Source organism: Aquimarina addita, from assembly GCF_039539305.1.
GTDB classification, from domain to species: domain Bacteria; phylum Bacteroidota; class Bacteroidia; order Flavobacteriales; family Flavobacteriaceae; genus Aquimarina; species Aquimarina addita.
On sequence record NZ_BAABCW010000004.1, the window covers coordinates 230686 to 283934 of the forward strand.

At 32.2% G+C, this 53249-nt stretch carries 43 protein-coding genes (1 of these 43 running past the window's edge); 19 read left to right on the forward strand and 24 right to left on the reverse strand.

Features of this window, described 5'->3' with window-relative positions; translation table 11 throughout:
- Nucleotides 1–489: the 3' portion of a DUF6503 family protein gene (locus ABD816_RS07590; RefSeq protein ID WP_344926110.1), read on the forward strand. The gene continues 243 nt to the left of window position 1, outside the view; the window shows 489 of its 732 coding nt (coding positions 244–732); the start codon falls outside the window, past its left edge; its stop codon occupies nt 487–489.
- An 89-nt stretch (nt 490–578) separates the two neighbouring features.
- Nucleotides 579–1238, forward strand: a complete 660-nt coding sequence (locus tag ABD816_RS07595; RefSeq protein WP_344926112.1) for a DinB family protein — start codon at nt 579–581, stop codon at nt 1236–1238.
- Nucleotides 1239–1296: 58 nt separating this feature from the next.
- On the opposite strand, the gene ABD816_RS07600 is transcribed toward ABD816_RS07595, so the two are convergent.
- The 7 genes from ABD816_RS07600 to ABD816_RS07630 all read right to left on the reverse strand — a co-directional run bounded on the left by ABD816_RS07600 (nt 1297) and on the right by ABD816_RS07630 (nt 8132).
- Nucleotides 1297–2598, reverse strand: a complete 1302-nt coding sequence (locus ABD816_RS07600) for a TRAP transporter large permease (protein ID WP_344926113.1) — start codon at nt 2596–2598, stop codon at nt 1297–1299.
- Nucleotides 2599–2601: 3 nt separating this feature from the next.
- The gene (locus ABD816_RS07605) at nt 2602–3072 is read right to left on the reverse strand and encodes a TRAP transporter small permease (RefSeq protein ID WP_344926115.1); all 471 of its coding nucleotides are present in this window, start codon (nt 3070–3072) and stop codon (nt 2602–2604) included.
- Nucleotides 3069–4052 (reverse strand): TRAP transporter substrate-binding protein, encoded by a 984-nt coding sequence (locus tag ABD816_RS07610; protein ID WP_344926117.1) that lies wholly within the window; start codon nt 4050–4052, stop codon nt 3069–3071. Before ABD816_RS07610 ends, ABD816_RS07605 begins: the two co-directional genes overlap by 4 nt.
- Nucleotides 4053–4129: 77 nt before the next feature.
- On the reverse strand, nt 4130–4924 hold the full coding sequence (locus ABD816_RS07615; protein WP_344926118.1) for a gluconate 5-dehydrogenase: 795 nt from the start codon (nt 4922–4924) through the stop codon (nt 4130–4132).
- Between the two features lie 7 nt (nt 4925–4931).
- The gene (gene kduI, locus ABD816_RS07620) at nt 4932–5774 is read right to left on the reverse strand and encodes a 5-dehydro-4-deoxy-D-glucuronate isomerase (protein ID WP_344926119.1); all 843 of its coding nucleotides are present in this window, start codon (nt 5772–5774) and stop codon (nt 4932–4934) included.
- 98 nt (nt 5775–5872) lie between these two features.
- Entirely contained in the window at nt 5873–7054 is a 1182-nt protein-coding gene (gene uxuA / locus ABD816_RS07625; RefSeq protein ID WP_344926121.1) for a mannonate dehydratase, read from the reverse strand.
- A gap of 247 nt (nt 7055–7301) precedes the next feature.
- Nucleotides 7302–8132: an SDR family oxidoreductase gene (locus ABD816_RS07630; protein WP_344926123.1), complete on the reverse strand. Its 831-nt coding sequence runs from the start codon at nt 8130–8132 to the stop codon at nt 7302–7304.
- A 642-nt stretch (nt 8133–8774) separates the two neighbouring features.
- Here ABD816_RS07630 and ABD816_RS07635 point away from each other — a divergent pair.
- The 6 genes from ABD816_RS07635 (at nt 8775) to ABD816_RS07660 (ending at nt 20556) form a co-directional block, all read left to right on the forward strand.
- On the forward strand, nt 8775–10445 hold the full coding sequence (locus tag ABD816_RS07635) for a pectate lyase family protein (protein WP_344926125.1): 1671 nt from the start codon (nt 8775–8777) through the stop codon (nt 10443–10445).
- A gap of 1 nt (nt 10446) precedes the next feature.
- On the forward strand, nt 10447–14553 hold the full coding sequence (locus tag ABD816_RS07640; protein ID WP_344926127.1) for a hybrid sensor histidine kinase/response regulator transcription factor: 4107 nt from the start codon (nt 10447–10449) through the stop codon (nt 14551–14553).
- Nucleotides 14554–14637: 84 nt separating this feature from the next.
- Nucleotides 14638–15831 carry a glycoside hydrolase family 88 protein gene (locus ABD816_RS07645; protein ID WP_344926129.1) on the forward strand — a complete coding sequence of 398 codons (1194 nt, stop codon included), beginning with the start codon at nt 14638–14640 and terminating at the stop codon, nt 15829–15831.
- Between the two features lie 149 nt (nt 15832–15980).
- Nucleotides 15981–18422: a glycoside hydrolase family 2 protein gene (locus ABD816_RS07650; protein ID WP_344926131.1), complete on the forward strand. Its 2442-nt coding sequence runs from the start codon at nt 15981–15983 to the stop codon at nt 18420–18422.
- A gap of 97 nt (nt 18423–18519) precedes the next feature.
- Complete coding sequence (locus ABD816_RS07655; protein ID WP_344926133.1) at nt 18520–18990, forward strand: DinB family protein; 471 nt, start codon at nt 18520–18522, stop codon at nt 18988–18990.
- A gap of 492 nt (nt 18991–19482) precedes the next feature.
- Complete coding sequence (locus ABD816_RS07660) at nt 19483–20556, forward strand: alpha/beta fold hydrolase (protein WP_344926135.1); 1074 nt, start codon at nt 19483–19485, stop codon at nt 20554–20556.
- 93 nt (nt 20557–20649) lie between these two features.
- Here ABD816_RS07660 and uxaC read toward each other — a convergent pair whose 3' ends face one another.
- Nucleotides 20650–22056, reverse strand: coding sequence for a glucuronate isomerase (gene uxaC / locus ABD816_RS07665; protein ID WP_344926137.1), 1407 nt, complete (start codon nt 22054–22056; stop codon nt 20650–20652).
- Between the two features lie 234 nt (nt 22057–22290).
- A complete protein-coding gene (locus tag ABD816_RS07670) occupies nt 22291–23241 on the reverse strand; it encodes a YHYH protein (protein WP_344926139.1) in 951 nt (316 codons plus the stop codon).
- Nucleotides 23242–23472: 231 nt separating this feature from the next.
- Here ABD816_RS07670 and ABD816_RS07675 point away from each other — a divergent pair, with 231 nt between their 5' ends.
- A complete protein-coding gene (locus ABD816_RS07675; RefSeq protein WP_344926141.1) occupies nt 23473–26340 on the forward strand; it encodes an esterase-like activity of phytase family protein in 2868 nt (955 codons plus the stop codon).
- Nucleotides 26341–26407: 67 nt separating this feature from the next.
- Here the strand turns inward: ABD816_RS07675 and ABD816_RS07680 are convergent, their stop codons facing one another.
- Both ABD816_RS07680 and ABD816_RS07685 read right to left on the reverse strand, forming a co-directional pair.
- Nucleotides 26408–26926 (reverse strand): hypothetical protein, encoded by a 519-nt coding sequence (locus tag ABD816_RS07680; RefSeq protein WP_344926143.1) that lies wholly within the window; start codon nt 26924–26926, stop codon nt 26408–26410.
- A 1-nt stretch (nt 26927) separates the two neighbouring features.
- Complete coding sequence (locus ABD816_RS07685; RefSeq protein WP_344926144.1) at nt 26928–27689, reverse strand: MBL fold metallo-hydrolase; 762 nt, start codon at nt 27687–27689, stop codon at nt 26928–26930.
- A gap of 399 nt (nt 27690–28088) precedes the next feature.
- Between ABD816_RS07685 and ABD816_RS07690 the strand changes: the two genes are divergently transcribed.
- Nucleotides 28089–29534 (forward strand): TonB-dependent receptor, encoded by a 1446-nt coding sequence (locus tag ABD816_RS07690; protein ID WP_344926147.1) that lies wholly within the window; start codon nt 28089–28091, stop codon nt 29532–29534.
- Between the two features lie 100 nt (nt 29535–29634).
- Here ABD816_RS07690 and bcp read toward each other — a convergent pair whose 3' ends face one another.
- On the reverse strand, nt 29635–30084 hold the full coding sequence (bcp, locus tag ABD816_RS07695; RefSeq protein ID WP_344926150.1) for a thioredoxin-dependent thiol peroxidase: 450 nt from the start codon (nt 30082–30084) through the stop codon (nt 29635–29637).
- Nucleotides 30085–30241: 157 nt separating this feature from the next.
- On the opposite strand from bcp, the gene ABD816_RS07700 reads away from it, so the two are divergent.
- Nucleotides 30242–30892 (forward strand): endonuclease III domain-containing protein, encoded by a 651-nt coding sequence (locus ABD816_RS07700; protein ID WP_344926152.1) that lies wholly within the window; start codon nt 30242–30244, stop codon nt 30890–30892.
- Nucleotides 30893–30929: 37 nt separating this feature from the next.
- On the opposite strand, the gene ABD816_RS07705 is transcribed toward ABD816_RS07700, so the two are convergent.
- Nucleotides 30930–31079 (reverse strand): hypothetical protein, encoded by a 150-nt coding sequence (locus tag ABD816_RS07705; RefSeq protein ID WP_344926153.1) that lies wholly within the window; start codon nt 31077–31079, stop codon nt 30930–30932.
- 74 nt (nt 31080–31153) lie between these two features.
- Nucleotides 31154–31738 (reverse strand): RNA polymerase sigma factor, encoded by a 585-nt coding sequence (locus tag ABD816_RS07710; protein ID WP_344926155.1) that lies wholly within the window; start codon nt 31736–31738, stop codon nt 31154–31156.
- Between the two features lie 234 nt (nt 31739–31972).
- Between ABD816_RS07710 and uvrA the strand changes: the two genes are divergently transcribed.
- On the forward strand, nt 31973–34753 hold the full coding sequence (gene uvrA, locus ABD816_RS07715) for an excinuclease ABC subunit UvrA (protein WP_344926157.1): 2781 nt from the start codon (nt 31973–31975) through the stop codon (nt 34751–34753).
- 94 nt (nt 34754–34847) lie between these two features.
- On the opposite strand, the gene ABD816_RS07720 is transcribed toward uvrA, so the two are convergent.
- The 5 genes from ABD816_RS07720 to ABD816_RS07740 all read right to left on the reverse strand — a co-directional run bounded on the left by ABD816_RS07720 (nt 34848) and on the right by ABD816_RS07740 (nt 41453).
- The gene (locus ABD816_RS07720) at nt 34848–36518 is read right to left on the reverse strand and encodes a T9SS type A sorting domain-containing protein (protein ID WP_344926160.1); all 1671 of its coding nucleotides are present in this window, start codon (nt 36516–36518) and stop codon (nt 34848–34850) included.
- A gap of 737 nt (nt 36519–37255) precedes the next feature.
- Nucleotides 37256–38074: an SDR family NAD(P)-dependent oxidoreductase gene (locus tag ABD816_RS07725; protein ID WP_344926161.1), complete on the reverse strand. Its 819-nt coding sequence runs from the start codon at nt 38072–38074 to the stop codon at nt 37256–37258.
- Nucleotides 38075–38088: 14 nt separating this feature from the next.
- A complete protein-coding gene (locus ABD816_RS07730; RefSeq protein ID WP_344926163.1) occupies nt 38089–38907 on the reverse strand; it encodes an SDR family oxidoreductase in 819 nt (272 codons plus the stop codon).
- A gap of 589 nt (nt 38908–39496) precedes the next feature.
- Entirely contained in the window at nt 39497–41014 is a 1518-nt protein-coding gene (locus ABD816_RS07735; protein ID WP_344926166.1) for an FAD-binding domain-containing protein, read from the reverse strand.
- Between the two features lie 109 nt (nt 41015–41123).
- A complete protein-coding gene (locus ABD816_RS07740; protein ID WP_344926168.1) occupies nt 41124–41453 on the reverse strand; it encodes a hypothetical protein in 330 nt (109 codons plus the stop codon).
- 331 nt (nt 41454–41784) lie between these two features.
- On the opposite strand from ABD816_RS07740, the gene ABD816_RS07745 reads away from it, so the two are divergent.
- Nucleotides 41785–42573: an alpha/beta fold hydrolase gene (locus ABD816_RS07745; RefSeq protein ID WP_344926170.1), complete on the forward strand. Its 789-nt coding sequence runs from the start codon at nt 41785–41787 to the stop codon at nt 42571–42573.
- A gap of 241 nt (nt 42574–42814) precedes the next feature.
- Complete coding sequence (locus ABD816_RS07750; protein WP_344926171.1) at nt 42815–42982, forward strand: hypothetical protein; 168 nt, start codon at nt 42815–42817, stop codon at nt 42980–42982.
- Between the two features lie 84 nt (nt 42983–43066).
- Here the strand turns inward: ABD816_RS07750 and ABD816_RS07755 are convergent, their stop codons facing one another.
- Complete coding sequence (locus ABD816_RS07755) at nt 43067–44920, reverse strand: glycoside hydrolase family 15 protein (RefSeq protein ID WP_344926172.1); 1854 nt, start codon at nt 44918–44920, stop codon at nt 43067–43069.
- Between the two features lie 103 nt (nt 44921–45023).
- On the reverse strand, nt 45024–45848 hold the full coding sequence (locus ABD816_RS07760) for a glucose 1-dehydrogenase (protein ID WP_344926173.1): 825 nt from the start codon (nt 45846–45848) through the stop codon (nt 45024–45026).
- A 319-nt stretch (nt 45849–46167) separates the two neighbouring features.
- Between ABD816_RS07760 and ABD816_RS07765 the strand changes: the two genes are divergently transcribed.
- The 4 genes from ABD816_RS07765 (at nt 46168) to ABD816_RS07780 (ending at nt 51362) form a co-directional block, all read left to right on the forward strand.
- Nucleotides 46168–47589, forward strand: coding sequence for a DASH family cryptochrome (locus ABD816_RS07765; protein WP_344926175.1), 1422 nt, complete (start codon nt 46168–46170; stop codon nt 47587–47589).
- A 505-nt stretch (nt 47590–48094) separates the two neighbouring features.
- Nucleotides 48095–48475 carry a hypothetical protein gene (locus ABD816_RS07770; RefSeq protein WP_344926176.1) on the forward strand — a complete coding sequence of 127 codons (381 nt, stop codon included), beginning with the start codon at nt 48095–48097 and terminating at the stop codon, nt 48473–48475.
- A gap of 84 nt (nt 48476–48559) precedes the next feature.
- Entirely contained in the window at nt 48560–49201 is a 642-nt protein-coding gene (locus ABD816_RS07775; protein WP_344926177.1) for a peroxiredoxin-like family protein, read from the forward strand.
- A gap of 505 nt (nt 49202–49706) precedes the next feature.
- On the forward strand, nt 49707–51362 hold the full coding sequence (locus ABD816_RS07780) for a tetratricopeptide repeat protein (RefSeq protein WP_344926178.1): 1656 nt from the start codon (nt 49707–49709) through the stop codon (nt 51360–51362).
- A 45-nt stretch (nt 51363–51407) separates the two neighbouring features.
- On the opposite strand, the gene ABD816_RS07785 is transcribed toward ABD816_RS07780, so the two are convergent.
- The 3 genes from ABD816_RS07785 to ABD816_RS07795 all read right to left on the reverse strand — a co-directional run bounded on the left by ABD816_RS07785 (nt 51408) and on the right by ABD816_RS07795 (nt 53060).
- Entirely contained in the window at nt 51408–51869 is a 462-nt protein-coding gene (locus ABD816_RS07785; protein WP_344926179.1) for a hypothetical protein, read from the reverse strand.
- 83 nt (nt 51870–51952) lie between these two features.
- Nucleotides 51953–52363 carry a hypothetical protein gene (locus tag ABD816_RS07790; protein ID WP_344926180.1) on the reverse strand — a complete coding sequence of 137 codons (411 nt, stop codon included), beginning with the start codon at nt 52361–52363 and terminating at the stop codon, nt 51953–51955.
- Between the two features lie 253 nt (nt 52364–52616).
- Nucleotides 52617–53060: an SMI1/KNR4 family protein gene (locus ABD816_RS07795; protein WP_344926181.1), complete on the reverse strand. Its 444-nt coding sequence runs from the start codon at nt 53058–53060 to the stop codon at nt 52617–52619.
- Nucleotides 53061–53130: 70 nt separating this feature from the next.
- Between ABD816_RS07795 and ABD816_RS07800 the strand changes: the two genes are divergently transcribed.
- The coding region (locus ABD816_RS07800; RefSeq protein ID WP_344926186.1) for a transposase at nt 53131–53249 on the forward strand (119 nt) is incomplete at its 3' end.

Below are 53249 nucleotides of genomic sequence, written 5' to 3' on the forward strand. Positions count from 1 at the left end.
CATATTGCAGAATACATAATTGATAACAATGGAGCTAACCTAGTCTTATTAGATGGAAAAATAGAAACTGATACCCTTTTAATTAAAAAATATCGATTAGACGCTTCACGTAATACTGGATATAGAGAATTTTATCAATTACTATATGGTTTACCAATGTCCTTAGATAATGCGCTCAAAGAAATTACCCATACTTCAGAAAGTATTTTTAAAGGAGAAGAATGTTATAAATTAGAAATTGAACTAGCAAAACCTGTAATCTCAAAATATTGGAATCTATTTATCTCAAAATCAAATATGGAAGTTAAAGGAATTGAGATTATTTCACCGGATAAACCAGATCAGGGAGAAAGAATCTACTTTGAAGAGTCAATACTTATCAACGGAATTAAACTGCCACGTATGAGACATTGGTATGAGTTGAAAGATAATAAATATACTGGATCAGATTTGATTATTAAAGAAGTACTAGATGAACTTAGTAAATAAGTGTCTATATTCAAACTAAAAAATGTTATTGAGAGCAAATTTAGAATGTAGATTATATCTGATACGCTAACATAAAAATAAAAAGTGCTATGAAAAACGAACATTCAAATTTTGATCGTAGACAATTTATCAGGAAGTCTTCATTAGTAGCTTTAGGAACAAGTAGTCTTTTTGCTCTGCCCAATACGACTATGGCATATCCTCAAACAACACAAGATGAGATAAACATTATCGGACCAAAAAAAGGCTTTAGTCCACAAATTGGAACGCTCGTCTCTATGATGGACTGGATGCGTATGGTGATTTTACATCCTGTAAAAGAAATGAGTATTGAGGATTTAGATTATTTAGTTGATGACAGAGCCAATTCTATAGGTGCTATGTTATGGCATCTGGCGGCTACAGAAAGGTTTTATCAAATTCATACATTTGAAGGAAAGAACTGGGGGGATTGGAGTGAAGAAGATAAGCTGAAATGGAGTACTGCCTCAGCGTTAGGGGAAGAAGCACGAAAAGTTATAAAAGGTAACGATATCAATTTTTACCTCAAAAAATTAAAAGATGTCAGAGATGTTACGCTCAAAGAATTTGCCAAACGAGATGACAAATGGTTAATGACTGTAGACAAAGAATGGCCTTGGGGACCTACCAATAATTATTGCAAATGGTTTCATGTATGTGAACACGAATCAAATCATAATGGCCAGTTCAAATTCATAAAAAGCAGGCTTCCATCAGAGAATAAATAAATACTAATGGCTTAATAAAGGATAAAACAATAAATACTGTTTGATCAAAAACAACTTATTAAGACAACAAATCAAACATATCTGGCAACCATAGACTTAATGTAGGTATATACGTGATCAACAGTAAGACTACTATCATAATAATAAACAACGGTAACAGGGGGCGTATTACCTTCTGAATACTCAACTCTGCAACACTACACCCTACAAAAAGTACAGAACCAACAGGAGGCGTGCATAACCCGATACACAGATTAAGAATCATTACAATTCCAAAATGAACAGGATTCATTCCCAGATCTGTAACTATTGGTAAAAAAATAGGTGTGAAAATTAAAACCGCTGGTGTCATATCCATAAAAACACCTACAAATAATAATATCAAATTAATAATAATTAAAATAACAATAGGGTTATCACTAATAGTTAATAAGGCTTCACTAATTTCCTGTGGTATATTTTCGTAAGACATCACCCAAGACATAGCAATAGAAGTAGCAATCAATAGTAAAACAATAGCCGAAGTTTTGATAGTTTCTAATAGAATGGGAGTTATACTTTTAATAGATATTTCTTTATACAATAATGCTAATACAAAAGTATAAATCACTGCAATTGCAGAAGCCTCAGTCGCTGTAAAAATCCCTGCCACAATACCACCAATCACTACGACTAATAATAATAAACTAGGCAAAGCATCAAACAATCGTTTAAAAAACTCTCTTATACTTACTAATTTTTCTGTTGGATATTTTTTAATAATAGAATAAACTCCAGCTACTAACATTAATGCCAACCCAATTAGGATACCAGGTATATATCCTGCTATAAATAAAGCTGCAATAGACACACCTCCACTTGCTAATGAATATATAATCAACACATTACTAGGAGGTATTATGAGTCCGGTTGTAGCGCTTGTAATGTTTACTGCTGCGCTAAATGATTTATCATATCCTTCTTTTTCCATCATAGGATTCATAAATCCACCAATAGCAGATGCAGCTGCAACTGCTGATCCGGAAATAGCCCCAAATAACATACAAGCAATAATATTTACAAATGCTAAACCTCCTGGTAAAGGTCCTACAATAGCTTTAGCAAAATTAATTAAACGAATGGCAATACCACCTCTGTTCATAATCTGCCCTGCCAAAATAAAGAACGGAATGGCAGATAGTGTAAAACTGTCCAAAGAAGTTGCCATACGCTGCGCTAAGGTGGTAACCGAAGGTAAAAATGGCATCGCAACAATCAAAGTCAGTAATGCTGATAAACCTATCGCATACGCTACAGGAACTCTTAGTGAAAGAAATACTAAAAAACTAAGAACAAGGATTAAAACTTCAGTATAATTCATAGGTTATGCCTTTAATTTTTTAGTAGATTTTAATAAAGTATATATCGAATAATAGCAAACTAATAAGCCACTGATGGGAACAACTAAATAAATATATCCTAAAGGAATCTCTAATGTCGCTGACTTTTGCTCAAATAAAAAAGTAAGCCAACATAAACGAGCTCCACCAATCAGCATTACTAGTAATCCAAATAGAAATACCGAGAGATGAACAATTCCATTATACAATAAAGGTCTTTTATTCACTACAGATGAAGGAATTAAGTCAATAGCCAGGTGTAACTGTTTACCAGTTGCATACGTAGCTCCTAATAATCCCAGCCAAATCAATGAAAAACTAGAAATTTCATCGGTTAACGTGCTTGGTGATTGTAAAATAAATCTGGAAAACACCTGCCATATTACACTAAAAAGCATAATGGATAAAATAGCAATAAGTACTTTTTCTAATAAGGTATCAATTACTATTTTCATAAGTTTATTTGTTTAATGTTTTTTATCAATTCCAGCACCTCTGGTTCATCCTTAAATAAGTCTACAATAGTAGTAGTTTGCTCCTCAAACTTAGTCTTGTCAGGAGTTATAATCTCTACTCCCGCAGCTTTGATTTCGATTAATGCTTTTTCTTCTGAAGCTGCCCATAACTGCCTTTGTACAGTAGTAGATTCTCTCGAAGCCTCCTCCAGCCAGCCTTGCTCCTCTTTATTCAATCGTTCCCACGTATCCAGGCCTATTAACAACACATCCGGAACGGATGTATGCTGATCCAAACTAAAATATTTACAAATTTCATAGTGCTTCGAAGTATAAAAACTAGGGAGGTTATTTTCTGCTCCATCTACTACTCCCTGTTGCAAAGCCGTATATAATTCACCCCAGGATATGGGTGTTGGAGCTCCTCCTAGCTCGTTGACCATCGCTACTGCCATATTACTCTTTTGTACTCTGATTTTAAGTCCTTTTAAATCTGCTGGAGTATGAATAGGCTTATTTTTAGTATAGAAACTTCTACTACCTGCATCATAAAAAGTAAGTCCTCTTAGTCTGAATTTATCGCCTTTAGTAAGCATGGATGCTCCTACCTCTCCATCAAAAACCTGAAACGCATGAGCCCTGTCGCGAAATAAATAAGGAATACTAAGCACTTTATATTCTGTGATAAAATTCTCTAAAACTGCAGCGGAAACTTTGGTTATATCTAAACTCCCTATTTGTAACAATTCGAGACATTCTCGTTCAGCTCCTAATTGACCGCTAGGGTACAATTGAACAGTAAGCTTTCCCTTAGATTTTTCTTTTAGCTTTTCACCTAAAATTTCCATCGCCCTATGTACTGGATGATTAATATCCAATGTATGTGCTAAACGAAGTACTTTTGTTTCTTTCTTCTCAGTGCAAGCACTCAAAAGTAAAAGAATAACAGTAAGCATTCCTATTTTTTTTGCAATGTCCATGTACCAGTGTATTTAGTTACTAAAAAATGAAATAAGAGATATTTTTAATGAAAATTATAAAGGTTTTCATGACCTTATCAAGATTCATTTGCTGGTTTTCCTATGGTTGCTAAAATTCCACCATCTACATACAAAATATGACCATTTACAAAATCACTGGCTTTAGATGCTAAGAAAATAGCCGCACCAGCCAGATCCTCAGGATTCCCCCATTTACCGGCAGGAGTCCTTCCTACAATAAAATCATTAAAAGGGTGTCCATCAATACGAATCGGTTCAGTTTGCGAAGTAGCAAAATATCCGGGACCAATACCATTTATTTGTATATTGTGTTTCCCCCATTCTGTAGCCATATTCTGAGTAAGCATTTTTAGTCCTCCCTTTGCTGCAGCATATGCTCCTACACTATTGCGACCTAATTCACTCATCATAGAACAGATATTAATTATCTTCCCTGCTTTTCTTTGGATCATACCCTTTACCACATGCTTAGAGACAATAAATGGACTTACTAAATCAACATCAATTACTTTTTTAAAATCAGTAACTTCCATGTCTTCCAGCGGAATTCGTTTAATAATCCCAGCATTATTAATAAGAATATCAATAGGAGCTACTTCAGACTCAATTTTGTGTATCGCTCTTTGTACCGCTTCCTCATTTGTAACATCAAAACGATATCCTTTGGCGTCAATTCCTAACGTTTTAAATTCACTAACGGCTTTATCTATTTTCTCTTGAGAAGAATTCCCGTTTATAATAATGGTAGCTCCAGCCAATCCCAAACCTTTTGCCATGGCCATTCCTAGTCCATGAGTTGCACCTGTTACTAATGCTGTTTTTTGACTGATATCAAATAATGTTGTTGACATATATTTATTATTTAAGATCGGTTATTGCACATGTATCCATATCAGAATAATCCAGATTTTCTCCTGCCATACCCCAAATAAATGTATAATTAGAGGTTCCTGCACCAGAATGAATTGACCAGGGTGGTGAAATTACTGCTTCTTCATTTTGCATCCATATATGTCTCGTTTCATGAGTTTCTCCCATAAAATGACACACTGATTGCTCCTCTGGGACTTCAAAATAAAAATACACTTCCATTCTTCTGTCGTGAGCATGCGCGGGCATCGTGTTCCAAACACTACCAGACTTTAACTCTGTCATTCCCATTTGTAACTGACAAGTATCTACAACTCCTCCTATAATCATCTGCACCACAGTTCTATGATTTGCAGTTTCTAATGATCCTAATTCTATTTTATTTGCCTCTTCTTTAGTCACTTTTTTTGTTGGATATGCATGATGTGCAGGTGCAGAATTCAGATAAAATTTTGCTGGCTTTGCAGCGCTATTACTTTTAAAAGTTATATCCTTACTTCCCTTACCTATATATAATGCATCTTTGTATCCTAATGCATATGAGGTGCCATCTACTACTACCTCTCCTGCATCACCTACATTAATAATTCCAAGTTCTCTTCTTTCCAGAAAATAATCTGCTTTTAACGGATCAATCGGTTCTAATTTTAACGGAGAAGCTCCTGGTGTAGCAGATCCAGCAATATACCGATCATAATGTGTATATGTCAATGCTATTTTTCCTACCTGCATTAAATTATTAATCAAAAATTCTTCTCTTAATTCTGTTGTATCCAAAGCTTTTACCGCTTTTGGGTTAGAAGCATATCTGGATTCATAAGTTGTTGCCATAAGATTATAGTTTATATAGTTATTTTGTACTTCAATTTTTATTCTATTAATGAATTGCAAGTATTACTTACTGTTTCTAATTTCTAGTTTGTATAGAGTTACATTGATTGTTTGATACCTAATTCTAATCCACGCAATTCTGCAAGCCCTCTCAATCTACCAATACCAGAATATCCCGGGTTGGTTTTTTTCTGTAGATCATCTAACATTTTATGTCCGTGATCGGGACGCATAGGCATAGACAAATCTGTGCGACCATTAATTTTGCGTTTATTTTGTTCAAAAATTAATGCTTTCATTACCTTATACATATCTACATCTCCTTCTAAATGATTTGCCTCATGAAAATTACCTTGTTCATCACGTTTAGTACTGCGTAAATGAATAAAGTGTATTCGATGCCCAAGGCGCTTTATCATTCCTGGAAGATCGTTATCAGCACGTACACCAAAAGATCCTGTACAGAAAGTCAATCCGTTACTAGGACTATCCACAGCTGTATATATATCTACGATATCTTTTTCAGTACTTACAACTCTGGGTAGTCCCAAAATAGGATATGGAGGATCATCTGGATGAATACACATAAGTATACCTTTTTTTTCTGCAGTAGGTATGATCTCAGAAAGAAAATAGAACAAATGCTTTTTCAACTCTTTTGATCCTATATTTTTATAAGTTGCCAAAATATCATTGAAATCTGCTAATGAATACCCTTCTTCTGCCCCTGGTAATCCTGCAATGATATTGTTAATTAATTGTTGTTTTTGATCCTCAGTCATATTAGACGCTAAAACATTTGCCTGTTTTATTTGTTCTGTAGAGTATTCCTTTTCTGCATTAGGTCGTTTTAATAATAAGAGATCAAAAACCGCAAATTCTAATGCATCAAAACGTAGCGCAGTAGAGCCATCTGCTACTTCATATTCCAGATTAGTTCTTGTCCAATCTAATACTGGCATAAAATTATAACATATAATATGTACTCCACAAGTCCCTAAATTTTTTAAAGTAGTTTTGTAATTTGTAATAAATTTCTCAAAACCTGAAGCCTGTGTTTTAATAGCTTCGTGGATCGGAACACTTTCTACTACAGACCAGGAAAGTCCTGCTTCTTCAATCTCATTTTTTCTTTTTTGTATTTCTTCTACAGTCCATACTTCTCCATTAGGAATATGATGTAAAGCCGAAACTACTCCAGTAGCTCCTGCTTGCCTGATATCTGATAAAGAAACCGGATCATTAGGCCCATACCATCTCCATGTCTGTTCTAAACTCATTTCTCTATTATATTAGTTATTGGTTATTAATTTATTACTGGCAAAAAACAGTAGTCACCTAAAAGATAATACAGGTGGCACCTCATAATCTTATTAATTACTTTCTAACATCCAAAAAATTTTGCTAACGAGGTATCAGAAACAAGACCACTACGCTACAAAAATCCAGAAACAAAACTGCTTTTATCCTGGTTCTTAAGTCTGAATACCTGATTCTATGCGCCATACTCTAAGCACAACACTATCATTAAACACCGCTAAATGCGCTAAAACCTCCATCAATTGCCACAACAACACCAGTAACAAAACTAGAAGCATCACTGCAAAGCCACTCAGTAGTACCTACTAAATCTTCTGGCTCACCATAACGTCCCATTGGAGTATGCTCAATAATAGTTTTACCTCGTGATGTTGCTTTTCCTTCTTCATCTGTCAATAATGCCCTGTTTTGATCAGTTAGAAAAAAACCAGGAGCCAATGCGTTGACACGAATTCCTACCTTTGCAAAATGAACTGCCAGCCATTGTGTAAAATTAGAGATCGCAGCTTTTGCTGCACTATATGCAGGTATTTTAGTCAATGGGGTAAAAGCATTCATAGATGAAATATTTAATACACAGCACCCATCTTTACCAACCATATCTTTTGCAAAAATTTGTATAGGCAATAATGTTCCTATAAAGTTCAAGTTAAAAACAAATTGAATACCATTAGGATCTAAATCAAAAAAAGTTTTGAAATCCGGGTTTTTATTTTCTAAATCTTCCAGAACAAAATGCGTATGAGATGTGGTTCCTTTAGGATGGTTCCCTCCTGCTCCATTGATCAATATATCGCAAGATCCTAGTTCTGAAGTCACAAGTTTTTGAGCAGTAATTAAAGATTCTTTTTCCAAAACATTTGCCGCTATACCGATAGCAATACCTCCTGCACTATTAATTTGATCTGCTACTTGATCAGCAAGTTCTTTTCTAAGATCAAGAATTGCCAATTTAGCTCCTCTTTTTGCCAGCGCCATAGCCAATGTACTCCCTAATACACCTCCACCTCCTGTAAGCACTACTACTTTATTTTTCATAATCACAATCCAATTTATTTTACTCTCTTCAAAATTGGGATTTAAATATGAACATTTTAAAAAATCACATAAAAAGATCATACGTTATATGGGGTAAAAAAATCCAAATCACTTTATATCAAATACTTAAAAAATAATCATCGATATAAAATATACTATCCTTATCTCAACGCATATTCTATTAAAAATAACAATAAATAGTGATTTTTTTCTAATTTTTAAGACTCTACCATTAAAACCACGCATAAATACAAACAAACAAAACCATTCTAATACCTATATTTTACAATGGTTACGACGTAAGACAAGATAGTTTGTGTACAATTGTACCCCATATTTTGTATATCGCATTATCTTATTTTTAATACTTTTATATTATAGTTTATGTAAAATTTGATATATCAGATTAAACATCCCTCTTAGTCTCCGGATAATGTGGAGGCGCTCTAGCCTACTTTCTTTTAGAGAAAGGGCTGGGGATGGATGTTTATTTTAGTGATTAAAGATGAGGATCATCTCAAAAATGATGGAATTAATAAAAAATTATAATCTGAATTATCCAAGTAATATAATATGGATACTTATTAAATGATTTTCAAAATAAATAAGAAGATCATTCGAACAAAAAATAATTATAAGCTTATGGATACATTTTTACGTATATCAAAAAAAACACTAGGGACAGTAATATTACTCCTGACTTATATAGTATCGGCTCAAAAAAATACTGAAATTTTTGATGTTATAAAAAAAGATAACATTTTTTTACCTGATTTTAGTTATGCTGGTTATCATTTTGGAAAAGAGCAAATCGCCGTACCACAAAATAGCACAATTATAAACGCATTAGATTTTGGAGTGATCCCTGATGATGGTTTAGATGATTCAAAAGCCTTATTAAAAACGATTAAAAAAGCAAATACTTTACAAAATCCAGTAGTGATCCAATTACCTGCTGGCAGAATTATTTTAAGTGATATTCTATATATTGAGCGGAGTCATATTATATTGAGCGGTCAGGGTACAGGACCACAGGGCACCGAAATTTTCTGCCCAAGGCCAATGATGTATCTGGAAAACCCAGAAGGTTTAAAAGAATTAAGAGAATACCTTACAGATCAAAATAAAATACAAAAAGAAAAAGTAAATAATATTAATATCCCTTTTTCTCAATATTCCTGGTCTGGTGGCTTCTTGTGGGCAAGGGTTCCTGGTAAAAGAGTAAAATCTTACTTACAAAAGTATGATACTCCACCTACTATTCTAGGAACAATAGCAAAAGCACCCAGAGAAACAAAAACGATAAACGTTCAAAACTTAAGAAATATTAATGTAGGAGATGTTGTCGAAATTCAATGGTTTAATAAAAAAGGAGAACAGGGTTCTTTGTTAAACGAATTATATGGTGAGAAATCTCCTAAAATTGGATCGCATCATTGGCTATATCCTGATCTTCCACTTGCAAGACAACAAGTAAAAGTTATTGCTGTTACTAAAAATACTATTACTATCGCCTCTCCATTACTCCTGCATATCAAACCAGAATATGAAGTGCACATTGTATTATGGGAGCATCTGGAGGAGGTAGGTTTCCAACATTTCAAAGTTACTTTTCCTTATTCTAATAGAATTGCCCATCATGTAGAACAGGGGTATAATGCAATGTACTTGACCCGTTTGTTTAATAGTTGGGTTAAAGATGTTGTTATAGAAAATGCAGATAGTGGTATCTTAACAGAAGCTATTGCCAATGTAACTGTTGAGGATATTGTTACTAAAGGAAATAAAAAAGGGCATTATACAGTACAAATGGGTGGTGTACATAATGTATTAGTCAAAAATTTATCTGTACAAAATGATGTCATGCACCCTTTAAGTTTTAACACATTTGCTACAAAAAGTGTTTATACACAATGTGAGGTTTTAAAGAACCCTATTCTGGATCAACATTCTGGTGTTAATCATCAAAATTTGTTTGATGCTATTAGTGTATTTGTATCCCCTGATGAAACAGGTACATACGAGTTGTTTAAAGGAGGTGGCGCTGGATATTGGAAACCTTCTCATGCCTCCTATAACACATTTTGGAATATAGATGTCCATTTTTTGAGTCAATTAAACGATACCTCAGCTATTTTATTAAACGGAATGAAAGACGGACCTAATGCCAGAGTTATTGGAGTCCATGGAAATAAATTAATAAAAGTAATGTATGGTCCGGATGCATATCAACAATTTACAAACAATGATATGACAACCTATCCGTCATTATACAGATACCAATTAGAAAAAAGATTAGCAAATCATAAATAAAATGCATAAAAAGATACTATATATTTTTATTTGCTGCAGCATCTCTCTTTTTGCTCAAAATGAGGTGTTTAATAAATTTATCCATATTTCTACTCCAGATGGATTATCCCAAAGCTCTGTGATTGCTATTGAGCAGGACAAATTAGGACAAATATGGATAGGTACGCGAGATGGACTTAATAAATATGACGGAGATAAAATTACGATATACAGAAATATACCTAATGATAGTACTTCCATTAGTAACAATGATATCTTATCCATACAAGAAGACGCTGAGGGATTTATCTGGATAGGTACTTATCACGGACTTAACAGATATGATCCTAAACTAAATTCTTTCACATCTTATTTTAGATCTAATCAGAAAGGAGCTATCACAGATAATACGATCTGGAAAATCCACGTAATGAAAAATGGAGAACTATGGATTGGCACCTCTAATGGTTTGATGGTTTATGATAAAATAAATGATTCCTTTATACCTGTCAAAAATAAATCTTCTGATAATAAAAGTATTTCTAATGACCATATTCTGGATATATATCAGGATCATGACGAAACCATCTGGATTGGAACAGCTAATGGGCTGAATAAACTGATTAAAAGAGAAGCTCATATTTTTCAATTCGAACGATTTCTTACTAATGAAAGTGAAGGAGGTCTAAGTGATGGATATATTCAAAAAATCATTGAAGATGAAAAAGGAATAATATGGATAGGAACTAAACATGGTGGATTAAACAAAAGTAACACTTATAAGGATAGTTTTACACGTATTTCTAACATCTCAGACGAGCAATCTATGGATAATGATGTCCGTAGTATGGGCATTGATCTCAAAGGAAATTTGTGGATAGCTACATATGACGGATTATTTATTAAAGATCAAGAGGACAAAATTATACGTATTAAACATCAGGAAGGAAATCCTAAAAGTTTAAGTAGAAACACCCTGAAAACATTATTTGTTGATAAAAAAGGATCTGTTTGGATAGGAACCTACTATGGAGGATTAAATATTTGGGATACATCAAATTCTAATTTTATATCTATCTATAAAAATGGAACTGATGGTGATATAGAATATGGGGTCGTTAGTTCAATTGTTCAGGATCAACACGGAAAAATATATTTCGGAACAGAGGGAAAAGGAGTTTCTGTATTAGATACTAATAATAAATCATCCTATCTAACTTCTTCTACAGGAAAAAATCTACCAGGAACTAATATAAAATCTTTATTTCTTCATCAAAACAAGCTATGGATAGGTACATATAATGCTGGAATAGCAGTATATGATCTCTTAAAAAAAGATTTTGATTCGCGATTCATTAGTTCAGAATTACAATCACTATTAGAAGATGATGGCGTATACGCGATACAAAAAATCGAACAACATATTCTATTAGGTACATTTGGTAGTGGCTTAGTCATGTATGATCTGGAAACCAAAAAGCATCAGTTTATCTCTAACAATCCTTCTGATACTACATCACTTACAGATCAACGTATTCGTGCTATTACTGTAGATCATCATAAAAACCTATGGATTGGGACACAAAATGGATTAAACCTAATTAAGAATGAGCAATTCGACAAAAACAATTTTTCTATACAACGCTTTTTTTATAATGAAGAACAACGCTCTGGTGACGATATCTTATCCATTTTTGAAACATATGATGGAGATATACTTATAGGGACAAAAGCTAGTGGAATACTTATTTATAACGGAGTAGAGTTTGAACGTTTAAAATTACATGTTCCAAACACACAAATACATACTGTATACGGTATTGTAGAAGACGATAATGCCGCTTTGTGGATTAGTTCTAATCAAGGGATTGTAAACTATGATCCAAAAACAAAAAAATCCATTCTATATAACCAAACAGATGGTTTGATGAGAAATGAATTTAATAACAATGCTTGTCTAAAAAGAGCTGATGGAAGTCTGTTTTTTGGAGGGCCTTCTGGTGTTTCTTATTTAAACCCTAATAGTATTGAAAAAAACAGGTATGCACCCAAAGTTATTCTTACTGGTTTTAAAGTACAAGGAGAAGAGGTACAACCTGCCGGTAAAAACTCTATTCTCACTAAAAATATATCTTATATTCAAGAACTTACGCTAGATCACGATCAGGCTTCATTTGCCATTAATTTCTCAATTCCTAATTTTATTAATGCAACAAATAACCAGTATCAATACAGACTGAAGGGGTTAGAAGATAATCGATGGTTGTACACCAAAAATACTGAGGTTAATTACACCATACAGAAATCAGGTACATATCAGTTTGAAGTTAAAGGAGCAACAAGCGATAATATATGGAATGAAACCCCCACTGTTTTAACAATTCATATAAAGCCTACACCCTGGTTAAGTACCTGGGCTTTTATAGGATATGGATTGGGTATTTTACTAGTACTTATTGGATTAAATCAACTACTAAAAGTACGAAGAGAATTAAAATACAAATTAGAACTAGAGCATCTGGAGAGTACCAGAATTAAGGAAATGAATCAGTCAAAACTGAATTTTTTTACTAATATTTCTCATGAGTTCAGAACTCCTCTTGCTCTTATATTAGGACCACTACAACAGCTAATAGAAAACTATGAAGGAACCAATAAAATGTATAAAAAACTATTGGTTATCGAACGTAATGCAGATCAACTGCTTATTTTAATCAATCAACTCTTAGACTTTAGAAAATTTGAAGATAAACATCTAAAATTACAAGCTGCTGAAGGTAATCTGGTTAAATTTTTGAAAGAAATATTCTTGTCGTTTGATGAATTTGCTAAACTAGGAAAGTATACCTACACATTTGAAAGCACAGCAGATGTTATCAACTTATATTACGACCGTTATAAATTAGAACGCGTCTTTTTTAACCTTATCTCAAATGCCTTTAAATATACCCCGGAGGGAGGAAAAATTGAAGTAGCCATTAGTCTTGTTCACGATTACGTGTCTGTTGAAATAAGAGATAACGGAAAAGGTATTGATCAAGAATTTGTTGATAAAGTATTTGATCGATTTTATGAGATTGCAGGTGGACGAGCATATCAAAAACACTTTAATCAAGGCAGCGGAATTGGACTTTCTATTGTAAAAAAAGCAGTCTACTTACATAAAGGTAAAATAACAGTTAGAGAAAATGAAGATAAGGGAACTATTTTTACCGTACAGTTACTTTTGGGCAAAGCGCATCTGGACAGAAGTGAAATTATTAATGATTTTAAGATCAGTGATGATATCAGCCAATATAAAGCGCAAATTCCAAAAAATACCAGTATATCAGAATTAGATCTGGATAGTTTTACTACAGATGAAAAGAAACCTGTAATATTGATAGCAGAGGATAATGACGAACTAAGATCTTTTATAAAAGACCTTCTAAAAGAATTCTATCAAGTAGAAGAAGCCGAAAATGGAGCTATCGCTTTTAAAAAAGCTTTACAAAAATCTCCAGATCTGATCATTAGTGATGTAATTATGCCTAAAATGGAAGGTACAACACTCTGTTCTAAAATTAAAGGTGATATTCGTACTAGTCATATTCCTTTTATATTACTTACTTCCAGAACATCCTTAGTATATAAAGTAGATGGACTTGCATCTGGCGCTGATGCTTATATCAGTAAACCTTTTAATGTCAAAGAATTTATGTTAATCATAAAAAATCTTTTAATTTCTACAGAACGATTAAAAGAAAAATTTTCTTCTGGTACTTTTGATTCTAATGATTTTACGGTGACTTCGGTTGATGAGCAGTTATTAAAAAAAGCAATTAGAATCGTAGAAGAAAATATTGATAATTCTTCTTTTGACATTCCATTTTTCAGCTCAGAACTTGGTGTAAGCAGAACCATGTTATTTACAAAAATTAAAGGGTGGGCTGGCCTTACTCCTAACGATTTTATTCATTCGATTAGAATGAAAAGAGCTACACAATTGTTAGAATTAGGTCAAATCAATATATCAGAAGTATGTTATAAAGTAGGATTTAGAAACCCAAAATATTTCACCAAATGCTTCAAAAAACACTATAATCAAACACCTTCAGAATATGCGGCAAAATTTTATAAAGAAACATAGATAGTACGATTGATAGTATTTGTTAATCTTAGGCCTGAATGTTTAGGCTCCTTTTAAATAATTAATTCATAAATAAATACCAGTATGATAAATAAGTTTTTATATACGTTCATAGGACTCCTATTGCTACTTACAAGTTGTAAAAAGACAGTAAATGAAACTACCACATCGGATCCAGTAGTAAAAGATTCTATTATCAAGTATACAGACAGATTTGATAAATTACTTGCATATCCGGTAGATTCCATGTCATTTCCGAGAAGTTCAGATCATTATGGAAAAATTAAAAAAGTACCTTCAAAAGATTGGACAAGTGGCTTCTTTCCTGGTAGTTTATGGTATATCTACAAACTCACTGGTAATCAAAAATATCTTGACAGGGCAAAAGAATGGACTACCCTTGTAGAAAAAGAAAAATCAAATAACAGAACCCATGATATGGGATTCAAAATTTTCTGTAGCTATGGAAACGGATACAGGTTTACAAAGGATACAATCTACAAGAATGTAATTATTGAAAGTGCTAAAACATTGTCAACCCGATATCGCGAAAAAGTAGGTGCCATCAGATCATGGGATTTTAATAAAAAAGAATGGGATTTTCCTGTAATCATTGATAATATGATGAATTTAGAACTCTTGTTTGAAGCTTCCTTGTATACAAATGATAGTATCTATAAACGTATTGCTTATCAGCACGCTCAAACAACACTAAAAAACCATTTCAGAAAGGATAACAGCACCTATCATGTAGTAGATTATGACACCATTAGTGGTAAAGTAAGATCAAAAGTTACGCATCAAGGGTTTGCTGATGAATCGTCTTGGGCCAGAGGTCAAACATGGGGAATATATGGATACACTATGGCTTATCGTTACACAAAAGATTCGTTATTTTTAGAACAAGCAAAAAAAACTGCACACTTTTTTATGACGCACCATAATCTACCGGATGATGGTATCCCCTACTGGGATTTTAATGCGCCAAAAATACCAGAAGAACCTTTAGACGTGTCAGCAGCAGCTGTAATGGCATCAGCTCTTATTGAGTTATATAGCTTTACTAATGAGCAAAAATATTTAGATTTTTCTGATAAAATAATAGAGAATCTTTCCTCTCAAAAATATGTAATTCAAAGTGAGACCGATATTCCATTTATTTTAGATCACAGTACCGGAAACTGGCCAAAAGATGATGAAATAGATGGCCCCATAAATTATGGAGACTACTATTTTCTGGAGGCACTGTTTCGTAGAAAAGAATTAATAAATAAGTAGACAATGAGCGGTTGGTCATTTTTTAAAAAATAATCTTCTGTAAACTTCTGATTTAACACCAAGCGCTTACCATTTTACATTAGCTACACCTTATTCTTTTAAAGTCTGGTATACATTATAAAAAAAACAAAAAAAGTAATACTATAAAAATGAAATTAGAAACTAAAAACAGTCAGTATATCTGGTTGACAAATCGTTGCGCAGCATTCTTTTTAGCAATTGGGGTGATGCTGATAAGTGTCACTAGTTTTAGTCAAACTATAAGAACTAAACAAAATATAAATAAGGGATGGCAATATCTTGAGGAAAATACGCTCAATGTAGAAGACATTGTCAATTTTAATTCCTGGAGTACTGTTGATATTCCTCATAGCTGGAATAGCACAGATGTTACAGATTTAGAACCCGGATATCGTAGAAGTGCAAGTTGGTATAAGAAAAACCTAACCATAGCAGCTATCGAACAAGACAATGTTTATAAATTATACTTTGAGGGTGCAAACATTACCACAAAGGTATACGTGAATAAAAATCTGGTAGGAGAACATATCGGTGGCTATATTGGCTTTGAAACGGATATCACAAAATTCCTCAAAAATGGAAATAATGAAGTTTTAGTGCGTGTTGATAATGGATATAATCCTGAGATTATTCCATCTCAAAAAAGTGATTTCTTTATTTATGGTGGCATTACAAGAGATGTGTGGCTTATTACTAAAAGTGAAACAAATATATCAAAGGTGATTGTTAATACCCCTACGGTTTCAAAAGAGCAGGCTACACTAGCAGTAACAGTAAATCTTGAAGGCGATATTGCCTCAACCCAACTAGAAATACTCGCGACTATTCTGGATCCTTCTGGGAAAGAGATAGCACAATCAAAAGGTAAAGCAAATACCGAAACAGTAAACCTGAAGTTTACAACTTTTAAGAAACCTGCTTTATGGGATATTGATACTCCTAACCTATATACTGTAGTAGTATCACTCTTAAAATCAGGAAAAGAAATGGATAAAACTTCAGAAAAGTTTGGTTTCAGGTGGTTTGAGTTCACAGACAATGGACCATTTTATTTAAACGGTAAAAGAGTTTTATTAAGAGGTACACATCGTCATGAAGAACACGCAGGTTATGGAGCTGCCATGCCAAATGAGTTGCATAAAAAAGATATACAAGACATAAAAGATATGGGAGCTAACTTTATCAGGTTAGCACATTATCCTCAAGATCCGGAAGTCTACAAAATGTGTGATGAACTAGGCTTATTAGTTTGGGATGAAATTCCGTGGTGTAGAGGCGGTATCGGAAATGAAACCTGGAAAAGAAATACCAAAAATCAATTAACCGAAATGATTTATCAGAATAGAAATCATCCTAGTATTATCTTATGGTCATTGGGTAATGAAATTTATTGGTTACCTGATTTTAAAAATGGAGATGATACTGAGGAAATCAATATTTTTTTAAAAGAACTAAATGCACTCGCACATCAATTAGATCCTAGCAGAAAAACAGCCATCAGAAAGTATTATGCCGGATCAGATATTGTAGACGTATTTTCTCCATCTATCTGGTCAGGTTGGTATTCTGGTAGTTATAAAACGTATGAAAAAGCGGTTACTAAATATATCAAAGAATATCCACATTTTCTACATGCGGAGTATGGAGGTTCCAGTCATATAGGGCGTCACGTAGAAAAACCTATAGATGGTGAAGGCGCTGTAGATAAAGACAGCTGGACAGAAGCTATTACACAAACAGGGGTTACTAATATTGCCCAAATTGGAGATTGGAGTGAGAATTATATTGTTGACCTCTTTGATTGGCATCTAAGAATTTCTGAAACCACTCCTGATTTTGTAGGAAATATTCAATGGGCTATGAAAGATTTTGGAACCCCTCTTAGACCAGAAAATGATATTCCGTATATGAATCAAAAAGGGATTATGGATCGCGCAGGAAATCCAAAGGATGCTTATTACGTATTTAAGAGTTATTGGGCAAAAGAGGCCTTTACCTATATAGAATCTCATACCTGGACAGAAAGACAAGGACCAAGAGATGAAGTTAGAAATATTAGTGTATATAGCAATTGTGATGAAGTAATTTTATATCACAATGGTAAAGCATTAGAAAAAAAGAAAAGAGATATTAATCAGTTTCCTGCCTGTGGTCTTACTTGGGATATCACGTTTAAAGAAGGCTTGAACCAATTAAAAGCAATAGGGTTTAAAGACGGAAAAGAAGTGACAGACAATCTGGAGATTAAGTATAGATATACCACAAATGATATCGCAAAATCATTAGCATTATCATACGATACGTTACCTAATGGTCATTATTTAGTGACAGCAATCGCAGAAGATAAAAATGGATTACGATGTCTGGATTATGAAGATCGCGTATATTTTCAATGTTTAGCAGGTGGTGTTACACAAAAACATATGGGCACACCTACAGGAAGTGAATCAATTAAAATGGCAAATGGTAAAGCGCAGATTGAAGTAGTTCCTGATCAAACGAATACGCCTTTACAGATGACTGTTTTAAATCAGAGTTTTAAAGGCACCTATTTAACGATAGAGAAGTAATTGTACTATAAATCGGAATTTATCTTAAGTTAAATACGTTAAATTTTAAATATATAATTTAGATTTTTAAATTATACTTTTAAAGAAATAGTAATTTATGAACTCAATAGAAATTATTCTAATAAACTTCTCAGAAATCAGAAGAAGAAGTATCAACTTATGGAGCGGAATCCCTAAAGAATATCTAGGCTGGAAACCTGACGAAAAAGCTTTTACAGTGCTAGAAATGATTATACACGTTTTAGAAGGAGAACATCTTTTTCATAAAATAATTGAAAACCGAGGGGATTTAGGAAATTATCAATCTCCTTGGTTCAAACTGGAATACTCGCACTTACAGAATGAATTGGAATTTTCTAAAAAATACCGAGCCAGTTTTTTGAGCATGATTAAAGGACTTACAGAATCAGATTTAGAGAACATCAAAATTGAAAGAAAAGAAGTCGGACAAAGCAAAATATTAGGTGATTATCTAAACCGAATCGCATATCACGAGTCTGTGCATACTGGTCAGATGTTAAGCTATCTAAGAACCATAGGAATCGATAGACCACAAATATGGGATTAAACCCGATGGTAGTTAACAGCTAATTATGATGTAGTGATAGTGTTAACCAAGACTATTACTATATCATAATCTTTACTACTAACTGCTGTAAAAATTAAAACATTCACCTCATCTCAAATAGAGAAAATTCCCGTATATTTAATAATTATAAAATCATCAAATTATATAAATTCTTTTGCTTTATATCAACAGTATAGTGAAGTCTTTAACTCATAACTAATAGAAAAGGTTATTTCTATTAAAGACTATTCATTTTTTTACATCAGAATGATTTAAAACTTTTGATCTAATTTTTCAACTTTTAAAATAAAAGCTATGAGTGGGTATAAGTTTATTAGTATGAATCAATAAAGACATCTTGAGTATAGGTAAATTAAGTTCACTAAAAAACAAATATAACTTTTCATATTTTCATTGGCATACGCATCTGTTTAACCAATGAATAAATACAAATAATATATTCTTAAAAACCAATTTATAACCTTTAGTATTATGAAAAAACTTAATTTTATTGCAGTCGCGTTTATTATAATTTTGAATATGTCTTGTGAACGAGATATAGAAATAGTAAATATAGATAATGATGATACATCTGTATCAAATGGTACTACATCCTCTGATGGGATGGAACTGGAATTGACTAAGAAAAGAGATCAACCTTCTTTACCGTTATCTCATTTTGATTTTGAAACTAATACTATTATGGTATCAGTTGGTAATGATCAATTTCCTGTTGTAGATGCTGGTGAAGGCCCAGTAGCATTATTAATACATGGATGGCCGGATAGTAAAGAAATGTGGAGATATCAAATCCCTTTTCTGGTGAATGCTGGTTATAGGGTAATTGCGCCGGATCTTCGTGGTTTTGGTGGTGCTCCAAAAACACAGGATATAGCTGCTTATGGACTTGGCGCATTAATGAGCGATATTATTACAATACTGGATAACATGGGTATTGATAATGTAAATTTAGTAACTCACGATTGGGGTGCGGCCATAGGTTGGACAATGGCGAGATATAGACCTGAATATGTTAATTCCTTCGTTACCATATCAATAGGAGCAACAGGAAATCCCGGTTTTGATCTTATGGAACAACGCAGAATGAATTGGTATCTTTACATGTTTGCACAAGAAGGTATGGGAGCTTATGAACTTTCTAAAAATGATTGGTATCTTTTTAGAAGTATTGTTTTTCATCCAGATGAAGATACTATTATTGATAATCTTTCAGAACCTGACGCATTAACAACATCAATGAAACCTTATCAGGCAAATTTTGCTGAGACACTCTTAGCAGCTTGTCCAGGTCAAACATATAACCCAGGAAATGTTGATATAGAATATCCACTTGTTACTGCCCCTACTCTAGGTTTATTGGGCAAATATGATTTTGCAATGCTACAACCGCAGATGATATATTCTAAGGATTATGTAGTTGCTGGCAATTTCAAATATAAGTATTTTGACGATGTAGGTCACTGGATGATGCTAGAAAAACCTAAAAGAATCAATACTATTATAAAGAATTTTCTAGATTGTCATGCCTTGTCAGATTGTAATTAAATTATAAAACAGTTTAGACAAATAAAAATGAGATTGTCCTAAGACAGGAACAATCTCATTTTCTATTTATAGGCAGTCATGAGACCTAAACAATCAAAAATCAAAATACTCTTTAGCATTAAAATAGCAAATATCAGAAACTATTTTTCCTAACCATTTTTCATCATTTGGTAATTCTCCTTTTTCAACATCGTTACCAATTAAATTACAAAGAATCCTTCTAAAATATTCATGTCTGGGGAACGATAGAAAACTTCTCGAATCCGTTAGCATTCCAACAAAACAACTTAGCATTCCGAGACTGGATAGTGTATTAAGATGTTTTTCCATACCATCTTTTTGATCCAGAAACCACCATGCGGCGCCATACTGTACTTTACCCTTGATATTTCCATCATTAAAATTACCCGTCATTGTGGCAAATACTTCATTCTGAGAAGGATTTAGATTATAGATAATTGTTTTTGCAAGTTGATCTGTTGCATCTAGTTGGTTTAAATACCCACTAAGTGCTTCTGCCTGAGTATAATCACCAATAGAATCAAATCCAGTATCTGGTCCTAATTGAGTTAATAATCGTTTATTGTTATTTCGTATTGATCCAAGATGAAATTGTTGAACCCATCCCCTCTTATGATAACATCTGCTTAAAAACTGTAACGTAGTAAACTTAAAAAAATTAATTTCTTGTTTAACTAGCGGTTTATTGTTTCTTATTTTCTCAAAAAGAGTAGCTATATTAAATTGTCCCTGATCAAAATAATATAATTGTTCTAATCCGTGATCAGATAATCTACCTCCACATTCATGAAAATAATCAACTCTATTTTCTAAGGCAGCCAAGAGATCATTGTATGATTTTATTTCTATATTAGAAACTGCGCTCAGTTGATCAAGGTATGCTAAATAACTTACATTATTCTCTACAGCAAACGCTTTGTCTGGTCTGAAAGTAGGTAAAACTTTGAGTTGTTTTTCGTTCCTCATTAACGATTTATGAAAACCTAAATCATCAATAGGATCATCTGTGGTACACGCTGATTCTACTTTCATCATTTTTAATAACCCACGGGTTTTATATTCAGGTTGTTTTAATAACCCTTGCGTTTGATGATAGATTTCTTCAGCGTTTTTCGGGGATAGCAACGCATCTATCCCAAAATAACGTTGCAATTCCAAATGTGACCAATGAAATAATGGATTTCTTACCGTATAAGGAACTGTCGCTGCCCATTTTAAAAATTTATCCTTGTCACTAGCTCTCCCGGTAATAAATTGTTCGTTAACTCCTAAAGTACGCATGGCTCTCCATTTATAATGATCCCCTTGTAACCATACTTCGCTGATATTTCTAAATGCTCTATTATCTGCAATATCTTTGGGTGACAAATGATTATGATAATCTATTATAGGTAAGTCTTTTGCATATTCATGAAACAAGGTTTTGGAAAACGTATTCTGAAGCAAAAAATCTTCATTCAAAAAAGTAGAATTTGTCATATATTAAATACTGATATGTTTATGAAGCCGGTTTAAAGTATCAAACAATATATCAACAAGATATAAAACTAAAAATCAACTTTTACAAAAGCAATGTAGTTATTGAAATTGAATAAATAATCAAATCTAGGGGGTACATTCATACAAAAGCATAAAATACAGCAAATTGATTAGTAGCACGTATGCTTTGTCTCAGGTAATCACCTGCCACATTTAATGTATTAGAATAATTATTTAAGGACTCACTACCATATTACCAGTTTCTCCATGAAAACATCCAATTATTTGATTACCTCCGGGAGTTCCTGCATGATAATGATATCCTCTTACTTCATCTTCGTGCCCGTGACACGTATCTAAATCTGTAGGCTCTTTACCGTTTGTATCCAGTAATTCAAAAATGCCAAACCCATCTAATGCGTATCCGATCATAGACGCATGTGCATCTTCCTGAGTGATTTTTTTGGTACAACCAGTAGCAGCGTGATAATGATATCCTCCGTGAGGATTTACATGCCCTCCACAATCATCTAATGGTGCAACTGTATGAGCAGCAAGAATCGCATGTGTAGGTGCAGGTGGATCAAAATTAACTCCATTAAACGCTAACCCTAATGGTTCTCCTCTACCAGGGTTCTTTTTTTTCTCCGAATATATTGGTGAAACCGGTATGTAATAGGTAGTTATTTTATCCTTATAATAAGATGGCATGCATTCTACGCAATGATTTTTATAAGCTTCCTCTACATTTGGTTTAGCAGCTCCCTCACAAGCTTCTTGTGTTGTAGTTACCCTGATAGAACCATCTTCATTATATAGTTTCCACTTGGCATCAGCATAAAACTCGGCTATGTTTGCTATAAAATGACCGTCTACATCATATACTTTTCCATCCTCAAACCAAATGCCTCCTTTTTCTTTTCCATCCTCAATATGTCTGGGACACCAAGGTCCCATCGTATGTTCTCCCGGTTCTGATCGTACTTCTATTTTATAACAATTGGTGGTGGTACCTCCTGAAAGTTTGACTTCTTCTATGGTAATAGGTGAAAGTAAATTTTCCTGAATAAAAAACGTGGCATCTACAGCTACAGCTTTTGATGTTGATTCTTTTTCCTTCTGTTTACAGGTAACGATTGATAATGCTATTAGTATTAACAAAAGATATATAGTACAACGCCCCATTTTTTTTATTTGAAATTAATATTAGTATTTGCTTGTTTTTACGTATATAAATATAGAATAATTAGCTGACAGTCATATAGCCGAACCTAATTAATCTATGAGTTTATTCAAAAACATTAAAATAAAGTACCTAACCTTATCCTAATCATTTGTTGAAGAGGAATCAACATTTTAGTAATATCTCATCGGTACATTTGAGCATTACCAAATATAATCTTAAGCCTTTTACATATGAAAAATTATTCTTACTCAATTTTAACTTTAGAATCAAAGAGAAGGTTCATTTTGCTCTTTATCTATGTAGTTACATCAATTTCACTAATTTCCCAAACCACTAATCAAACCCAAGAAAAAAATACAGCTTTTGATATTCCAATAGACCGTTTTTATGGTACCGCACTCCATGCTAAAGGATTAGATAAATCCTTTCATAATTTTGGTGATATTTTAGTATCAAGAGCAGTATTACCAGCATCCAGTTTTTCTGAAGGTCCTACATCGGGAAAATATATTGGTATACATCCAATCAATGAACAAGATGTTCCTTTTATTAACAAACAACCTGTTCAGGGTTTTTCTGCTGTACTAAATAATTATGATGGTACATTTATGGCAATGTCTGATAATGGTTTTGGGAGTATCGAAAATTCTGTTGATTACCATCTACGTTTATATAAAGTAAAACCAAGATTTGAATCAATTATTGGATTCGGACAAGGAGATATTCAGGTTTTAGATTTTATTGAACTTAGAGATCCTAATCATTTAATTCCTTTTGCTATTACCAATCATTTTACTACAAACAGAATTCTTACGGGAGCAGATTTTGATATAGAATCTATACAGCGAACCGCAAATGGTGAATACTGGATTGGTGATGAATTTGGTCCATTCTTATTACATTTTGACAAGAACGGAATTTTACTTGACTCTCCCTTTCCTCTACCAGATTTAGAAGTATCTGGGAAAGAATTACGCGCTCCTCAAAACCCATACAGCGAAGAATCCAGTGCTATCAGAATTATGAATGCTATGAGAGCGCACGCAGAGGTTAATAATAGTAAAGATCCCGTAATGTCACCCTGGTATGTAATGCTTGATGATGGTGATGAAACTACTTTTGTAGAAGATCGAACCAATCCTCCATTAGAACTTACAAAAGCATCCAGTGAATTATTTAATGTTACTTCTCTAAACACAGCGGGACATCCCGTTGTTGTATATACCGTAAATGATTTGGAGACAATGAATCGTTTATTAGAACTTGGAGTGCAAGGTATTATTACTGATAATCCGGATTTATTACTAACAGCAGTACAAAATTTTGACCCTAATCAAGATGGACAACCAGATTATATGGATGAAAATGGTCTAATTGATATCAATTTATTTGATGCACAAGGTCATAGAGGTGCTAGGAATTTACGTCCAGAAAATACATTACCCGCTATGGAAGCTGCATTAGACTATTTAATGCCAACCTTAGAAACAGATTGTGGGATTACATTAGATGGAGTTCCTGTTTTAGATCACGATCCTCATATAGAAGCTGCAAAAACTCGTAAAGTAGATGGTACTGCCTATGAATATGAGGATGAGGTTTTGGTTAAAGATCTTACCTTACAAGAAATTCAAACTACCTTTATTGCTGATAAGATTCTCGCTGGCAGACCTAACCAACAAAATGAATTAAACTTATCTCCTGTATCAGTAGCATTTGCAAAAGAATATAATATTATGAACCCGTATATTATGCCTTCTTTACAGCAATTATTTGATTTTGTAAATTACTATATTGAATACTATAAAAATGGTAATGGATCTTCTGATTCTAACGCAACAAAACGTTGGAAAAATGCAGCTAAAGTTCGTTTTAATATTGAAACAAAAATAAATCCAAGAACTGATGCAGATGATCGAGGAGATGTTTTTGCAGAACGAACTTTTGATCCAGAAACTTTTACCAAAGCTATAGGGGATTTAATTCTTGCAAATGATCTTTCTGATAGAGCCGACATACAAAGTTTTGATTTCAGAACACTACTAATCGCTCACAAGCAATATCCGGAAATAAGAACTGTATGTTTGTTTGGTGATTTCCCTAAAGTAGGAACTTCTGGTGATGGAACAAATTTACAAGATCAAAATGGAGAAAACACACCCTGGCTGGCTGGATTATATTGGCCATATAGACAGACAATATTAGATACTCCATTTAAAATAAAACAAAGTGGAGGTTTTGAAGGAATGGCTCTAACTACAGACGATACTACATTACTACCACTGTTAGAAAAACCTCTTGAAAATAGTTCAACTACCAATCTTTTAATCCATACATTCGATATCTCCAGTAAATCATATACTGATAAAAAGTATAACTATCCACTCTCTGAGAATGCCAGCGCCATCGGGGATTTTATAATGTTTAGTCAACAGCGAGGATTAATTATAGAGAGAGACGGCTCTCAGGGTGATCTAAACGGATTTAAAGCTATTTATGAGATAGAATTAGAGAAAGATTCTACTATGGTAAGAAAACAATTAAACGTGGATTTACTTGCTATAAAAGATTATCGAAGGATTTCTGAACCTGGATTAGAAGGAGATATTGGAATAGGGAGAGATTTTGCTTTTCCATTTGTAACTATAGAAAGTGTAGTAGTTTTTAACCCTTTCCTGATTGGTGTTCTAAATGACAATAATTACCCATTTAGTGTAGGAAGACATATTGGTACAGGACAACCAGATGATAATGAATTTATTATGATTTGGTTAGATCAACCTTTAGGCAGGCCTTGGGATGAAACAAAAGACTCTTTATCAATGATTACTTCTAATTTTAAAATTTATCCCAATACTTTTGAAAATAAAGTCACTTTTTCAACTAAATCGAAAGCTAAAACACCCATTAGTATTGATATTTATGACATCACAGGGAATTTAATTAAAAATATAAGACCAGATACATCTGACACAAGCACATTTGAATATACTTGGGATGGTTTATCTAATCATAACCTCGCAATTCGCTCTGGAGTATATTTTGCAGTGATAGAAATGGATGGAGCTTTTATCAAAAAGAAATTAATAAAAAAATAAACATAAATTGCATAACATTATAATACCTGTATTCATATTTTAATATCAATACAGGTATTATTTTGTTTTAATTTCTAGGATATAAAAATGATTTTTCGACCTCAAAATCTACCACTCCATCTTTTTTAACATCATACGTCATAAAAAGTTGGCCCCAATAAACGCCATCTGTAAAATCTGCAATCATCCATTTATGATTCAATAATTTCACAGAATTAATAGCCATCTTACCTTCCATACCATCAAAGGGGACAATGGGATTATCAACACCGGCTTTATTTTGAGAAATAATTTGATCCACGATGGTTAATTCGAGTTTTTTAGCATCATATCCTTGCTTTTCAAAATAGGTAGTGGCTTCCTCATCTCCTGCTAATGAAAAGTATGTCAAATCCAGATTTGCATTCATTAACGAGTCAATATGACTATCTTTTGCTTTTACTTCTGCCTTTGTTTCTTTGATTTTAGTTTCAAGATTTTCAATCTTTTTATCATAAGACTCTTTAGCTTTCTTAGCATTCATAAATTGAAACAATACAAATAATACAGAAAAAATAAATAAGTATAAGAATATTTTACTTCGCATTTTATATAGTAATTTTTAAATTATCATAAGCAATAAAAACATGATCAGGCAATTGTGCCTGAACTTCTTCATGAAACCCTAGTAAATGACTTATATGGGTTAGATACGCTTTTTTTGGTTTAATTTCTTCAATAAATTCAAGTGCTTCTTCTAAATTAAAATGAGAATGATGCGGCTCTATTCGTAATGCACTGACTACTAAAACCTCTAAATCATCTAACTTTTTACGCTCCTCCTTTTCAACCGTTTTCACATCGGTTAAGTATGCAAAGTCTTTAAACCTAAAACCAAAAACCTGTAATCGATTATGCATTAAATTTATTGGGGTGATATCCAGGTTACCCAACGCAAATGGTTGGTTAGTTAGCTCATTTTCGATAACGCTGGGCGCGCCCGGATATTTATTTTCAGAAGAAAAAATATAGTTAAATCTTGACCTTAAAGCTTTTAAAACTCGTTGATGCGCATATACAGGAATATCACCTTGCCTAAAAAAAAATGGACGTATATCATCCATGCCCATCGTATGATCTGCATGCTCGTGTGTAAAAATGATTCCATCGATTCTCGAAACCTGATTAGCCAGCATTTGTTGTCTAAAATCCGGACCACAATCAATTATATAGGTATACTCATCCCAGGAGATTAATACAGATACTCGTAAACGCTTGTCTTTTGGATCCTTGCTTAAACATACCGGGTGATCACTACCTATTATAGGAATCCCTTGTGATGTGCCTGTGCCGAGAAATGTAATATCCATAAATAACAATACTAAGAAAACAAATGTACTATAAATTTAGGGACTAAAAATAATCTCAAAATAAAGATAAACATAAAAATATTACACTTATAATGATATATGATGACTAATAAAATAGAATTTAGTCGAAAAATCCAGGCAAACAAACGCAGAAAACATCATCACATTCTATATTTGATTATCTATTTGGATAGTCAGACTAAGCGTATTTAAAAATAAGGGTATAATACTTCTAAAAATTTCTAAAATTTAAAGATATCTATAAAAAAAATTATGGTTAATTCTTTTTTTCTGACTTAAAATACTTCATAAATAAAAATTATACATTTATGATCTACTCCTTTCTTTTTATGGATGGTATTAGTAACTTTACAAGAAACAAAAAAAGCCCACTTCGCTATGCCTATAACAATAATGGGGGATAAAGAGTTTGAATCTGTCCCTTCAATCAAGAGCAAAGCCTTACGTATTAACCTAAATGCTAATATATACGGTACTTTTGCCGAAATCGGTGCCGGTCAGGAAACCGCACGTAACTTCTTTAGAGCTGGAGGTGCCTCTGGTACGATCGCTAAAGCTATGAGTGCTTATGATAAAGACTTCAGTGATGCCATCTATGGAATAGAAAATGATAAACGGTATGTAACTGAGGCTAGATTAAAAAAAATGTTGAAGCATGAAGGTCAACTCATGGAAGACCGCATTGCCAGAGATAAGCATCCTAATAAACTATTTTTTAGTTACGCCAATACTGTAGCAACCATTGATTTTGCAAAAAAATATAAAGGTCATGGCTGGGTTGGAATCAGATATCAAACAAAACCTGATGAAGATTATAACGAAATTATTCTTCATATACGCTTTCATGAAAATGATGCTAAATTACAACAAATGACCTTAGGTGTGTTAGGCGTGAATTTAATTTATGGAGCTTATTATAAGTATGACAATCCTAAAAAACTATTACGTTACTTATATGATCATTTAGACAAAGATCAAATCGAAATTGATACCATTAATTTTTCAGGACCTCGATTTAAAAAAGTAGATAACCGCTTAATGAGTCTGCAGTTAGTTAAAAACGGAATGACCGAAGCCGTAATGTTTGGTCCTGATGGGAATAATGTGCTCCCTGCAAGGATTTTATACAAAAAGAATATTTTAGCTATGCGAGGGAGCTTTAGACCTGTTACTAAAGTAAACATGGATATTTTTGAGAAATCTCATAACATGTTTCTCAATGAAAATAAGGTAGATAAAAATAAAACTGTTGAGATATTTGAAATCACACTATCTAATCTTAGAGCAGAGGGAGAAATTGACGAAGAAGATTTTATGGCTAGAGCCAGATTATTATGTTCTTTAGGACAAACAGTTATGATTTCCAATTTTCAGGAATATTATAAAGTAGTAGAGTATTTCTCTAATTATACTAAAGAGCGAATGGCATTAGCTATGGGTGTTAATAATTTAGTAGATATATTTGATGAAAAATACTACCGTCATCTTAGTGGTGGTATCTTAGAAGCCTTTGGAAAACTATTCTTTAAAGATCTCAAAGTATACTTATATCCATTAAAGGATCCTAAAACAGGAATTTTAACCACTAGTGACAACTTAAAAGTACATCCTAGAATGAAAGAATTATACAAATTCTTCAAGCATAACGGAAAATTACAAGATATCGTGGATTATGATACCTCTATTATGGACATATTTTCCAGAGAAATTTTACAAAAAATACAGCATGCAGAGCCGGGATGGGAAGATATGTTACCAGATCTAATTCCAGAAATGATTAAGGAGAATAATTTCTTTGGTTACAGAGCTACAGAAAAGGTATAATTCTTTTTAAATTATCAAAAAAATCCGATATATCAATTAGATATATCGGATTTTTATTTTGTAGAAATTTGGTACTAATACCAATATTTAACAGAAAACACTATAATATTTGTGCAGCGTGATCTTTGGTTTTTACTTTAGAAATCACGTCAGTAAGTACTCCTTCTTCATTAATAACAAAAGTAGATCTGTGAATACCATCATATTCTTTTCCCATAAATTTCTTAGGTCCCCAAACACCAAAAGCCTCAATAACTTTCTTGTCTTCATCAGCTAATAATGGATAAGGCAATTCATATTTATTTTTGAAATTTTGCTGACGTTTAGCACTATCGGCGCTAACACCCAGAATCTCATACCCTTGTGATTGAAATGTGTGATAATTATCTTTTAGATTACACGCTTCTGCAGTGCATCCTGGCGTACTCGCTTTAGGATAGAAAAAAACAACGAGTTTTTTACCCTTAAAATCAGATAAAGTAACGGTATTTCCATCTTGATCTAATGCTGAAAAATTTGGTGCCTTATCTCCTACTTTTAGTGTTGTCATTATTATATGTGCTATAAATTAAAAAATATATTCTTCTGAAATAAAATTAACTCAAAAAATAAGATCACAAATAGATTTTATCAAAAAATTAAGCTTTGTTGCACTATTATAAAAACTATGATAATTCATATTTTAGCTTAAAAATTTAGTGATACACATGACTAAGCAAGAAAAAGTAGACTTCACAGTTAATAAATTACAAGAATTATATCCAGAAATTCCAATTCCACTAGACCATAAAGATCCATATACACTATTAATCGCCGTATTATTGAGTGCACAATGCACGGATGTAAGAGTAAATTTAATTACTCCCTTATTATTTGCCCGCGCAGATAATCCTTATGATATGGTGAAATTAACAGTTGAAGAAATCAAAGAAATAATCAGACCAGTTGGTTTAAGTCCTATGAAATCAAAAGGCATTTATGGACTTTCAAAAATACTGATAGAAAAACATCAAGGTAAGGTGCCTAAAAGTTTTGAGCACCTGGAAGAACTACCTGCTGTCGGACATAAAACAGCAAGTGTGGTGATGTCGCAAGCTTTTGGTGTACCGGCGTTTCCCGTAGACACACATATTCATCGATTAATGTATCGATGGGGATTCACTAATGGCAAAAGTGTCATGCAGACCGAAAAAGATGCCAAACGACTATTTAAAAAAGAATTATGGAATGATCTACATTTACAGATCATATGGTATGGACGCGAATATTCACCTGCCAGAGGATGGGATCTGGAAAAAGATATCATAACAAAAACAATCGGAAGAAAAACTGTGCTTAAAGCGTATTATAAAAAGTAAAAGACCTATCTAAATGATAGGTCTTTTACTATAGAATTTAATTTAGAAGCGCTTCAAACTTCATGTTTTTATAATCTATAACACTTAAAGCTTTAGAATAGTTCAACAAGAAATCAATTGTATTTTTTCCTGGTACTAATTGTTGTTCTTCTCCTTTATGAAAAGATTTAAAGTAAAATTTTGCCATATTATTAAAATTGGATTATAAGTTAAATATAATCAAATAACGGAGCAAAATGCACTTTATTGCATAAAGAAATGTTAATTAGTTAGAACAATGTTGTTTTTTTCAATAACCTTTCTGAGGTTAATCAATGCATATCTCATACGTCCTAAGGCTGTATTAATACTAACACCAGTTTTGTCTGATATTTCCTTAAAACTCATATCTCTATACATACGCATTACTAATACCTCTTTTTGATCTTCTGGTAATTCCTGAATTAGATTACGTAAATCCACCTCTACCTGTTCTTGTATTAGTTTCTTTTCTGCGTTTAGATCACCATCACTTATAACAGAAAAAATACTAAATTCTCCATTATCTTCAAATTTTGGCATTCTATTTCCTTTTCGGAAATGATCAATAACTAAATTATGCGCTATACGCATGACCCAAGGTAAAAATTTACCTTCTTCATTATATTTGCCTAATTTTAGTGTTCTGATCACTTTTATAAATGTATCCTGAAAAATATCTTCAGAAACATCACGGTCAAAAACCTTAGAATATATAAAACTGTAAATACGTTGTTTGTGACGTTCTATTAGTGTAGATAAGGCGCTTTCTTCACCTTGTATATAACTATTAACTAAAACAGCATCAGATAGCGTGTAATTTTTCATACCTTCTTTAATTTAGTACCAACAAGCTTGGGGCTCGTGCTATGTTAAACTTAAAAGTAATGGTATGCTATAGGCTTTTTCGTTTTGTTTTGGTTATTAATCTGGGTGCAATATAATAACTAAAGTTGAAAAACAAGCATTTTTTGTTAATTTTTTTAACTCGACTTTCAATCTCAAACCGTTATAAAACTTCTTAACTAATCATTATATTTGCCCTTATACCTCATATTTACTATGATTCAAGATATTAAAAACTTAGACCCTAAACATAATATATTAATTAAGGGAGCTACCCTTCACAACCTCAAAAATTTAGATGTTGCTATCCCAAGAAATAAATTAGTAGTCATTACAGGATTATCAGGTTCTGGTAAATCCAGTCTTGCTTTTGACACCCTATATGCAGAAGGTCAACGCAGATATGTAGAAAGTCTTTCATCATATGCTCGTCAATTTCTGGGACGGCTCAATAAACCAAAGGTAGAATATATAAAAGGTATTGCTCCTGCTATTGCTATAGAACAAAAAGTAAACTCAACAAACCCAAGATCTACTGTAGGCACTTCAACAGAAATTTATGACTATTTAAAGTTATTATATGCCAGAATAGGAGTCACCTACTCCCCTGTCTCGGGAAATATTGTAAAAAAAGACACTGTTACTGATGTAGTAAATTATATAAAGACTTTTGATGAAGGAGAAAAACTTTTATTGCTTGCTCCTGTGTTTGTTGAAAAAGGACGTACCATAGAAGAAAAATTAAAGGTATTACAACAACAAGGTTATGCTCGTGTAAAAATAAATAATACTGTCAGCAGAATTGAGGATACAAAAATTAAGAAGAAGGATGAAGTATTACTGGTGATTGACAGGATCATAAAAAAAGATGATGAAGATTTTTATAACCGATTAGCAGATGCAATAGGTTCTGCCTATTTTGAAGGTAAAGGAACTTGCTTTGTAGAAACGCTTGCAGACGCTAATAGCAGACAATTCAGCAATAAATTTGAGTTGGATGGCATTACCTTTTTGGAACCTAATGTACATTTGTTCAGTTTTAATAATCCTTATGGAGCGTGTCCTGAATGCGAAGGATATGGCGATGTCATTGGTATTGATAAAGACCTCGTGATACCTAACACATCTCTTAGCGTTTATGAAGGTGCAGTTTTTCCATGGAAAGGAGATACTATGAGTTGGTATAAAGATCAATTGGTAAATAGTGCTTACAAATTTGATTTCCCTATTCATAAACCTTATTTCGAACTATCAGAAAAAGACAAAGAACTCCTTTGGCACGGTAATCAACATTTTGAAGGGATCAACAACTTTTTTATAGACTTAGAATCTAAGGCCTACAAAATACAAAACCGAGTAATGCTTTCACGATACCGTGGAAAAACAAAATGTACTACCTGTAAAGGAAAACGATTACGACCAGAGACTAATTACATTAAAATTGGAGATGCTACACTTTCTGAGCTAGTAGAAAAACCATTAGATGAACTTGCTTTATTTTTTAAAAATTTAACGCTTAATGAATATGATGCACAGATTGCTAAACGACTTTTAAAAGAGATCAATAACAGATTAGCTTTTCTGGGAAATGTGGGATTACAATACCTTACACTAAACAGAAAGTCGAATACTTTATCCGGAGGAGAATCTCAACGCATTAATCTTGCAACTTCGCTAGGCAGTAGTTTAGTCGGTTCTATGTATATTCTTGACGAACCAAGTATAGGTTTGCACCCAAAAGATACAGAAAAACTGATTTCCGTTTTAAAATCTTTAAGAGATCTGGGGAATACTGTGATCGTAGTTGAACATGATGAAGATATCATGAAAGCAGCTGATGAAGTAATCGATATTGGTCCTGAAGCAGGTACCCATGGAGGGAATCTCGTTGCTCAAGGCACCTATAAAGAATTATTAAAATCCGATTCGCTTACCGCAAAATACCTTAACGGAACTATGGAAATCAAAGTTCCCGACATAAGAAAAACATCTAAATATTTTCTGGAAATTTTTGGAGCCAGAGAAAACAATTTAAAAAATATTGACATTAAAATTCCGCTAGGTATTTTCACAGCAATTACTGGAGTTTCTGGTAGTGGAAAAAGTACTTTAGTGCGTAAAATTGTATATCCGGCAATCTTAAAAGAATTAGGAGGCTATGGAGAAAAAGCAGGTGAATACACAGAGATAAAAGGAAATTATAGTAATATAAAACATGTAGAATTTGTAGATCAAAATCCAATAGGACGCTCATCAAGATCCAATCCTGTTACCTATATTAAAGCATATGATGATATCCGTGCTTTATTTGCAAATCAAAAATTATCCAATATCCGAAACTATCAATCTAAACATTTTTCTTTTAATGTAGATGGCGGGCGATGTGAAACCTGCAAGGGTGAAGGCGAAGTTACAATCGAAATGCAATTTATGGCAGATGTGCATCTGGAATGTGAAACCTGCAAAGGAAAGCGTTTTAAAAAGGATGTGCTAGAAGTAACTTTTGCTGATAAAAATATCGATGATATATTAACGATGACCATTGATACTGCAGTCGCTTTTTTTGAAGAAAACAATCAAGCAAAAATCCGAAGAAAATTAAAACCACTACAAGATGTAGGGTTAGGTTATGTGCAATTAGGACAAAGCTCCTCTACCCTATCTGGAGGAGAAGCACAACGTATCAAACTTGCTTCTTTTCTGGTAAAAGGAAATACTAAAGACAAAGCACTTTTTATTTTTGATGAACCTACCACAGGTCTACATTTTCATGACATCAAAAAATTATTAAAATCCTTTAATGAGCTTATTGAAAAAGGACATTCGATTTTGGTGATTGAACATAATCTCGATTTAGTAAAATGTGCGGATTATGTGATTGATTTAGGATTAGAAGGTGGAAAAAACGGTGGTCATATTATAGCCAAAGGAACTCCGGAAGAAGTAGCAAAAAACAAAAAATCATATACTGGTCAGTATCTTAAAGAGAAAGTATAATATCTGGCGCGGAACTAAATTATTATGAATAAATCAGCGTAAAGCTTTTATCTATAATACTGTTTCCTAATTTTATTGTAGCTAATATTAAAACCTATTCCTTTAGCAAAGAATATACCTTAGATTGACTTTCGTCTGTTATGTTTACAAAATACATGCCTGGCGTAAGATGTTCTATATTAAGTGTTAGATTTTGATTATTAAATTTAGTGTTTAAGCGTAATGCGCCAGTCATATCAAAAATACGAATGTGATAGGCTATAGATTGTAAATTATCAATGTGTAGAACACGTTTTGCAGGATTAGGGTATACCTCTACTGTAAGCGACTCTTCTTCTATTATATCTTGAATATTTAATGTTGCTCCAAACTCAACAGCTCCCATATCTACAGTAGTATCAAAAATTCTGTCTGATCCCAAGAAATCCTTTTCATCAACTGGTATTCCTGTATTATCACCCGCATTGATAACTGGTGAACTTGCGTTTGGTGTAAAATCAGCAGATGTGTCAAGGTCTGGAGCAACAGATAATCCGTTAGGATTTGTTCCTACATTCGCTAAATCAAAACCAGACGCCATTCCGTTTACTAAGTTATATTCTACTACAGGAATATCTCCACCAAAAAAATTTGAAATCCCAAACATGTTAGAAGAAGAGTCAGAGTTAGGTTCAAAAATGATATTATTAGTGATTGAACAGTTCTGAGTTATCTGCACGCTAATTCCTGATCGATCCCCTCCTGTGTCAGGTCTGTCAGCTCCGTTTTCATAAAATGTATTATTACGCACAATGCTATTAATCACTGTTCCATTATTTCCACCAAATACCAAACCGTTCTCGGCATTAAAGTAAGACAAATTATTAGTCATTGTAATATTTAGCGTCTCTCCTGCTTGTTCTCTTCCTATAGAAAAACCCTGACCATTTTGATAACTTCTATTACCATAAATTTCTACATTTGCACCTCCGTCTACATAAATACCTGCTGGTTCAAAAAGTCCGGAAACCGAAGAAGGTCTTCTACAATTAAATACCGTATTTTCTACTACTTCTCCATTTCTAGCCTGATCCGTGCCAGAAGTAGCTACACCAAAACCTCCTGCAATGTCGATACCAATATTAGTGCAATTTGATATTGTGTTGCCTTGTACTAAAAACTGATCTACGTTACCGTTTAGCGTAAGAGCCTCACTGTTTCCAGTAATTATATTATTCAAATTAGTATTAGTTACATTAACGTTAGTCACTGTATTAGCGGTTCTACCAGTTATCAGAATTCCGTGTGCTTGACCAGTACCAGAAGGATTACTTGCCGGATCTGCCGTATTATCAGACGACCAGCCTATATCCTGCAAGGTACAAGAGTCAATAAATATATTCTGTAATGGAGCATCATTAAATGTAGCAGTAGTTACATAAATTCCTTTTGCTCCCTGAACAAAATTATTTTCAAACGTTACGTTTTCAATCCTGATATTACTTTCGCTCAAAACAGAAAGTAAGGCAAAATCTAATCCAGCAGTTGTATCTGGCACTCCCAATCCAGAAATGGTTCCTCCTCTTATGATAATAGGATTTGCTTCAGTTCCTGATCTATTAACAATAAATCGACCAAATATGGTTCCACTAATTAGTATGGTACTGTCAGCCATTGTATCATCCAACGCAGCTTGTAATTCTGCAGCTGTTGTTACCGTAATTTGCGCTTTTACTGTACATACTGTTATAATAAACAATGATAAGCTTAAGAAGAAAGTTTTCATTTTTAAAATTTTATATTTAATCGAAACTAAAAATAAGAATTAAATATTATTTAACCATTCTTTTTTCATAAAAATCTTTCATTGAAGCCTTTTTATTGATAAATACGTCTGACTTATAAGTCAAAAAATAAACAAATCACCTATGTATTCATCCTACGAAACAAATACGTTTCAGAAGGAGGACGATTAATCATCAATATGACAAATATTGACAATAAAAATCCACCTATCTTTTAAAAATAGTAGTTTTTGTGATTTGTATTTTTTGTTTAGAAAACTAATTTTATACTAATTAAGTAATCACATATAAGTTCTGATTACTATTAATGTACGCGAGTCTTAAACCATTCTTCCGGATTATTTTTAATAAACTCAGTTCGTTCCAGACCGAACATGGTTATTAATTGCTCTTCGGAGTAATCTTCATTTAGTTTACGACATCTAGAATAGATATAAGGATCTGAGTATTTTGTATACTTTTTATTTTTCTTAAATAGAAGTTTAAAAATAGTTTGCATAATCTCTAAAAATTTTTCTTTGATTAAAGATCTGAATTTGTGATTTTTTTTTTGAATCCTATACGTTTAAAATTTAATCGAAATACGCTTACATCCTTTAGATTATATAAGCACGTTTTCTATTGTAATATACACCAAATTGAAATCGGTATTACGATCGAAACGTAATACCGATTTTAAAATAGTAGACTATCGTATTCCAATTTAGTAAATAGAAATTTATCCAAAAGCAGATTCTACTGCACCTCCATCAATGCGAACGTTTGTGCCATTCACATATGATGCATGCTCTGAGCATAAAAAAGCGACTACAGAAGCAACTTCTTCTGGTTTACCTCTGCGTTCCATCGCAATATGAGGTCGCTTATTTTTCACAAACCACTTCACGGCTTCATCTACAGAAATATCTTTTTCTTCTGCTAAATCTTCCATCATAGCATCTGTCATAGGTGTCTCTATATAAGCAGGAGAAATACAATTAAAAAGTATATTTTCTTTTGAATATGCTCTGGACAGACATTTTGATAGGTTAATAATACCAGCTTTACAGGCATTGTAAGGACTTTCTTCTTCGTATGGTTGAAAAGCGTTCTCAGAAGCAACAAGAATCATTCGCCCCCAGTTCAGTTTTTGCATCTGCGGGATGAATGCTCTACAAACTCTTACGGCTCCCATAAGATCAATCTCTATAGTTTCTTTCCAATCTTCATCAGTAAGTGTCAGAAAGTCTCCGGCAGCACCTCTGGCTCCCGCAGAATGAAAGATAATATGAGCACCACCAAATTCTTTTTCTATATAATCCGCAAGCGCAATAACCTCTTGATTTTTAGAAATATCAGCTGCTTTGGTTAATACTTTAGCTCCGTCAGCACATTCTTTTTCTACTTCTTCTTTGGCTTTTTCTAAATCACTACCGCCCTCTTTATCACTTAAAATGACGTGTACACCTTCTCTTACTAAGAACTTAGCAGTTTCAATTCCAATTCCCGAATCACCACCAGTGATTAAGGCTGTTTTACCTTTAATTTTTAAATTCATACTATTATTTTTAATTAGCCATTTGTTGTAAATCCCGGATAGCAGGTCATTCCTCCATCCACAAAAATTGTAGTTCCATTTATATATTCTGATTCATCTGAGGCTAACCAGCTTGCTACGCTACCTATTTCTTCTGGTTCTGCCATTTCTTTATATGGGATTAAATCCATTAATTTTTCTAGTTGATCAGGATTTTTCCATACATCCTTATTAATATCAGTTTTTGTTGCTCCCGGCGCAATACTATTGCATCGTATTTTGTAAGGAGCATATCCCTGACAAATACTTTGCATAAGCATAGAAATTGCTCCTTTAGACGCTGCATAATTAGCATGTCCTGCCCAAGGAATGACTTCGTGAACTGAGCTTACGTGAATGATTTTTCCTGCGGATCTGGAAACACCTTTTCTTATTCCTACGGATAGAAATTCCTGCAACGCTGACTTTGCACATAAAAATTGCCCAGTTAAATTCACCGCAATTACTTGATTCCATTGTTCTAAGGTCATTTTATGAAGAGGAGCATCATTTTGCATCCCGGCATTAGGCACACAAATATCAATATTTCCAAAATGATTCTTTGTCGTTTTAAATAACCTCAGAACTTCTTCTTCTTTACTAATATCTGCTTGACATACAATTACTTTTCCGCTATCTTTATACTGTTCTATGTTATTAGCCGTTTCCTCAGCGGATTGTTTATCTTTATTATAATTTATAATAACATTGGCTCCTTCTTTTGCTATCGATTCTGCGATTGCCTTACCGATTCCAGAACTAGAACCTGTTACGATACAAGTCTGATTAATTAAACGTTGATTTGGTTTTTGCATGTAAATTTATTTAAGTAAATACTCAGGTTTATAACCTTGCTTTAGAAATTCTGGATATACAAAATTTCTATTATTTAATTCAATTTCAACCTATTTCACAACCACATTTTACTACATTGTCTTATCTGCTATCTTGATTAAATAGGAATTAGAAAATCTTTTTTATAGAAATTCTGAAATCCTATTATTCTTATAATTCCAAGGCATCTATTTCAATAAAATTTAACTGAAGTCTATAAATCTCTGACGATAAATTGTCTAAGACTTTATATTTTGAAAGATATTTTACTTTCAAAAATTTCAGTCAAAAGTGTTTCTGTTTTTAACTAATCAGAAGGCTTTCCTCTGGGAAACATTGTAGATCATCATTAAGATTCATCTAATGAATGAACGATTGAAATGTGATTGGTATCTTTTTAATAAAATTGCTAATCCGAAGTTCGATTAATTCTTTAAAAGAAAGGTGCTCAAAAGAATAGGTCCTTAATCCGAATGATAAGTGAATATTTTATTAAGTCTTTTTAAGAGTGTTTAAGTATAATTCTTATTGTGAGTTGAATCAATTAATTAAAATACTACCATTGATTAACTATTTTTCTTTCTTTCTATTTTTAGTCTTTGATTTTTTTCTGGAACCGTGTTTTTTATATACTGCATCTGCAATTTCTCTATATCCTTCAGTTTTTCTTATAGCGTATATTTTTTGTCTCATTTCAGCAGAACTTATTTTATAATCTACGATATTAGGAGGATAATTACCTAAAGTTTCTTCTTTATGAAGGATTATTTGTTCAGAAGAATATTTTTTTAATTCTGGAACAAACTTTTTGATAAAAATGGTGTCCGGATCTTGGTCTATTATTTGTTTATTAGGATTATAAATTCGTACAGTATTGATTCCAACAACGCTGGCTTGCATTTGTAATTGACTAAGATGAATACCAGGTTCATAATCTGTATACATCTTTGCCATAGGACAATTGATATCTTTCCAACTGATCTGTAGTGTATGACATGCAAAAGATGTAATCATAGCTCTCATTCTAAAATTGATAAATCCTGTTTCATTTAAACATCTTATACTTGCATCTACCATTGGGAAACCTGTATTTCCATTTTGCCAGGCACTTAGAAGTTTAGGATCTGCGTTGTATTCGAGCTTTTCATAAGCTAAATTTATTGCTTCAAACTCCATAGAGGGCTCTGTTTCTAGCCGTTGTATAAAATGATCTCTCCAATGTAATCTTGATAAAAAAGATCGTAAAGACATTCTCCATTTACCAGCATTTTTAACACCTGCCTCCATTTGAAGCTTCAGCTCTTCCATTCGTTCTAGTGTTTTTTGGTAAATAGTTCGGCTAGTTATCGTTCCGTACGCTAAATGAACTGATGTACGTGAACCCGCTTGAAAAGCGGTTAAAGGTGAAGATATCCCTCCCCGGTAAGCAAGCCCTCTCTCATGTAAGAAACTATCTAGATCATTAAAAGCATCTTTTTCACTTACCTTCTGCATAGATTCTTTTTGAATTGAACTTAAAGAAAAACCTAATGATTCTAAGGTTAAAGAATCTGTCCGTGTTTCGAACTTATACCATTCAGGTATTACTATACAATTCGATAATTTCTTTGGAATGGGAATTAATTTTTCAAAAGTAAATTCTTTCCAATATGTATGCCGTGTATCCCGATTACTTAAATTTCGAAATACAGCGGTTTGTAATGGTTCTTTAAAATCTATTTCTTTTTTTTGACACCAGTTTCTTACTGCGATATCTCTTTGATAGGTTCTGAAGGTTCCAGTTTCCTGATGCGCATATATCTTATTAAATCTAAATGAAGCATGTAGTTTTTCGAATGTTTCTATGACTTCCCCTCTTATAATTAATAATTCACCTCCTTTACTCTGTAATACTTTTTTAAAGGAAAATAACGCCTCCAATAAAGCTTGTACATGAAATGCAGATGTATCGGAAGATTCTAAAAATGAATCTTCCATTATAAATACGGGAGTGACCTTATTACTATCTATTAGTGATTGGTGTAAAGCTGGATTATCAAAAAGTCTAAAATCTTTCTTAAGCCAATAAAGGGTATGACTATCATTCATAGTAAATTTTAATTTAAATAAATTGGCTTATATGATCAGATGATTCAATTTTGGTTTTATCTAATATATGGCACCCATGTCATAAGATGGAATACTATGACGTGAGTAGTTAATCTGTGAAAATATTTTCTTTATTAGAAAAATTAGAGGTAGGTATTTTATTAAAAAAATCTGACAATTCAAGATTACCTGTAGGACCATACCCTATTAAAAGTGTACCTTTCAAATTATTATTTGTTTCTAAAACATATAATATAGACATATCCGAAGGATTACTCATCCCTTCAAAACGGTGTTCTGCTACTACAAAAATTTGCTCTGGAGAAAATGCTTTTTTACTTGCATTTTCTACTAAACACTCTTTTTCATATCGAAAGGAACAAGTATATCCTTTTTGCTCATATGCTGTGATTATATCTTTTTCGCTTTTTTCGTTCATCTTATTCTGTTTTATTTCATTAGAAATTTAAGAATTCAACAATTTTCTAAAGTGCTTTATTACTAAAATTCTTGCCTTAAATCTTTTTGAACTCTACTCTCTATCTATAAAGCGCATAATAGAATTGATACCATAATTTATACTTAGAAGGGTTTATATAAATTTTATATTAAAATTAATCATTGTTGACCATTTTAGAAAAATGAAGTTAAAAATTATATCATTCTAGCTAAAATCCTTCATAGTTACCTACTAGTTTTATAACCATTGTAATGCTTAGTTAAAGCTTGTTTTTATATTATTTTATATATCATCACTAAAAAAGGTTACTATGACGTCGAATAATCAAGAAAAAAAGTCATCTATAGATAATCCAATTGAAATCGTAGGCAATGGAAAGAAGATTATTGTGTTTATTCACCATTTTGGAGGAACTAAAGATAGTTGGAAGTGGCTCACTAATAAAATAGACAAAGATTTTCGATGTATACTTATCACTCTTCCTGGTTTTGGAAATACAGATAGATTAAAAAAAATATGTATGGAAGAATTTGCTATTTTCATCAATGATACTATTCGTTCTCTAAATTTAAATAAATATATTCTGTGCGGACACTCCATGGGTGCTAAATTAGCTTTGTATGCTGCATCGCTAAACAAATCCCATAAACCAGAGAAAATAATACTCATCGCACCATCTCCCCCTACTATGGAGTATATGACTAAAGAAGAAAAAGATCGAATGTTAATTCATCCAAATATCACCATAGCAACCGAAACTGTTAAGAAATCTACGATTAAAAAATTATCTAAAAGAAAGTTTAATTTTGCTATATCGTCACAGCTACAAGTAGAAGAGGATACTTGGAAATGGTGGTTAGAAACAGGAATGAATAAAAATATTGTTACTAGTATTTCATCTTTAAAAATTCCTTCGTACGTAATTTGCTCATCTAAAGATCCGGTAATTGATATGAATGTAATTTATAATTATACAATCCCGTATGTATATAAGCCTAGTATTTTTATATTAACTAGTGTTGGGCATTTAATTCCGTTAGAAATTCCTGGAAAGCTTGCAAAACATATTACCAGAGTAATAAATATGACTGAAACGTAAATCGTTCAAGATAAAGGATACAATTAATGGTAATAGGATTGATAAGCAGTATAAAAAAATTCTAATTCTTTGTCATTATAACAAACTCTAACACAATATTTTAATTATTTATAATGTATGGTAAGTGATTCCTATAATTTAAGATCCTTATATTTATCTAGAGCGCTCATTAATATCATTTGAGTTCATAAATCCGTTTAATAAAAGGTACATTTAATAGTAATAATTAAATATTTAGGATATGACTGATAAAAAGAAAACTCAAAAAAATAACGGTTCAGAGAAAAAAGGAGTAGTCGGAAAAATGAATACTGACTCATCAGCAACTAATAAAATCAAAACTTCAGAACAGCATCAAGATAGTGATAAAGGCATTGTTGGAAAAATGAATAACGACACTGGAAAATAGTTTATTATTTTATGAAATAATAAGGTCTCTATGTCTTAATAAGTTTTTTATCATTATCAATTTATTAGGGTATTATTAATTGGTCTAAAAGAGATCGTATGTGGTAATAACATTAAAAGTTGCGTCTTTTTGGTTTCTATTTAATGAAAATGCGGCACTAATTAATCCTAAATGACTAAATGCTTGAGGAAAGTTTCCTAAAAAACTTCCATCTGCATCAATTTCTTCAGAAAATAACCCTAGATGATTACTATAGTTCATTATTTTCTGAAAATAATAGGAAGCTTTTTCTAATTGTCCTGCTCTGGATAAACATTCTACATACCAGAATGCACCAATTAAGAAAGTTCCTTCATCATTATCATCTGATTTTGGATTTGTATCATTCATATTTCTATAAATAAGAACATCTGTCATCAGCTTTTTTTCAATAGCTTCCATCGTCAAACTCCATCTCGAATCATATGGGCTTATCATTCTTACAAGAGGCATTATCATTAGTGAGATATCTAAACTACTTGCGTTTTTAAAATGTACATATGATTGAAGCTTTTTATCCCAAAAATTATTATAAACATCATCAAAAATTTGATCTCTTGTGGGTATCCATCGCTCTCTATCAAAAGGGAAAGAATGCTTTAATGCAAGTCGAATTGCTCGATCTATAGCTACCCAACACATCACTCTTGAATACAAATAACTTCGTTTAGTTTCTCTGACTTCCCAAATTCCGTGATCAGGCTGGTCCCATTTTCCTATAACGATTTCAATTAATTGTTGAATTAATTGCCAAAACTCATAAGAAATCGATTCGCCGTATTTATCAAACAGGTAAATAGTATCCAACAATTCACCGTATATATCAAGCTGTAATTGATTAGTCGCCTCATTTCCTATCCTTACTGGGTCTGACTTTTTGTAGCCTTCAAAATTTTCGAGTGTGGATTCTTCTAAATCTCTATTACCATTAGTTCTATACATTATTTGTAATTCTACTCCATCTGCAAGATCTTGTTTAAGCCTGTTTTTAATCCATATTATAAATCTGGAAGCTTCCTCCAGGAAACCCAAACGAATGAAAGCATACATCGTAAATGATGCATCTCTAACCCAGGCATATCGATAATCCCAGTTTTTATCTCCTCCTAACGTTTCTGGTAAAGAAAATGTAGGTGCTGCTATTGACACTCCGTGCTCTGAGGACGTTAGCAGCTTAAGTAATAATGCCGATCTATCTACTTCAACTTTCCAGTTACCTTGATATGTGGATTTTTTAATCCAATGCTGCCAGTATTTAACCGTCTTACGTAGCTTCTTTCTTGAGGATTTTATGAAATTATTAGAGTTATCGGATTTACTATCCAATATTTCTCCTATTCTAAAAATTGCAGTTTTACCTTCTTTTAAACTAAAGGATGTAATTAGATTACTTTTTGTATCACTTATTTCAATATTACTGATTACTTGCAGTGATTCAATTTTTGTATCATCACAATTAAAAATTGCTTCATGTTTACTATCGGATGAGATTGTATGATTACTTCTACCATAATTTAGCTTAGGTATTAGTTCAAAGGAAAAATCAATGGTACCTCTTATACATTTTACGATTCGGATATACTCATTTGGGAATTCACTTTCATCGTCAAATGGCATAAAGTCAATAATATCTACTACCGCACGTGTTGCTATAAAACGAGTAAGCAATACATTAGTTTGATCTATATAATTTTGATGTATTTGATAATCATCGCCTTTAGGCTGTGTATTAAAATATCCTCCAGCATCGCGGTCGAGAAGTTTAGCAAAAACAGAAGGTGAATCAAAATGTGGAAAACAAAAAAAATCGATCGAACCTGTTTTATTAATTAGCACAGTAGTTTTCCCGTTTCCTATAATTCCATAATCTTTAATAGGACTATAAATTTTGTTTTCCATAATTCATTTTTGATACTATTGTTTATATATAAAATTACCCAGCACTTATATTATTCGTAAAAAGTGCCGGGATATGATCTTAATTAAGGTCTTTAGCAATGCGTTAACCACCCACAACGGTTCCACCATTAATATGAATAACTTGTCCTGAAATGTATGTTGAATCTTCTGAAGCCAAAAATACATATGCAGGTGCAATTTCTGATGGATGTCCTGGTCTTCCCAATGGAGTATCCTCACCAAAATCTTTTACATCACCCATTGTTGCAGGAATTAAAGGTGTAAGTATAGGCCCTGGAGCTACCGCATTTACCAATATATTTTTTTCTGCCAATTGTGCTGACAACGCTCTGGTAAATGAAGCAATTGCCCCTTTGGTAGCTGAGTAATCTACCATCATCTCATGCCCTTTATAGGCTGTTACTGAAGTCGTATTAATTATTCTTGCCCCTTCCTTAAGATGTTTCATTGCTAATTTTGTTAGATAGATCATGGATACAATATTAAGATCAAATGTCTGCTGCATCTCACTAAAAGTGATATCTTGAAGATCTTTATTAGGATATTGAGTAGCCGCGTTGTTAACTAAAATATCAATTGAACCAAGCGCTTCAATAGTCTGATCAATTAATCTTTCACAATAATCATTATCGACTAAATCTCCTTTTATAAGAATACAATTCTGCCCCTCTGCTTCTACCAATTCTTTTGTCTTTTTTGCATCAACATCTTCATTAAGATATGCAATTACTACATCAGCTCCTTCTCTAGCAAAATGAACTGCAACTGCTCTGCCAATACCACTATCTCCCCCTGTGATTAATGCTTTCTTTCCTTTTAATTTGTCGCTACCTTTGTACGTTTCTTTAATCGTCTCCGGTGTTCTCTCCATTTTTTCCTGAATACCAGGTCTTTCCATTGTGTTCATAGTTTTTTTTTTAGTTAATTTTCTTGTCTAAAAGTACCTAAGAACTAAAATGTTTATTTGTGGTATCAGATGAAATATTATCTCAAAGGATAAGAAATCATTTAATAATCGAATATTATAAAAATACCAGAAAAAGATATTTTCAATAAACATGCTTTCTCTAAACTCTATTTAACCAGCGTTTTTAAAGTTTTCTTTATCTACTACTTGTTTTATTGAGTTAAATTTATGTGGATACAGACAAAACCAGGAATAAAAAGTTATAGATCTTTATAAAAGATAATTCATCTCCAGAATCCAAATACATCAAATTTAACTTATGGATGAACACGTTTTATTATGGTTCAAAAATGACCTTAGATTACACGATAACGAATCGTTGATAAAATCAATTAAAAGCGGTAAGCGAATAATACCTGTTTTCTGTTTTGACCCTCGACAATTTGATACTATATCCTTAGGTTTTCCCAAAGCAGACCTAGTGCGGATTGAATTTCTATTTCAATCAGTTCTAGATCTAAGAAAAAATCTAAAAAAAATTGGTGGTAATCTTTTAATTCTAACTGGCAAACCAGAAGATTTATTATCAGAATTAGTACATAGATATAATTGCAAAACTGTATTTGCAGAAAAAGAATTTGCAACAGAAGAACTTCATTTAATTGAGTCTATTGAAGAAAATTTTAATAATGAGTGTAACTTCAATTTTTCCTGGGGACGTACGCTTTATCATATTAATGACATACCTTTCTCTATCGATACTATTCCACGTACCTCAAAAGCATATAGAATTAAAACTCAAAAGGAGACTAAAATTAGACCAGTTTTCCCTACTCCTGATAAGATTTCTGTTGTAGAAATTGACATTGATGAGTGGGGCAAACTTCCTGTAGTTACTAAAATTGGAAGTAACAGAGAAAAAAATTATTCTCTTACTTACGTTGAAGGAGGCGAATCAAAAGCTTTAGAAAGATTATCCTATTATTTATTCGAATCAGAATCGCTCACTAACTATCGCTGGACTAGAAATCGATCTCTTGGATTAGATGATAGTTCTAAATTTTCGGCATATCTGGCTCTTGGCTGTATATCGCCAAGAAAAATTTATGAGGAAATCAAAATATATGAAAGAGATATAAAAAAAAATCAAAGTACCTGGTGGATGGTATTCGAAATAGTATGGAGAGATTATTTTACTTTTAAACTTATGCGTTTTCAAAATGCAGTCTATCACACCGCTGGATTTTCTAAGAAAAAATTAGAATTTAATAACGATAAGTCATTATTCAGAAGGTGGTGTGAAGGAAGAACTGGTATTCCCTTTGTGGATGCCCACATGCGTCAGCTAAATGAAACAGGTTATATGAGTAACAGAGGTCGTGTTAATTGTTCTTGTTTTTTAATTCACGATTATCTTGTTGATTGGACTTGGGGAGCCGCTTACTTTGAATCCAAATTAATTGACTACGATGTTGCTGCTAACTGGATGAATTGGCATACACAAGCTTATGAAACCTGGTATACAAATCCTATTCATCAAGGCCATAAATACAAGGAATATAATTTTGTAAAAAAATGGATTCCTGAACTAGAAAATTTATCAGAACCACTTGTCTTAATACCTTGGATGCTTACAGATAAAAAGAAGAATTCATTATCATATCCAGTTCCTGCTAAGATCATGTCTAAATGGAATAGATCAATCAATAGAATACAAAAGGAAATTTTAGAAAAAAAATAATATTAATTTTGTTAATATAATAAGAAGTCGATTTTCAGTTATTTTAGAATACTTTTATAGCTTGGATTTTCTTATAAGGTTATTAATGTCAACAGCTTAAGCACATTTAAAACTATCAATAGAACAGACTACACAACATTAAATTGTCTTACATCAATTACAAGCTAAATAAATGAGTGATCAAATTTACAGGAAATGTCAAAAATGTGGTACAATGAATTTAAATCAAGACTATTGTGTACAATGTGGTGCCATAGTCAATACCACTCTGAAAAGAAAAATAGAACGCGAAAAATTAATAAAAAAGAAAGCGAGTTTACAAGCTCAAAATAAAAAAAACAAAGTATCGTCTTTTATTGAAAGATCACAAACTCATCCAAATGTTATAATTCGATATACCGCGAAATTCTTATATTCTATTTGGTTACTAGTAATAGCAATAGGATCTCTTATTGCTTTCATAATTGGATATATCGCAGCTTAAAGAATTAAAAACTAACGAGTAATGCTAGTAATTAGAAATCTTCAAAGATTATACTTTCCGGTTTTTGGCATCCTCGCGATTGCAATATATGGGTTACAATCGATTCAATATCCTCTGCACCCAATATTAAATAATTATGTAAACGACTTTTTATGTATACCGATCGTACTTTGGGTTTGCTTAAAAATTATTAGATATCTTAAGGGAAATAGTTCATTACAAATACCATTAGCATTACAGGTAACCGTTACTATTATTTTTTGTCTTTACTTTGAATACTATTTACCCATTAATAATAACAGATATACTAGTGATTTTTATGATGTAATCTTATACTTTTCTGGAATGTTTTTTTTCTACTTTATGGAAAGCACTATTTATTTTAAAGAAGAATGTTACTAATAACTTTAACAAAATGATAATATTTATTGCTGTAATGTAAGCCTATTACCTCCGCCTAATATAGTAGAATTTTAAAACAAAAACATGTCTCTTACACAGCAATTAAAAGAAAAAGCAGCATTATCAGTTAATAAACATCCAGAAAATATCCGTGAAGTAATGAATAAGGCTATCCAAGAATTAGCAGATAGTCAACTTATTCCTAAAGCTTTAAAAACAGGTGATACCATACCAAAAATAATACTCCCAAATGCTTCTAATAAACTCGTTTCAGTACAAGAATTACTTCTGGATAACAAAGTAATTCTTTCATTTTACAGAGGAGGTTGGTGTCCTTATTGCAATCTAGAATTACGTGCATTGCAAAATTCGCAAGAAAAGTTCAAAAAACTAGGAGCTATTCTTGTAGCGATAAGCCCTGAAACTCCGGATAATTCACTCTCTACTTTAGAGAAAAACAATCTTAGTTTTGAAATATTATCTGATGTAGATAATGTAATATCAAGTGCCTTTAATCTCACGTTTACTTTACCAAAAGATTTAGTAGAAATATATAACAACTTTGGTATCAATCTAGAACAAAGTAATGGTAATAAGAAAAACCAATTACCAATTGCTGCTACTTATATTATTGACCAAAATGGAACTATTATATATGATTTCATAAAAGAAGATTATAAAGAAAGAGCGGATCCTGATAAAATAATTAAAAACTTAACTAAATAATAGTTAACTATATGCTATTTGTTGTAGGTATTGTAAAATAGACTACCTCGACCTAAGGTTGTGAAATTTCAACACAAAACCGCTATACTATAAAAAGCTGAAAACAATAGTATTTTATACTGATGCTATACGCCACACTGGAATCAGAGTCTCAAGGAATTCTATTGATAAATGGATGAAACATCTTATAAATTTTTTAACAACCTACTAAATAAATTACATCTCAATAATAGCTGTGATATTAAAATTAATAGAAATGACCAAGTCTATAAAAATCGAAACAAAAAAATAGAAAATAATGTTAGTTTGGTTAGTTTAGTAAATCCCATTGCTATTTTAGGAATGGGATTTATTCTTTCTAACCACGATTTATTTTAGTATCATTTTTATGTTTCCTAATTTAGCATATAATTGATCTTAGCAGCTTTTCTTCAATAAGAAATACGAATACCACTTTTAGAATATTGCTAACAGAAAAAATTGATTATTTCAGATATTTTATACAATGCAAAAGCTCTTTACCGTACTGTTATTAGTTTCCTATATTATCTCAGCTACCGTAAATGCTCAGACAATAACAGATACTACGATAGTAGTAAAAAGCACCTCTCTTAGCCTTTCTGTTGATAGTATTCCTTTGTACAAGCAATTATCAGTAAAGGCTTATAAAAAAGGTGATTTCCAAAGTTATAAGAAGTATTGTGACGCAGTTTTAGAAATCGCAAGAAAAAATAACTTAGAAGAATTAAGAATTCAATGCCTCATAAATCTTGGTATTTATCATAGTAATTTAAATCAAAGTGACTTAGCGCTAGAAATGTATCTGGAAGCCTCTAACGCACTGGAGTCATTACCAGAAAACAGAGTTGCTAAAATGACAATTTTAGTTAACATAGGTAACTTATATAATTCTATAGGCGATTATAAAAAAGCGAGAACATCTATGCTAAAGATTATAAAACTTGCCGAACATCAAGAACAATCCGAGCCATATTTAATTGCAGCTTATTCAGCATTAGGAAATACAGCAATGTTAACTAAAAAGTATACGGAAGCATTAGTATATTATAATAAAGTAAACAACCTGGCTACTAAAATAGGACGTACTGATTTCTTAATAACATCACTCAATAATACAGCTGATTGTTATTTAAAATTAGAGGAATACAAAACGGCAATTAAAATTGGTAATAAGGCTTTATTACTAATCACATCAGAGGATTCTGTTGAAAATAAAGCTCATGTATTGTTGGTTATAGGAGGTGCTCATAGTAAATTAAAAAAACCTTTGGACGCACTTCCATTTTTAAAAGAAGCAAAAAAAATTGCTATCAAAGGAGGTTTTTTAAAAATACAAATGGATGCGCATAAGTATCTTGCTGATATATATGAATCCATAGGGAATATAGAAAATTCTCTGGAAGAACAAAAAGGATATACGGCTATTAGAGAAATATATCTTACAACATTATCAAAAGCGCAAAGACTAGAAATTAAAAACGAATCTGAGAATAAATCAACCCTTATTTCCACTCAAAAAGATAAACTTGCTTTCCTTAATAAAGAAAAACAGATCTACACTCTACTAGGAACTATTCTAATTTTGTCAATAGCTATTATATCTTTTATCTTCCTCAAAAAACGTAAGAAATTAAAAAATCAATCAGAACTATTAAAAGAAGATAAAAAGTTACTAAAAAATGAAAATGAAGTGCTAAAAGATAAACTTAATGCACTTGCTCTAAAAATTCAAAAACAAAAAGCTTCTAAAAAAAATACTGAATCAGTATACAAAGCTTCTTCATTATCCATAGAAGATCAAAAAAAACATATGCAACGGATTTTGAATTTTATGGAAGAAGAAAAGCCATATCTGGATCATGAGATCAAACAATCAGATATAGCAAATGATCTATCCATAAGTGTTCATCTTTTCTCAGAAATTTTAAACTCCTGTTTTCAGAAAAATTTTAATAATTTTATTAATCTGTATCGTGTAAACGAAGCTAAACAATTGATGAAAGAACCTACCTATAGAAACTACAAAGTATTAGCCATAGGGTATGAAGCTGGTTTTCCTAGTAAAACATCATTCAATAGAGTTTTTAAAAATCTTGTAGGGCTTACCCCAACAGAATACAGAAAAAAAATTGCATCATAGCATATACTTTTTTTAATCAAATTATTTTTTAAAAATTAGTGAATTTTAATTCTGTACTATATTTTTAAACAATATTCCTTCTTTTCTATAGATCAATACTGTAATTTGTGCTTCTTCCCATATGTATATTTCTGGTTGACTTTTGACCTCCCACTCTTCTTTTCGATGTTTTATGATTTGATTTTGCCAGCTCCCATTATAGGTTATATCCATTTTGATCAACCCTTTTGTCCATTGATCTACCTCTGCAGGGTTTACCTTTACAGCATATTTATAGTTCCAGGAGGATGCACCAGGAATGGACATTCTATTGTTAGAAAAACCATTCACATTAAATAATTCAAATTCTGAATCATAAATTTCTGTAGGTACTTTGATCACTGTTTTCAATATAGTGATTCTCTCTTCTTTCGTTTTATAAGTGTTGCTATCAAGTATCGTCACATTTTTAGGTTGTAACTTACAACCAACCAACAATGTTATGAATATTAGAGAAATATATTTCATGATATAGAATAGTTTACATTAATTCAGAAGATGAGAATCCTAGAGTAAACATACTTTATTTTTTCTATTCTAAATAGTTGTACCTATAAACTATCTTCTAATAATTTTTGCAATGTCTTTGCTCTTGATTCTGTTTGACCAATATTAGTAATAGGTTTATGATCAAGAATAATTGTTTTATCCGACATAGTACACCATTTATTAGGGCTACTGATACCTTGCTCATTTTTAATTATTATTTTTTCTAGTCCTTCTTGCACCGCTTCTTTGCCCATCTCATCTGCGCAAATACTTTCTAAAGCAGCAAGTACTGGTTCAAAATAAACTTTAGTCCAGCAGTCATCATATAAATGACTCTTACCATCCAATGTGAGACTCTCCCATTGCACTTCAAATTCCAGATTTTTACTGGCTGTTTTATTTATTTTTTTTACCAACTCTTGATACGTAGTTTCCTGATACGATTTCAATACTCTTTTTTCTGCTAACCCCATACTTCTATTTTTTAAATATATGTTTTATATAATTACAAAACTAAAAATGATCTTATTTGCGATTTTAGTTTTGTAATCTTTGTTGTATAAGACAAATTTATCCTTTGTTATTAGAAAAAAAGTTCCAATTTATAATTTGGAACCTGTTAGTCTAAAAATATGTATTTCACTATGTCCATATCAGTAAAATAATTATATCAGGCTTTCATTATTACTTTACCAAACCACATCATTACTTATATAGATATATAAATTATTTTTTTAATAGTTGATTAACTGTAAAGGATTGAGAAACTGGTAACTGATCCTTAATATTAAAAAACTCATCAAATTGCTTTTTAGGAGTTGTTTTATAATACCAAAGTAAACTTGCTATAAATGAGCTAAGATCAGGGCTAATCACCTGCCTATCATCATAATCATGCCAAAACTCAATAATTTGGCCTGTTTCCTTTGTAAAAACACCTTTTAAATCATAACAAATATAACTACCACCTCCATTAGAAAATATCGGTATCCAATGTGCATTCCACCAATTTTCTATCTTAAAATCATATCCGATCATTCTTGTTAATTCTTTATTTCCTTCTAATGCATTATGTAACGACTCGAACATCGAATTGTTTACAAACGCTTCATATGAATCTTGCTGCTGACCATTTTTCCATTGGTAAAAAAGCTTAAGATCATCCGGCAACTCAATAGAGTACTATAATACTCCCCATTTTTAAGACAGCTATTTAAATTGTAAATTTAACGCTGTACATATGAAAAAATCGAGAAGAAAATTTAGTTCTGCATTCAAAGCAAAGGTTGCTTTGGAAGCTATCAAAGATCAACTTACTCTGCAGGAAATCGCCTCAAAGTTTGACATTCATCCTTCCCA

Excerpts from the sequence above, each read along its gene's own strand:
- ABD816_RS07610 (WP_344926117.1), bottom strand. The coding sequence starts at position 4,052 with ATGGACATTGCAAAAAAAATAGGAATGCTTACTGTTATTCTTTTACTT.
- ABD816_RS07595 (WP_344926112.1), top strand. The coding sequence starts at position 579 with ATGAAAAACGAACATTCAAATTTTGATCGTAGACAATTTATCAGGAAG.
- ABD816_RS07605 (WP_344926115.1), bottom strand. The coding sequence starts at position 3,072 with ATGAAAATAGTAATTGATACCTTATTAGAAAAAGTACTTATTGCTATT.
- ABD816_RS07725 (WP_344926161.1), bottom strand. The coding sequence starts at position 38,074 with ATGAATTTAAAAATTAAAGGTAAAACAGCCTTAATCACTGGTGGTGAT.
- ABD816_RS07740 (WP_344926168.1), bottom strand. The coding sequence starts at position 41,453 with ATGAACGAAAAAAGCGAAAAAGATATAATCACAGCATATGAGCAAAAA.
- bcp (WP_344926150.1), bottom strand. The coding sequence starts at position 30,084 with ATGACAACACTAAAAGTAGGAGATAAGGCACCAAATTTTTCAGCATTA.
- ABD816_RS07685 (WP_344926144.1), bottom strand. The coding sequence starts at position 27,689 with ATGGATATTACATTTCTCGGCACAGGCACATCACAAGGGATTCCTATA.
- uvrA (WP_344926157.1), top strand. The coding sequence starts at position 31,973 with ATGATTCAAGATATTAAAAACTTAGACCCTAAACATAATATATTAATT.
- ABD816_RS07650 (WP_344926131.1), top strand. The coding sequence starts at position 15,981 with ATGAAATTAGAAACTAAAAACAGTCAGTATATCTGGTTGACAAATCGT.
- ABD816_RS07780 (WP_344926178.1), top strand. The coding sequence starts at position 49,707 with ATGCAAAAGCTCTTTACCGTACTGTTATTAGTTTCCTATATTATCTCA.
- ABD816_RS07635 (WP_344926125.1), top strand. The coding sequence starts at position 8,775 with ATGGATACATTTTTACGTATATCAAAAAAAACACTAGGGACAGTAATA.
- ABD816_RS07640 (WP_344926127.1), top strand. The coding sequence starts at position 10,447 with ATGCATAAAAAGATACTATATATTTTTATTTGCTGCAGCATCTCTCTT.
- ABD816_RS07785 (WP_344926179.1), bottom strand. The coding sequence starts at position 51,869 with ATGAAATATATTTCTCTAATATTCATAACATTGTTGGTTGGTTGTAAG.
- kduI (WP_344926119.1), bottom strand. The coding sequence starts at position 5,774 with ATGGCAACAACTTATGAATCCAGATATGCTTCTAACCCAAAAGCGGTA.
- ABD816_RS07645 (WP_344926129.1), top strand. The coding sequence starts at position 14,638 with ATGATAAATAAGTTTTTATATACGTTCATAGGACTCCTATTGCTACTT.
- ABD816_RS07735 (WP_344926166.1), bottom strand. The coding sequence starts at position 41,014 with ATGAATGATAGTCATACCCTTTATTGGCTTAAGAAAGATTTTAGACTT.
- uxaC (WP_344926137.1), bottom strand. The coding sequence starts at position 22,056 with ATGACAAATTCTACTTTTTTGAATGAAGATTTTTTGCTTCAGAATACG.
- ABD816_RS07720 (WP_344926160.1), bottom strand. The coding sequence starts at position 36,518 with ATGAAAACTTTCTTCTTAAGCTTATCATTGTTTATTATAACAGTATGT.
- ABD816_RS07730 (WP_344926163.1), bottom strand. The coding sequence starts at position 38,907 with ATGCAAAAACCAAATCAACGTTTAATTAATCAGACTTGTATCGTAACA.
- ABD816_RS07765 (WP_344926175.1), top strand. The coding sequence starts at position 46,168 with ATGGATGAACACGTTTTATTATGGTTCAAAAATGACCTTAGATTACAC.
- ABD816_RS07600 (WP_344926113.1), bottom strand. The coding sequence starts at position 2,598 with ATGAATTATACTGAAGTTTTAATCCTTGTTCTTAGTTTTTTAGTATTT.
- ABD816_RS07760 (WP_344926173.1), bottom strand. The coding sequence starts at position 45,848 with ATGAACACAATGGAAAGACCTGGTATTCAGGAAAAAATGGAGAGAACA.
- ABD816_RS07675 (WP_344926141.1), top strand. The coding sequence starts at position 23,473 with ATGAAAAATTATTCTTACTCAATTTTAACTTTAGAATCAAAGAGAAGG.
- uxuA (WP_344926121.1), bottom strand. The coding sequence starts at position 7,054 with ATGAGTTTAGAACAGACATGGAGATGGTATGGGCCTAATGATCCGGTT.
- ABD816_RS07775 (WP_344926177.1), top strand. The coding sequence starts at position 48,560 with ATGTCTCTTACACAGCAATTAAAAGAAAAAGCAGCATTATCAGTTAAT.
- ABD816_RS07700 (WP_344926152.1), top strand. The coding sequence starts at position 30,242 with ATGACTAAGCAAGAAAAAGTAGACTTCACAGTTAATAAATTACAAGAA.
- ABD816_RS07790 (WP_344926180.1), bottom strand. The coding sequence starts at position 52,363 with ATGGGGTTAGCAGAAAAAAGAGTATTGAAATCGTATCAGGAAACTACG.
- ABD816_RS07705 (WP_344926153.1), bottom strand. The coding sequence starts at position 31,079 with ATGGCAAAATTTTACTTTAAATCTTTTCATAAAGGAGAAGAACAACAA.
- ABD816_RS07655 (WP_344926133.1), top strand. The coding sequence starts at position 18,520 with ATGAACTCAATAGAAATTATTCTAATAAACTTCTCAGAAATCAGAAGA.
- ABD816_RS07755 (WP_344926172.1), bottom strand. The coding sequence starts at position 44,920 with ATGGAAAACAAAATTTATAGTCCTATTAAAGATTATGGAATTATAGGA.
- ABD816_RS07750 (WP_344926171.1), top strand. The coding sequence starts at position 42,815 with ATGACTGATAAAAAGAAAACTCAAAAAAATAACGGTTCAGAGAAAAAA.
- ABD816_RS07615 (WP_344926118.1), bottom strand. The coding sequence starts at position 4,924 with ATGTCAACAACATTATTTGATATCAGTCAAAAAACAGCATTAGTAACA.
- ABD816_RS07690 (WP_344926147.1), top strand. The coding sequence starts at position 28,089 with ATGCCTATAACAATAATGGGGGATAAAGAGTTTGAATCTGTCCCTTCA.
- ABD816_RS07745 (WP_344926170.1), top strand. The coding sequence starts at position 41,785 with ATGACGTCGAATAATCAAGAAAAAAAGTCATCTATAGATAATCCAATT.
- ABD816_RS07710 (WP_344926155.1), bottom strand. The coding sequence starts at position 31,738 with ATGAAAAATTACACGCTATCTGATGCTGTTTTAGTTAATAGTTATATA.
- ABD816_RS07630 (WP_344926123.1), bottom strand. The coding sequence starts at position 8,132 with ATGAAAAATAAAGTAGTAGTGCTTACAGGAGGTGGAGGTGTATTAGGG.
- ABD816_RS07660 (WP_344926135.1), top strand. The coding sequence starts at position 19,483 with ATGAAAAAACTTAATTTTATTGCAGTCGCGTTTATTATAATTTTGAAT.
- ABD816_RS07680 (WP_344926143.1), bottom strand. The coding sequence starts at position 26,926 with ATGCGAAGTAAAATATTCTTATACTTATTTATTTTTTCTGTATTATTT.
- ABD816_RS07770 (WP_344926176.1), top strand. The coding sequence starts at position 48,095 with ATGCTAGTAATTAGAAATCTTCAAAGATTATACTTTCCGGTTTTTGGC.
- ABD816_RS07670 (WP_344926139.1), bottom strand. The coding sequence starts at position 23,241 with ATGGGGCGTTGTACTATATATCTTTTGTTAATACTAATAGCATTATCA.